Origin of the sequence: Staphylococcus sp. GDB9P120P (assembly GCF_017893435.1) — a bacterium.
Lineage (GTDB): Bacteria > Bacillota > Bacilli > Staphylococcales > Staphylococcaceae > Staphylococcus > Staphylococcus cohnii.
In genome coordinates, this window is sequence record NZ_JAESNB010000002.1 from 364,071 (window position 1) to 421,741 (window position 57,671).

The following is a 57,671-nucleotide window of genomic DNA, read 5'->3' on the forward strand; positions in this document are numbered from 1 at the left end:
TATAGAACCACCCATTGTATTGATCGTCATAATTTGACCGATGAGTCCACTCGTCCCCATACCAGCACCTGCAGCGTTATTCGTCATAGGAAAGAACGTTGTCATAATAGGTGCGACAATCGCACTGGTAACAGTAGGTGGTAGTAAAATCATTGGATGCTTAATGATATTAGGGACTTGCAGCATACTTGTACCAATACCTACTGAAAGCACACCACCCCAACCATTATCTTTATAACCAGTGACTGCAAAACCAATCATTTGTGAAGCGCATCCGATTGTTGCCGCCCCTGCAGCGAGACCATTTAAGTCTAACATCAACGCTAATGCTGCGCTAGATATCGGTGCAGTTAAAGCTAAACCAAAGATAACAGCAACTAAGATGCCCATGATGAAAGGTTGTTGCTCCGTAGATGCAATAATAATTTTACCTAAGCCTGTCATAAATTGATTTAATACTGGTCCGAAAGCTTTTGCGATAAACCCACCTATTAATATCGTTAGTAGTGGAGATAAAATAATATCGATTTTAGTTTTCCAGCATATAATCTACTCAGTTCAACAACGATAACTGTAGCAATATAAGCGCCTACTGGACCCCCATCAAAAGTCGTATAACCTAAGGTACCTACAATAACACAAGAAAATGTAACAAGTGGTTTTGCGCCTAAACCGTAAGCAATCGCCACACCGATGGCAGCACCCGTCATGGACATTGCTACTTTACCGATTTCTGATAGAAATGTCAGATTTAATTGTGGTAGTAATGTTTGTTCTCCAAGCGTTTCTAAAATTAAGCCGATAATCAAAGAGCCAAATAAACCTAAAGCCATATAACTTAGCGCTTCAATGATCCATCTATGTAAATAATTTTTCATATTTCCTCCCCTTAAAATCATTGGTAATTAGCAAATTAATATAATTATATAGTTTGTTGTTATTTATGGCTAGACTATTTATCGATTTCTCATAAAGTTACATTGATTTTACTTACTAAGAAAGTATTGATGAAATAAGGTATAGATTCGGGGTGCAAACATTTTTTAATAAAGTACTCACTATTTTGATAAATGACATATGTGTACGTTAGATTGCGTACAGAGGACAATAAATATAGGTTGAATTTGTAAATCGTTGATAGAACTGCATTTAAACATTACTATATAAAAACACACACTAACTTTTAAAGGTCAGTGTGTGTTTTAAATGTTTTTTATGTTTGCTACTTTTCCTGGGAAATATAAAGATATTACTGATTAATCATTAAGCTTTGTTTACTGATGCATCATAGATAGAGTCGATTGTATCTGCTAAAATTTTATCAAATTCTTCATCTGATTGATTGACATTTAAGTCATTGATTAATGCACGAGAGAAACTAGCAATTAAGTCTTTGTTTTGTTTTAAAACTTCGTTAGCATGCTCTCTGCTATAACCACCAGATAAAGCAACGACACGAACCACATTAGGGTGTGTGATTAATTCTTGATATTGGTTTGCTTTAGTTGGGATTGTTAATTTTAGCATTACGAGTTCATCGTCATTTAATTTATTTAACTCTGCTAAGATTGCACTTGCTAAATATGATTCAATCTCTGTTTTGTTATCAGCATTGATATTCACTTCTGGTTCGATAATTGGTACCAAACCGGCAGAGATGATTTGTTTTCCGATTTCGAATTGTTGTTGTACGACTTGATCAATACCAGTTTTATTAAATTCTAAAATATTTGAACGCATTTTTGTACCAAAAATTTTATGGTCATTTGCACGGCTTAATAATTTATCTAAGTCTGGAATTGGCTTCATTAACTGTACGCCGTTTTGTTCTTCAGCTAAACCTTTATCTACTTTTAAGAAAGGAACGACACCTTTATCAGCTAAATAGTCACCAGTATGTTTACCATCTACTTCACGATCCATTGTTTGTTCGAAAAGAATTGCACCGATGATTTTATCAGAACTGAATGAAGGTGATGAAACAATTCGTGTACGCATATCATGCACAAGTTTAAACATTTCATCTTCACTGTTATATTGGTCTTCAGTTACACCATAGTCACTTAATGCTTTAGGGGTACTTCCACCACTTTGGTCTAACGCAGCAATGAAACCTTTGCCATTTTTTACTTTATCAAATTGTTCTTTATTCATTCTTACCACTCCTTTTACTTTTATTCATATATAGTATGATAAAAAATAGATGCCAACGCAAGTTGTAGGCTCTAAGTGAAACGAATTATTCATATTTTAATAGGATAAGCGATGTTTTATTGTTCATTGGCACATATTATTTCGTTAGTGCTATTAAAAATATAGGTGTTGGATTATAAAATTCATCTTGTGTTTGATAAATACGTTGATAAATAGTCGTATCTACATGAATGGACTTCGTATTTATTTGCTTAAGGATATTTAAATCGTATTGAGGGCGGCTGTAGTGATTAATTGAAATACTTTGCTTTATATTTTCGCTCTCCGCTAACATCGTGTCTTCTAAAGCATGATGTGCGTGGTGATTTGGTAAATTACTATAATCGGTAAAAGCATCTTTTCCATAATCTCCATCGATATTAATGAGTGTAGCATTTGGTTTTAAAACCCGTAACCATTCTTGGTAGGCAGCTTTTGTATCTGGCAATAACCAAGTGACATTTCTAGAAATGACTAGGTCAAAACATGCGTCGTCAAAGTGTAAATGCTCAGCATCCATGACTTGAAAGTTGACATTCATATTAAAACGTAAAGCATTTTGCTTTGCAGATTGAATCATTTCAGGGGAAAGATCAATGCCAGTAACTTGTGCGCCTTGTTGCTGGCATAGTATTGCCAAAAAACCTGCACCTGTGCCAATGTCTAAGATTTTCATACCAGGTCTAATTGTTATAATCTGATTTATCTCAGCTAACCATCTTTCTGCGTGCACACTTTTTAGTTCTGCTTGTTTATCTTGACTGAAGGATGACGCACGCTTATTCCAATAATTAATTATTTTATTTTTGTTCATGATAAATACCTCATTTATTATAAATACACTATATATAGATTATAAGCTATTTTAGCTGAAAAGTATGGGCTTAATATTTTTTGTAAAAAGAAAAACGGGACAGGAATTGCTTGTAAAGCATGATTTCTGTCCCGTTCTTTATGTACGTCTATTCTAATTACTTACGTGGTAGACCGTATTGATTACCTGCTTTGTCACTGTCAGTAATCATGTAAAAGAATGCGACGATATTTAAAATGAAGAAAATAATAATGCCAATGCCTAAAAAACTTTCTAAGATATTGAAAAATATGCCTTCGCCGTATGTGGTATATGAACCAATAAAAAATAATACGAAAAAGATACTAAATATAATTGGAAAAGTCATTGTTCGGCCAATATCATGCATGCGTCTTGTAGCTACTGAAAAATCTGGAATAAAGATAATAATTGTAAATAAAGCGCTAATTGCATCACTCATCGACATAGGTATTTTGAAAATATGATCTAATAGTATAGCCAATAGGATAGAGATTAACACATTGACCAAAAATGGGAACCACAATTCTTTTCTTCTGGCACGCCCTTTAAAATTAAATGCATTTTGCCAATACAATTTATAATAATGCCACATGATATAAACTCCTTTGTCAAATATTGATAACAAACAATATTATTCTAACAAAATTAAAATCTATCTCAACTTAAAAACGTATTAAATTTGTGATATCAAAAAGAAAATAACAACTTTTTGAAAAAATATAAAACTAATATTAATACATTATTTATGAATAATAATACAAAAAGAAAATTTGTTCCATTTGTTAATTTCGTTAAATTTAAACTTAACACTGTTATTAGAACGAATTTCAAGACTGTGGATGTTATAAAAATTATATATTTATTCATCTTTTGAGTTTGTTATTTTTGAATGTAATTTGCATTATTATTAAAAGTTCGTTAGGCTCATGTTTGTAATTTAATAAATGGTTTTGCTAAAAAATTATACTAATTAGCAAATTTTTTACATATTTTACTAACAATAAGGGGTGTCTATTGTGAAAAAAGAAAGAGTAAAAGTAATGGATTGGACGACCTTTATAGGGTCTTCACTGATATTACTTATTGCAGTTATTCCGATGATGGTTTTTCCTAAGGCCAGTCAGGACATAATAACGCATTTAAATGATGTCGTGTCGAGTACACTCGGCTCAGTATATTTATTGATTGGACTTGCAACGTTAATATTTGTACTCTACATCGCATTTGGTAAATATGGCAATGTAACGCTTGGTAAAGCGACAGATAAGCCAGAATTTAATAATTTTAGTTGGGCAGCTATGCTGTTTTGTGCCGGAATTGCTTCAGATATCTTATACTGGGGCGTTATTGAATGGGCATTCTATTATCAAGATCCACCACATGGCGGTAAAGGAATGACGGATAGTGCATTGAATTACGCTACTATGTATGGCATGTTCCATTGGGGCCCAATTGCTTGGGCTACATTTGTACTGCCAGCATTAGCAATTGGTTATCTTGTTTTTATCAAGAAAAAACCAGTTTACAAAATCAGTCAAACAATGCGTCCGATCTTAAGAGGTCAGACAGATGGCATTATAGGAAAAATAGTTGATATTCTATTTATCTTTGGTCTACTTGGTGGCGCAGCTACTTCACTAGCACTTGGTGTACCAATGATTTCTGCAGGTATAGAAAAATTAACAGGTATAGGAGACAGTATGTTGATGCGTAGTATTATTCTATTCACAATTACAGCTGTCTTTGCATATAGTTCTTACTCTGGTTTGAAAAAAGGAATTAAAGTTTTAAGTGATGCAAATGTTATTTTATCTTTTGTATTATTAGGCTTTGTATTTATTGTTGGACCAACGGTATTCATCATGGAAACCTCTATTACAGGCATGGGTAACATGATTAAAAACTTCTTCCAAATGGCTACATGGATTGAACCATTTGGTGGTATAGGTGGTCGTAAAGAAACGAATTTCCCACAACAATGGACGATTTTCTATTGGTCATGGTGGATTGTATATGCGCCATTTATAGGATTGTTTATTGCACGTATTTCTAAAGGGCGTACACTTAAAGAAATTGTGCTTGGGACAATCATTTATGGAACATTAGGATGTGCACTGTTCTTTGGTATCTTTGGTAACTATGCAGTTTATTTACAAATCACTGGTTCATTCGATGTGATACATTTCTTAAATACGCATGGCACAGAGGCTACTATTATAGAAGTTATGCATCAATTGCCGTTCCCTAATTTAATCATTGTGCTATTCTTGTTATCTGCATTCTTATTCTTAGCAACAACATTTGATTCAGGTTCTTATATATTGGCTGCGGCTTCTCAAAAGAAAGTCATAGGCGAGCCATTAAAAGCAAATAGATTATACTGGGCTTTTGCTCTATGTCTATTACCATTTGGATTGATGTTAGTAGGTGGGGAACAAGCTTTAGAAGTCTTAAAGACAGCTTCTTTATTGGCAAGTGTCCCTCTGTTGGCTATATTTGTCATGATGATGATTTCATTCTTAAGAACATTGTCCGAAGATAGATTGAAACTTGAAGATAGAGCAGAAAAATATAGAGAAGTAGAAAGACGTTCGTTACGCATAACACAAGTAAGAGAACGTAGAGAAAATGATGAATAAAAAAGTAACAAGCGCACCAAAATCTTATTTTACCGTAAGATTTTAGTGCGCTTTTTATAATAACTGCGATTAGACAAACTTTGTAAAGTGAGTGTATTCGCGATATTTCAATACGTATGAACACATACTTAAAGCTGAGACATAATGAACTGTCTCAGCTTTTATTCAAAAATGTTAAAAATAAGCTTGTAACATTTTTGTTAGTCTTTTTTTTCTGGAATTGGGAAATATTTAAATATTTCACCAGATTCTAATGCATTACTTAAATTGTCTAGCCATTCATAATAAGGCAAAGTATCAAGTAATTGTTGTTTAACTTCTTCTGCTTCCGATTTTGTAGCTTCGTCTGCTTTGCTGTTATCAATAATCTTATCAAGTATAGCTACTGCATCGTGAACGCCTTCTGAATTAATAACAATCTCCCGACGCCATTTGCGAGAAAAGAAATTACTAAAGAAATTAAAGAAATCCTTTTCAGCGACAAAATGTTGTTTTCTACTTCCACGTGTGAATTGTTGCTTAACAATATCAAATTCTTGAAGTCTTTTAACACCAGCACTCATGCTGGGTTTGCTCATTTGTAACTGTTCTCTCATTTCATCAAGTGTCATACTATCTTCAAAAAGCATTGTTCCAAATAAGTTTCCTACACTTCTATTGATGCCATATAGATCCATGGTTTCGCCTATAGCATTAATAACGATATCCTTAGCTTCTTCTAATTGATAATCAGGGTTGGTCGAATGTACCAATTGTCCACCTCCGTTCAAGTCCATATATAGTTAAGTGAAAAATAAATAGTGAGTTCCTATAGTTTACATTCCATACTCAAAAGATGCATGTATAAACCCCTATCATATTTAAACACATTTGACACTTTTTCAACTACTATGATAACATAAAGTTCATAAAATTCGTTAAATAAAAATTTAACAAACTTAACGGAGGTAATTTTAATGGAACTTGTAGATCATTTATCTCGTCTTCAATATATAGATGGAGAATGGGTGGAAAGCTCAAATAAGCAAACGAGAGAGATTATTAATCCATATAATCAAGCAGTTATTCTTGAAGTTGCAGAAGGAACTGCAGAAGATAGTGAACGTGCAATTTTAGCAGCAAGACGTGCTTTTGAAGAAGGAACATGGGCTAATGAAACAAGTGAAAATAGAGGTAAGAAAGTTAGAGCAATAGCTAATTTAATCGAAACACATCGTGAAGAATTAGCGAAACTTGAAACGTTAGATACAGGTAAGACATTAGAAGAATCTTATGCTGATATGGACGATATTGCAAATGTATTTAACTTTTTCGCTGGGTTAGCAGATAAAGATGGAGGAGAAATTATTGATTCTCCAATCCCAAATACAGAAAGTAAAGTCGTTAAAGAACCAGTAGGTGTAGTAACACAAATCACACCTTGGAATTATCCTTTACTTCAAGCATCTTGGAAAATTGCGCCAGCATTAGCGACTGGTTGTTCTTTAGTAATGAAACCAAGTGAAATTACACCATTAACAACAATCCGTGTGTTTGAATTGATGGAAGAAGTTGGCTTCCCTAAAGGCGTTATTAATCTAGTATTAGGTAAGGGTTCTGAAGTAGGAGAACCACTATCAGCACATAAAGATGTCGATTTAGTATCATTTACAGGTGGTATTCAGACAGGTAAACACATTATGAAACAAGCGGCAGATCATGTAACGAATGTTGCTTTAGAACTAGGTGGTAAAAATCCTAATATTATATTCGGTGATGCAGACTTTGAGCTTGCAGTTGATCAAGCGCTAAATGGTGGCTTTTTCCATGCAGGACAAGTTTGTTCAGCTGGTGCCAGAATTTTAGTAGATAACAAAATTAAAAACCAATTTGAACAAGCATTACTTGAAAGAATCAAAAACATTAAATTAGGCGACGGTTTTAACCCAGAAACTGAAATGGGTCCAGTAATCTCTGTAGAACATAGAGAAAAAATAGAGAAATATATGGAAGTAGCTAAATCAGAAAATGCCACTATTGCAATAGGTGGTAAACGACCAGAACGTGAAGACTTACAAGATGGCTTATTCTTTGAACCAACAGTGATTACTGATTGTGATACTTCAATGCGTATCGTTCAAGAAGAAGTGTTTGGCCCTGTTGTAACAATCGAAGGTTTTGATACAGAAGAACAGGCAATCACATTAGCTAACGATTCTATTTATGGACTAGCTGGTGGTGTATTTACTAACGATGTTGGTAAAGCAGAACGTGTCGTTAATCAATTAAGAATGGGTACAGTTTGGATTAACGATTTCCATCCATATTTTGCGCAAGCACCATGGGGCGGATATAAGCAATCAGGTATTGGTAGAGAACTTGGAAAAGAAGGTCTAGCAGAGTATCAAGTTGAGAAACATATCCTTCGTAACACAAATCCAGAGCCTGTGAATTGGTTCGGTAAAGCGTAACGTTAATCACTAAAATTAACTATGAATCTTAGAAATATATATCAGGAGGCTATAAAAATGAGAGAAGCGTATGATTATATTATTATTGGAGGCGGCAGTGCCGGATCAGTATTAGGTGCGAGAATTAGTGAAGATGTATCTAATAATGTACTTGTACTTGAAGCAGGACGTAGCGATTACCCTTGGGATTTATTAATCCAAATGCCGGCTGCTTTAATGTATCCAGCAGGCAATAAGCTTTATGACTGGATTTATGAAACTAACGAAGAACCACATATGGATGGTAGAAAAGTAGGTCACGCCCGTGGTAAAGTGCTTGGCGGTTCAAGTTCTATTAACGGCATGATTTATCAAAGAGGTAACCCAATGGACTATGAAAAATGGGCAAAACCTGAAGGCATGGAGAATTGGGATTTTGCACATTGTTTACCATACTTTAAGCGTTTAGAAACAACATTTGGTTCAAGTAAAGATGACCCATATCGTGGCCATCATGGTCCGATTAAGTTAAGAAGAGGTCCAGCAACAAATCCACTATTCCAAGCATTTTTCAATGCAGGTGTAGAAGCGGGCTATAACAAAACACCAGATGTTAATGGTTTCCGACAAGAAGGATTTGGTCCTTTTGATAGCCAAGTTCATAATGGTCGCCGTGTTTCAGCTTCAAGAGCTTATTTACATCCAGCTATGAAACGTAAAAATTTAGACGTACAAACACGTGCTTTTGTTACTAAATTAAATTTTGATGGAAATAAAGTAACTGGTGTTACATTCAAGAAAAATGGTAAAGAACATACAGTTAATGCTAAAGAAGTTATTTTATCAGGTGGTGCAATTAATTCACCACAATTATTACAATTATCAGGTATTGGTGATTCAGAACATTTACGTTCTGTAGGTATCGAACCTCGTTTACATTTACCAGGTGTTGGGGAAAACTTTGAAGATCATTTAGAAGTATATGTACAACATGCATGTAAACAACCTGTATCAATGCAACCAAGTTTGAATAAATTGAAAATGCCATTTATTGGTTTGCAATGGATATTAGGTCGTAAAGGTGCTGCTGCATCCAATCATTTTGAAGGTGGCGGCTTTGTGCGTTCTAACAATGAAGTAGATTACCCAAATCTAATGTTCCACTTCTTACCAATTGCAGTAAGATATGATGGCACTAAAGCGCCAACAGCACATGGTTACCAAGTGCATGTTGGTCCAATGTACTCTAATTCACGCGGTCACTTGAAGATCAAATCTAAAGATCCATTTGAAAAACCTGATTTTGTCTTTAATTACTTATCTACTGAAGAAGATAAACGTGAATGGGTAGAAGCAATTAAGGTCGCTAGAAATATCTTGTCTCAAAAAGCTTTAGATCCTTTCAATGGTGGAGAAATTTCACCAGGACCTGAAGTTCAAACAGATGAAGAAATTATCGAATGGGTAAAACGTGATGGAGAAACAGCATTACATCCATCTTGTAGTTGTAGAATGGGACCAAAATCTGATGAAATGTCAGTAGTAGATCCTGATACATTTAAAGTACATGGTATGGAAAATTTACGTGTTGTAGATGCTTCAGTTATGCCACGTACGACAAACGGTAATATCCATTCTCCAGTATTAATGATAGCTGAAAGAGCTGCTGATGTAATCAGAGGTAAAAAACTATTAGAACCTGAACATATTGATTATTATCGTCATGGTGTACATGATAAAGATGCAGGAACAGTAAAATAATTTATAAGTTAAGAGACTATATAGCACATCCCTTTTTCATTCATTGTGAATGAAAAAGGGATGTTTATGTTTAATATGTTGAATCGAGGCCAACTGTTGTAAAATAGTGTTCTCTTTAATATATGAAGCTTAATACGCTTAGACAAAAATGTGTTTACTTTATACTATAGCGCATCAGTTACAGTGATTTTGAAATGTACTTCTGCCCAAGTAGCGTATGCTCGTTCAAAAGTGTAAGATTTTAAAAATAATAGAGCGCTAATCCATTATGGATTAGCGCTCTTATTTTGAGCATAAGCATGTATATCCATGCGCTTTGCATTATTCATTCAATATTTATTGATTTTTGGTAATTAAATCAGCGATTGCTTTAGAAGCATTACCATTTTCAATTGAACAAAAATCGTTATAAAATTTATTAATTTCAGCTTTATAGTCATTTTCAATTTGATCTAAGTGTTGTAGGTCCTCTGCTAGTTTATGAGCATCTTGATAAATAGGTCCCGGTAAATCTTTGTGATAATCTAAATAGAAGCCTCTCAAGTCTTTGGCATATTTATCTAGGTCATAAGCAAAGAAGATTTGAGGTCTTTTTAGCACACCATAATCAAACATTACTGAAGAATAATCTGTAATTAAGCAGTCAGAAATTAGATATAATTCCGAGATATCACTATAATTTGATACATCAATTGCAAAATCTTCATAACCTCTTAAATCTAATGCGTTAGCGATAAGGTAATGCATTCTTAATAGAATAACATAGTCATCACCAATTTTTTCTTGCAAGTTATTTAAATCGATTTTTAAGTCGAATAAATATTTTCCTTTTTTGACAAATTCATCATCACGCCAAGTTGGTGCGTACATAATTACTTTTTTATCTTCAGGCAAGTTTAAGTTTTCTTTAATTTCTTGAATGTAAGCTTGATCATTTGCACGATTAACTAAGACATCATTTCTAGGATAACCAATTTCAAGTATTTTTTCTGGCGGCATCCAAAAAGCTGTTTCAAATATCTTAGATGAATAAGCGTTTGGAGAGATAAGATAATCCCATCTGCTTGTTTCTTCCTTGAAATTACGTTTATAGTTATCAGTTGTTGTTCCAGGCATACGGATGACTTTCATATCATTTGCTAAACGTTTTAAAGGTGTTCCATGCCAAGTTTGAATATAAACTTGATTAGCTTTTTTATTCAAGTATAAAGGCAGTCTTGCATTTGTTACCCAGTATTTAGCGCTAGCATATGCTTCATAATATGCTTGTGAACCTTTTTTAACTTTTTTAGCAGGTCCTGGTAAATATACTTGATCAGGTTTTCTGAAGACCCAAATAAATTCATAGTTTGGATGGTACTTCATCATATACTCATAGATATATTTTGGACTGTCACTATAATTTTTACCACCAAAAGCTTCAAAAATGATTGTATTCGGCTTAACTTTGTTTTCATTATCTGTAAGTTGATATAATGAACGATTTTTATTTTTTCGACGTAAAACAACATTTTTGGCTAAGCGAGCACGCTTTCTAAATCTATTAACTTTAAATGCTGGTGTTTTCTTATTAAACATAAGCATTAATGATTCTAAAATAAATAAGGGTTTTTCACTCTTGAATATTGTAGTCATTAACTGCCTAGTGACTTTTGGTAAAAGTTCGCTATTTGATTCATATCTTTCTGGTGTTTTTCTTAATGATGGTTCAAAAGAATCTCTATATAAATTCTTCATTTTAGTTTTTATGAATTTTTTATTTTCTTTTAAAGGCGCACGTTTTACAGCGTCTGAAAAGCTATATACATAGTCATTAAAAATAATATTGAAATCTTGAGTTGATAAAGTCGGTTTTTCGAAAGGATCATAGATTTCTCCTTTAATATAGAAAGGGAATCTACTGATTCTTACAAAGCCATTAGAATATTTAATGAATTCTAAGACGAAAGACCAATCGATAAAGATATCTAAATCTTCATTGAATTTAATATTATGTCCACGTATGATGGCTGTTTTAAAAACGATGTTACAAACAGAATGTTTACGCAGAAACTGATTTGATTTTGTTTTAGTGTTTAAATATTGCACTTTCACTAAATTTTGGTCAACGTATTGTGGTACATCTAAAGTGAAAGAATGAATAGGTGCAATTAAAGCATCGTATTGATTTAAATGTTTCATATAAAAAGCGAGCGCGTATGATGCAAGATAATCATCAGAATCTATAAATATAAAATAAGGTGATGTTACTGCTTCTAACGCGATATTTCTCGCGTAAGCATGCCCGGAGTTTTGAGTTAAATCAATTTCTTTAATTGAGATGTTCCAATCTTTGATTGTTTCAGTTGCAATAGATTTTGAACTATCAGTTGAACCATCGTTAACTAATATTAATTCAAAATCTTGGAACCTTTGATTTTTTAAGCTGTTTAAGCATTTTTCAATATAATCTTCTGAGTTATAATAAGTTACAATAACAGATACAGATTTCATTATTTTACCTCTTTTTCCATTAACTCTATTTATTATTTGAACAGCACACGTTGTCTGCTAATGTTCAATATAATAGGGTATTTTTTTAAAAGCAATTTCACCGTTTGTGAGTTAAAACGGATTTATTTATTTTACTACAATATAAATATATATTCAAAACATCAACTATTGTTAATTCTAATTATACTTTATAAGACTTATTGAGAAAAATGTTTTTCTTAGTTTATTCATTGTTTTGATAAATCAAAAACTTCATTATAGGAAATTCATGAGTCAAAATAATGTTGATCTCGAAGTTTAAAAAACATTAAATTTTTAAACAGATGATTTGTAAAATATAACAAATTGCGTATAATTTGATTTTGTAAAAAAGACTAAGGAGAATTTTGAAATGAAAAATAATGATTTTGAAGATGTTGTACTAAATAGAAAATCTGTAAAAGTGTTTGATGAGCAAGTTAAAATTCCTAGATCAGAAATGGATGAGATGATACAAAAAGCAACAAAAGCGCCATCATCTGTGAATATGCAACCGTGGAGATTTTTAGTGGTTGAAAGTGAAGCAGGGAAAGAAAAATTGAAACCACTTGTTCGTTTTAATACACGCCAAAATGATACATCCGCAGCTATGGTTATTATATTTGGCGACATGCAAAATTATGAATATGGAGAAGATATTTATCATAATGCAGTTTTAAATGGTTATATGCCTGAAGAAGTAAAGGTTGAAATGTTAGGAAAAATATTGCCCTTATATAAAAGTTTAAATCGTTCAGAAATGAATGATATTATTAAAATTGATAGTAGTTTAGCAGCAATGCAATTTATGCTCGTCGCTAGATCTTATGGTTATGACACAAATCCAATTGGTGGTTTTGAAAAAGATCAAATTGCTGAAGCATTCGATTTAGACCCAGAACGCTTTGAACCAGTAATGATTGTTGCAATTGGAAAGGCTAAAAATCCTGGACATGACTCATACAGATTGTCAGCAGAAACTGTTACAAAATATGTTTAATAAATATAGTTTTGATAAAATTCGTCTAATTATTAGTTATAATTTAGATAATAGACAAGTCATTATTGATAAGTAAGTAACGTTGTCTAAATATGAATTTGCATTTTTAAAAGGATTAAAATTATAAATTAATAAAGACGATAAGAGTTTAGACGAAAAATTTGATACTCAAAAATAAGCACGCGAACCCTATTTGGGTTCGCGTGTTTATTTTTAAAGTACTTATTACACAATATAAAATTCATTTGAATATATGTAATAAAAGCTTAACTTTTTAAAGTTTGTTATGCTATAAATAGTTTATAAATATATGAAGCGATTGAATTTATAATTTGAAAAACATTTCAACAATTTATGTTGTATTGAAGGGGTTTTAGGTGATGAGATATAAAGTTTTACTTCCTTTATTGTTTTTATGTTTTATCGTAGTTAGTGCCTGCTGTTTATTAAATATTAAGCATTTGAACCATAATGTTTCATTTTATGCAGTGGGAGATAATTTAATTCATCCAGAAGTATATAATGATGCTTCGGTGAACAATGGAAATTTTGATTTTAAACCAATGTATAGTCATTTAAAAAAAGATATTGAAGCTTCAGATATAGCTTATATAAATCAAGAATCTCCCATTGGTGGAGATAGTAAAGGTTTGTCCGGATTTAAGCGATTTAATACGCCAGAAGCTATAGCAAAAGATTTATCTGATACAGGGTTCAATTTAGTGAACGGTGCTAATAATCATGCATTAGATCAAGGGACGAGCGGACTTATGAATGAAATTGCGCTTTGGAAACAATTTGATGATATTGAATATTTTGGGACATACAATTCGCAAAATAATAGAGATGAAATTCAAATCATGAATAAAAACGATATTAATATAGCTTTATTGAGTTATACATATGGCACGAATGATATTCAATCTGATAAACCATATTTCATTAATTATTTTGATGAAAAACAAATTAAAAAAGATGTAGCTAAGGCCAAAAAACAAAGTGATGTTGTTATTGTTTCAGCGCATTGGGGTAATGAAGGCAAACATAACCCAAATAAAACACAAAAGAAATATGCGAAAGTGTTTGCGGATGCTGGGGTAGATGTAGTGATTGGGACACACCCCCATGTCATTCAACCTGTGAAGTGGGTTAAAGGTAAAAATAATCATAAAACACTAGTGGCTTATTCCCTGGGAAATTTTTTGAATGGTCAGGCAACAGGTGATGAAAACAATGTACTGGGAGGCAATTTAACGTTCAATATTGAAAAGTCTCCGAAACAAACTAAAATTAATCAGGTCAAATGGAAATCACTGGTAACACATTATGAGCTAGAACCTACGTTGTATAAAAATAAGGAACAAAATTTTAAAATGTATCCATTGAATCAATATAATAATGAATTAGCACATAGGCATGGGTTAAATCAAACAAAGCAAGGTGACATTAACGTACAACGTTTAGAGGAAATCACTAAAGCACATATTGATCCTGCATTTTTAACAAAAGAAAGTTTCTGATTATTAACTGCTTATAAAATCAAAGCATATATTTTTAAGTATAAAAAGAAGAAGCATAATCAATTCACATATTTTGATTATGCTTCTTCTTTGATTTACATATATTTATTTTACTTGCTTAGCTAAATTTGTGATGTAATTAAAGAAACTATCATGTTCAACATGATGTACCACAGAAACTAATCGGCCATTTTCTTCATCGATATATGTACTTCCTTGACTAGGGCCATCAACATGCACAGAAGTTTTAACGTCATGTTGTTTTACTAAGTCTGGTTTGCCTATGTAAGCAGTTGTTAAAACATCCCATAAGAAATATGTAGAATTTGTTTGGAAATGTGTGAGCGGAGGCACTGCAGCATAACTTACACCTAAAAAATCAACACCGGTATACGCACGTTCATTTGCCCACATTTGTCTGATATCCCAAGTCATAGGTACTTGATTTGTACTTTCTAAAGCGACCATATCAATTTTTAGCGTTGAATCAAAAATAGTTTTAACTGCTTCAGGATCCCAAAATGCATTCCATTCAGCTGTACCGTCATGTTCGGGTTCTTCAACATTACCTTTATCTAAAAATGTGCCTCCCATCCATACTAAGCGTTCAATGTTATTTACGAGTTTTGGTTCGATAGTGATAGCTTTAGCTAAATCCGTAAGCGGTCCAGTAAATAATAAAGTGACTTTTTCATCGCTTGCGCTCACTTTTTCTATAATATCTTCATAAGCTGCGTGTTTTAGCAATTTGGAGTGTTGCGAAGTAGGTTCATTCAGTATAGGTAAAGCATCCATAAAGAATGCATGCATACGCCAATCTTTAGGAAATGGATTTTTGCCGCGTTCTTTCGATGCTGCTACGTGGATAGGCGTTGATGAAAAACGATTTATAATTTTTTGTGAAGCACTCACAGCTGGTTCTACATAGCTATCAGCGCCAATTGCACTGACACCAATCAAATCAACTTCTTCCATTTGAATTAATAAAAAAAGTGAGACTAAATCATCTACACCACCGTCATGGTTAAAATAAACTTTTTTCATAAAATGTAATCCTCCGAATTTAATGATTTTTAATCATTATACCAAACTCAGTTATTAGAAATAGTTCATTCAACAAAAGTTCATAAATCTTAAGAACGCTATATTAATAGTCATTGAGTAGGAAAATTCTGAAAATAGAGAATGAAAGTGTTTATATATACGCGTAAAGGTTATGTTATATCTATGGAAATAAATAAGGGGTGTTTTTATTTGTGAAGTTTAAAAAAGAAAAAGTGAATCATGTAGATTCTAATCAAGCTAAAAAAGGTGTAGTAGCAACGGGGATAGGTAACGCAATCGAATGGTTTGATTTTGGATTGTATGCACAATTGGCAGTAGTTATCAGTGCGAATTTCTTTGGTAATTTACCACAAGAAATGCAAATTGTGTCAACCTTTGCCGTCTTTGCTTTTGCATTTATTGTAAGACCAATTGGAGGAATATTTTTTAGTCATTTGGGAGATAAATATGGTAGAAAAATCGTTTTATCTACAACCATTTTATTGATGGCTGCCTCTACATTAATGCTAGGTTTGTTACCAACGCAAGAACAAATTGGAATATGGGCACCAATACTCTTATTAGTAGTTCGAATGATTCAATCGTTCTCTACTGGTGGTGAATATGCAGGAGCAATGACTTATATTGCTGAAACATCTCCAGATAAAACAAGAGGTAAATTAGGTAGCGGACTTGAAGTAGGAACACTTGCAGGGAATATATTAGCTGCAATACTTGCTGGTACAATGTATAGTTTGTTGAATGACCAACAGATGGCTGAATGGGGATGGAGAATTCCATTTATCATAGCAGCACCATTAGGTATTGTAGGTATTATACTTCGTTCAAGTCTTGACGAAAGTCCAGCCTATGAGTCTACACTAGAAGAACAAAAAGAATTAGAATATTCATATTTAGATATCTTTAAATATTACTGGAAAGATGTTGTTGTTTGTTTTACTGGTGTAGCTTTCTTAAATGTAGCTAATTACATGGTATTGTCATATATGCCTTCGTTCTTGAATACGACGATTAATTTAGGTGGAACGATGGGCTCAATATTAAGTACGATTACCATGTTACTCATGATACCAGCCGTATTTTTCTTCGGATGGTATAGTGATAAAATTGGAAATAAACGGACGATTATATTTGGTTTAGTAGGCTTTAGTTTATTCTCAGTGTTAGCTTTTTGGTTAATGAGTATCCCAATGTTGCCTTTAGTAGTCTTAGGTTTATTTATTATTGCACTATTTATGTCAACATTTGAAGGTGTTATGCCTTCAGTGTTACCAAGTATGTTCCATACTAAAGTTAGATTGCGTACACTGTCGCTTGTATATAATATAGGTGCTGCTATTTTTGGTGGTCTAACACCATTTATCCTTTCTACACTAGTAGAAACAACCGGCCAACAAATTGCACCTTCCTACTATTTAATGTTTATAAATATAGTTGGACTAATTATCTTTGTAACAATGTTCAAATCAACATCTAATAAATCTTTAAGAGGATCATATCCTAATGTAGAATCACAGGAAGATTACGAAGACGTGATTCAAAATCCAAAAGATGCATTATGGTGGGAAAAAGAAGTTAAACATGAAAAAAATAGCACAACATAGAGTGACTGAAATCACAGTTTTTCAATTATACATTTTAAAATTTAGAGCTTAAGATTGAGCCTCAAAGATTGCTGATGAAAGTAATCTTTGAGGCTCATTTTATTCTCATATTGTAATTCGTTGGTTATGAATATATTACAAATTAAGAGAAGATGTAAAAATATCAATTATATATGTATTGTGTGCACAATTGATTGGATGTAATGATATATTACATTTATTAAAAATGTTTAGTAATTAATTTAAAGCGCAAGTAAAAAATAAAAGAAAAATCAAATAAATAAATTATTATTAAGCCTTTTGTGGTATTATTAAAACAATCAAAGTTAATGGGAGGTTGAAGGGTATGTCTAAAACAGTAAAAATTATTATCTCAGTTGTAATTGGTGTGCTTTTAATTGCCGGTATTGGGGGCGCCGCTTATTACTTTATTACCAAAAATACACCTAAAAACACATATTTATTGAGCGAAAAGGAAACAGCTAACCAATTTCAAGAATATGCTAAGGATCGATTTGAAAATGAATTTAAATTTCAAGATAAAATGAAAGATGAATCATATTTAATCGATTTAAAAGCAAATGCTGATGTTCCAAAAAGTTTATTAGAATCATCAGGTATTCCTAAATCTGTCGCGGATGCTTCTGAAATAGGATTGACAGTGGGACACGATCCTAAAAAAGAAAAATCAGTTTTAGCTTTAAATCCAACGATAGCTGACAATGAAATTGGGAAGTTTCAATGGGCAGCAGACAAAGATAATCAATATTATGCATCACCATTGTTTAATGATATTTACAAAGCTAAAAATGACGAACTTGTAGACGTTTATGAAAAAATAACTGGAGATACATCAAGCACAACAGGTAAAGAGAGTGTATTGACAAATGATACATTAAACTTAAACTCATTATTATCAGGGTCTCAAATTTCACAAAAAGATATAGAAAAAATAAGTAGTAAATATACAGATGTTGTCATAGATAAATTAGACAAAGATAATTTTGAAAAAGAAAATGCTACGATTGATGTAGATGGTGATGAAAAAGATGTTAAGAAAGTAACTTTGAAACTTAGCAAAGGTGAAACAAAAGCAATCGTGAAATCAGTTTTGGAAAAAGCTAAGAAAGATAAAGATATTAAAAAAATTGCAGAAGATCAATTCAAAACAGAAGATTATGAAGATAAAATTGATGAATCTATACAAGAAGTGAAAGATCAAGATAAAAATGATTTTCCAAGTATTAAATCTGTGATTTGGGAAGAAGATAATCTGATTTTAAAACGTGAATTAACTGCTAAAGATAAAAATGATTCAGAGGTAAAATTAGCAGGAACTAATCAAATTGATGATGACAAATTAGCTATGAATTATAAAATTACTGCAGATGATACTGAGCTATCATTGAAAGGTAAATCAACAAAAGACGATGATAAATATAAAGATAATTATACTATTGGAGCTAATGAAAGTTACAAGAAATCTACGATAAAACTATCAAACAATGAAACTCAAGATGGTGACAAACGTACAGATAAAGGTAAAGTGAGCGTCGATGCAAATTATCGCAAAACTGAATTTGAATATCATAATAATTTAGAAACCGACGTGAAAAATAATACGCAAAAACAAGATTTCAAATTAACTACAGACGTTCAATATCAACCAGTAACATTTAATATCAAAGGTGAGACAAAACTTAAAGACGATATTAAATTTGAAAAATCAGGTGCTAAAGATTTAAATGAATTGTCCGATAGTGATTTAAAAAAATTACAAAAGGAAATTTCTAAAAAAACAGAAGGTATCGTTAAAGATTTAGCAAAAGATTTTAAAAAATAACTAAAAGGAGAGTGGTAAAATGAAAACATTACAATTGTTTCGCATTTACCACTCTTTTTTATTAAAAAAATGGCATTTACTACTATACTTATTAATTATAGTTGTAGGGTTATTTGCTACTTTAATAGTGATTCAACAATTAAATCAAGATAATGAGAAATTTAGAATTGGTGTTGTTGATAAAGATCAGTCTCCAGAAACGCAAATCATATTGAAATCACTAGGTGACGGTGCCAATTTGGGGAAGGATATTAGCATAAAAAAGTATAATCAAAAAGTAGCTGAAAAAAAGTTAGAAAATAAAACTTTAGAGGGTTATTATGTTTTTGAAAAAGGTATGACACATGATTTTTATAAAAATGGAAGTTTGCCCATTTCAGTACATACATATGATAAACAATCTACAAAAAGTCTAGTTATTAATCAGTTAACAGATTCAGTATATCAAAGACTCATGCTATCGATGGGTGGCGGTCTAAGTTATACAACATTGTCATCACATAATGATAAAGATCATACATTGATGTTATTAACAGATCTATTGTTTACGGGACTAAACCGTACTGGTGCATTTGATTATGAACCTATACATATATATGATAGTGTAAGTTATTATGTAATCACGACTTATTTAGCGTCTATTTATATTTTCGCTTTGTCATTATTTACCATTTTAAAAATGAACCAAACGACGGCGTTGTGGTCAAGGTTAAGCATGCATCATTTTTCTTTTGAAAAATTAACGTTGATTAGAAGTATATTCACGCTATTTTATACAGGATTATGGACATTTTTCGGTGCGCTTTGGTTGATTAAATCCATACCTAATCAATTTGAAAGTTATAATTGGTTAACGATTGTAATTCAACTTAGTTACTATGTCTTGATGATTATTATTTGGTTAACCATTATTGATTTAATTGCTTTTAAATGGATGAACTATGCACTAAAAATTATATTGAGTACATTGATTATTGTATTATCAGGGATGACGATACCAACAATTTATTTTAAACATTCTATTTTGGGTATGGTTGATTACTTACCGTTTAGTTTTGTAACAAATCAAATGCTAGAAATTGTATTGAATAATTATATTTTAGATGTACCAATAACTTTTTATAGTAGTCTATTTATATCAATTTTTATCTTAGTCTTGATAGTGATTGGGAGGTATCGCTCATGATTCAACCCTATTTCTTCATAGTTGTTAAAAAACAGTGGAGACAACATTTAGCCTTTATCTGTATCTTATTAATCTCTTTAATTGCTATATGGGGTGTATATAAAACGCTAAATAAATCATTTCAAATTCCTGTGGCAGTTCAAGATTTAGATCAATCAGAAGCTTCAAAAAGCTTAATCAAAAGCATCACAAGTAACGAATACATTACTAAAATCGAAGTGCCAGCAGAAGAAACATATTTGGATGAATATATAGAAAGAAAAGAAGCGATTGTAAGTTTACAAATACCGAAAAATTACAGTCAACAGTTACATGACAATCGTTTGAAAGAAACCATTTTATTGTATGGAAGAGATGATTTTATTGGTGATATTACTTTAGAAATTATAAGTATGTCATTATATGAACAACAGATACCTAACATCGTTAAAAGTCATCTAGATGATAATGGTGATCGTACATCCTTGACTAGAGTGAATAAAATATTGGATGACAAGACACCTCAATCGCAAATTGCACATTATTTTGTGAAGTCACATTCAGAAACTTCTATATCATTGAGTGTTATTTTTGCGATATTGTTGTGTATCAGTAGTGTGCAAATTATTTTGCACCAAAGATTAAAACAGAACGGTCCGTTGATTAGAATTTTTTTAGTACAATTTAGTCAGTTAAGATTGTATGTTACATACATACTTATACATGTAATTTTGTTGCTAATGATATTAATTATAAGCGCATTATTGTTTCATCAGTCACTATCATGGATATTTTATTTAAAATCACTTTTCATCATTGTATTATTTGAAGCAGGTGTTGCGTATCTATTATTTAAAATTAACACACTGAGTCATAGGTTATTTATGACGTTTATATATGCGCTTGTCATGAGTGTGATTTATGTCTTTATACAAATTTAGGAGTGATGGGATGATAGCATTAAAACATGTGCAGAAGAAATATCATAATAAAACAATTTTTCAATCTCTAAATATGAAGTTAGAAAATCAACAATTAACTGTGCTATTAGGTGAAAATGGTGCTGGCAAATCGACATTATTAAGAATGCTTTCGGGGTTAGAAAAACCCGATCAAGGTGAAATTACGTACTTTGGGAAAAAGTTATCTAAAAAACAATTACAAGCAATGATTGGATATGTACCACAAGATATTGCGTTATTTGAGCATATGACTGTCGCAGAAAACATCAATTGTTTTAAAGCTTTATGTAAAAACGCAATATCGGACGCGCTAATTACAAAATATATGGAACAATTAAATATTGATGATTTGGACATTACTGTTTCTCGTCTATCTGGAGGAACGAAACGTAAAGTAAATGTATTAATTGGTTTATTGAACAACCCACAAGTTCTCATATTAGACGAACCTACGGTAGGTATAGATTTGAAATCAAGGTTTGATATTCATAATTTACTCAATCAAATGAAGCGAAATTGTTTGATTATATTAACAACACATCATTTAGATGAGGTAGAGGCACTGGCTGATTGTATTAAAGTCATAGGTGTCGATCCTTTTTATAAAAAAGTATTATCAGATAAACAATGGCAATTTGAAAGTTATCAGAATTAACTTTAGTTTCAAGATAATTTGACCATTCACTCCTAAAAAAGCACGCGCAAGGTAAATTTCAACCATTTGCTTTGCAAGTGCTTCTTAATTTTTATGAAGCTTAAACCCTTAAAATAACAACGTTGTTATTTTAAAATAAAAGGTATATAATATATGTTTGTGAATACGTTTTCATAAAATTGGTTTGACTGGGGGACTTAAATTGTCATTTGTGAGTGAGCATTTACCGATAATATCACTTATTATTGGCGTAGCGTTATTATTATTCTTAAATATTAAATTAAAGGTTAACAGTATTTTTTCTTTGATTTTTGCAGCTATTGCTGTTGGCTTATTGAACGGTATGAAGCCGATGGTAATATTAGATACAATTAAAGAAGGATTAGGTTCAACGTTAGGTAGTCTCGCGCTTATTATTGGATTTGGTGCAATTTTAGGTAAGTTAATGGTCGACTCAGGCGCGGCCCAGCGAATAGCTACTACGTTAATTAATAAATTTGGTGCAAAGCATGTACATTGGGCATTGATTATTATTGGCGCTGTCTTTGGTATTTCTGTATTTTATGAAGTAGCTTTTATGATTTTAGCCCCTTTAGTGATCAGTATTGCGGTTGAATCTAAAATACCATTTATGAAATTAGCTATTACTATGGTTGCCGCAACGACACTTTCTCATAGTTTATTTCCACCTCAAGCTGGTCCAACTGCATTGGTAGATGCTTATCATGCTGATATGGGAATGGTATACATTTTAGGAATGATTGTCTTTATTCCTGGCGTGATAATTGCAGGTATTCTTTTGCCAAAAATGATGAAAAATTTAAATTATCCTGTGCCACCATTGTTACAGAAAAATAAAGAATTTAGTGAAAGTGAAATGCCTAGTTTTGGAATGAGTTTATTAATACCATTAATTCCTGCTATTTTAATTTTACTTTCAACAATATTAAGTATGTTTATAACTAAAGACACTTTATGGCATGAAATTGTATCATTTTTTGGGAGTGCAGAAATTAGTCTTATAATCGCAATTCTTACATCAATTGTTGTCTTTGGATTAAGAAAAGGTAAAAAGATGGATGAATTGATGAAATCTTTTGAAAGTGGGTTGAAAGGTGTAGCAACGATTATATTTATTGTTGGTGCTGGTGGTGCATTTAAAGAAATCATTTTAAAAGCAAATGTAGGTGATTATATTGCGGGAATAATGCAAAATACAAATATTTCACCACTTATCATGGCGTGGTTAATTACAGCACTTATTCGTATTGCTACAGGACAAGGCGTGGTGTCAGCAATAACTGCAGCTGGAATTGTAGGGCCATTAATTCCTACATTTAATGTTAATCCAGTATTGATGGTTTTAGCAACTGCTGCTGGTAGTAACACGATTACGCATGTGAATGATGCATCATTTTGGTTATTTAAAGAATATTTTAATATAACGATTAAAGATACATTTAAAACTTGGGGGCTTTTATTATTTACATCTTCTATTGTTGGTTTGGTCATTGTATTAATCATGGATTTGTTTATGTAAAGTAATAATAGTATGAGCGGAATAAAAAATGGTGATTTTTTTCCGCTCTATACCCCTTTGTTAGTTATTTAATGTGGCATTTCACTTAAATATATCCTTTACCGCAATTGTTAAAACGACTGAATGTATAATTTGAATGATAGGTACGAATATTATCTTAAACATCAAATGATGATATGCAAATTGTATACAATGATTTATGTGCATCTATTGAAATTTTATAATTTTGATAGATGCTTTTTTTGCTTGTTTTAAAGCCTTTAAATATATTTTTATAAAAAATTATTTAAATAAACCTTTGACTTATTATATTTAAAAGTGTAATATTCATGAATATTAATACAAATATTAGAATAATAATAAGGTTGGTGTATTTAATGAATGCGTTATTCGAATTAACAGATCAATATAGTTCAAATAATTATAGTCCTTTGAAATTAGCATTAGCCAAAGGTAAAGGTGCGCAAGTATGGGATGTTGAAGGTAAGCGATATATTGATTGTATAGCAGGATTTTCAGTAGTGAATCAAGGACATTGTCATCCGAAAATTATAGAAGCATTTCAAGCACAAAGCGAGCAAATAACTATGGTATCACGTGCCTTATATAGTGATAACTTAGGACAATGGGAAGAAAAAATTTGCAAGTTAGCAAATAAAGACAAAGTACTACCTATGAATACTGGGACTGAAGCTGTGGAAACAGCAATTAAAATTGCACGAAAATGGGGCTCAGATGTCAAAGGTATTAAAGAAAATGAAAGTGAAATCATTGCTATGAAAGGTAACTTTCATGGTCGTACATTAGGGTCTTTATCTTTATCTGCCCAAGATAATTACAAAGAAGGGTTTGGCCCATTGCTAGATAATATTAATTATATAGAATTTGGAGATATTGAACATTTGAAAGTATTGATTAATGATAATACATCGGCCATTATATTAGAACCGATTCAAGGTGAAGGTGGCGTGAATATTCCTCCAAACTATTTTATTCAAGAAGTGCGTAATTTATGTAATCAACATAATATTTTATTTATTGCTGATGAAATACAGGTTGGACTAGGTAGGACAGGCAAGATGTTTGCTATGGAATGGGAAGATGTAGAGCCTGATATTTATTTACTCGGTAAATCATTGGGCGGCGGACTTTATCCTATTTCAGCTATCTTAGCAAATGAAACAATCATGAATGTCTTAACACCGGGCACACATGGTTCTACATTTGGCGGTAATCCACTTGCATGCGCAGTATCGATGGCAGCCATAGATGTTTTGCTAGACGAAAATTTAATTGAACGTTCCGCTGAATTAGGTCAAACATTGCTGAACCATTTACAACTTATTGATAGTCCAATCATTGATGATGTCAGAGGGAGAGGGTTATTTATCGGTATTGAATTAACAGAACAAGCGCAGCCCTATTGCTTGGAAATGATAGAAAAAGGTGTGTTGTGTAAGGAAACACAAGGCAATGTTATTAGAATTGCACCACCGTTAGTTATTAGTGAAGATGAGATTAACCAAATTGCTGAAGTGATTAAAGAAGTGCTTGAAAAAAATAAATAGCACATTAAAAATTCCGAATATTCAGAAAGGTATGAAACAGATGATAACAGTTGGAATAGTAGGCGGAAGCGGTTATGGTGCTGTAGAACTTATACGTTTATTACAGCATCATCCTAACGTCGTAATTAAATATGTATTTTCACATTCTAAGATTGATGAACCAATCAGTAAAACATTTCCACATTTAAACCATATCGCACTTAATTATACTGAATTAAATGAACAAGCGACATCTTGTGATGTTATATTTTTTGCAACACCTTCCAATGTCAGCAAACATTTAGCACCAAATTTAATTAATAAAGGTATTAAAGTGATTGATTTGTCAGGGGATTTTAGGCTGACGGATAGAAATCTATATCAAACATTTTATGGTGAAGCAGCTGCAGAACAAGCACTTTTAGATAAGGCGCTTTATAGTATTGCAGAGTGGAGTGAAATAGATCCACAACGCACAAATTTGATAGCAAATCCTGGTTGTTTTCCTACTTCTATTTTATTAGCTTTACATCCTCTGATTGCTCAAAATGTAATCGATATTCAATCAATTATTATTGATTCAAAAACGGGTATTTCAGGAGCAGGCCGTTCATTAGCACAACATGTGCATTACGCTGAAATGAATGAAAATTTTAGTGCTTATGCAATTGGAAACCACAAACATAAACCAGAGATAGAACAGTATATATCTAAAATTGCAGGAACGAAGTGTAATGTGATGTTTACGCCGCATTTAGTACCGATGACAAGAGGTATTTTATCTACAATTTATGTGAAGTTAAACGAATATACGACAGCTGAGCATTTACATGCTATTTATAAAAATGATTATGAACAGAAACCATTTATAAGAATTAGAGACTTAGGAGAATACCCTAAAACAAAAGAAGTGTATGGTAGTAATTTTTGCGATATAGGTCTATATGTAGATGAAAAAAATCAAAGAGCTGTCATCGTATCAGTGATAGATAATTTAGTTAAAGGTGCTAGTGGTCAAGCAATCCAAAATTTAAATTTACTTTATGGTTTAGATGAGGCAACTGGTTTGAATCAGTTACCAATTTATCCTTAATAAGATCCGAAAGGAGAGATGAGATGAAAGATATTGAAACAATAGATACACTCAATCAAATTACTGTAGATATTAATGGTGATGTAGGATCACCATTGGGCTTTATAGCTGGTGGTTTTCATGCTGGTTTAAGAAGAAAGAAAAAAGATTTTGGTTGGATTTATTCTACGACAGAAGCAACTGCAGCAGGTGTATATACCCTTAATCGTTTCAAAGCGGCACCTCTTAAAGTAACTGAAGATAGTATCAGTATCAATCAAACATTGCAGGCAGTTGTAGTTAATTCAGCAAATGCGAATTCATGCACTGGAGATAGAGGTATACAAGATGCGAAAGATACGCAAAGTTGGGTAGCTGAACGATTAAACATAGAACCACATCATGTTGGTATTGCTTCGACAGGGGTTATTGGTTCGTTTTTACCTATGAATAAAATAAAACATGGCGTCGATCATGTTTTACAAGATTCGTTTAATCAGAGTGAATATTTTAATCAATCGATTTTAACGACAGATACGACCACGAAACATTTGTCTGTAAAAGTAGACATAGATAATCAAACAGTGACAATTGGTGGCACTGCAAAAGGATCTGGAATGATACATCCTAACATGGCGACTATGCTAGGTTTTATAACGACAGATGCAAAAGTTGATAGTAAGGCATTGAATCAATGTTTAAGTCAAACTACAGATCACTCTTTTAATATGATAACCGTTGATGGTGATTCTAGTACGAATGACATGGTCTTATGTATGGCAAATGGTCAAGCTAATCATCATTCGTTAGATGAAAATCATCCTGAGTGGCAAAAATTTGTTTATGCTATCAATTATGTTGCACGTTATTTGGCTCAGTCGATTGCAAAAGATGGTGAAGGCGCTACAAAATTGGTGACAGCTAAGGTTAAAGGTGCAATAGATATTCATGAGGCTAGAAAAATGGCGAAAAGCATTGTTTCATCTAACTTAGTTAAAACAGCAATTCATGGTGAAGATGCAAATTTTGGAAGAATTGTAACAGCGATGGGGTACGCATCGAAATATATAGACCCTAATGCAACCAATGTGAAATTATGTCAAGTTTCTGTGGTTAAACAAGGCATGTCGGTGGCATTTGATGAAGCTTATTTAAAACAACAATTGGAAGCAGATAACATCGTTATAGAGGCTACTGTAGGTGATGGAGAAGGAGAAGCTACCGCTTATGGTTGTGACTTATCATATGAATACGTGCGCATAAATGCGTCGTATAGAACTTAAGAGGTGTTTGATATGGATTACATTGTAATTAAAATAGGTGGAAGCACTTTGACGGATATGCATGATTCTACAATTGAAGATATTGTTGCATTAAAAAATCAAGGTTATAATCCGATAATCGTCCATGGAGGAGGCCCTTTTATAAATCAATCTTTGGAATTACAAAAAGTAGAATCAAAATTTAAAAATGGTTTGAGAGTTACTACTGACGATGTACTTTCTGTTACGACTCAAACATTAATTGGACAAGTGAATCCTAGTTTAGTCAATAAAATCAATCAATTTGGTGTTCAAAGTATTGGTATGAATGGCATAGATGCTCAATTATTTGATATTAAACCGTTAGATCTAAAATATGGTTTTGTTGGCGAACCTATTCATATAGATACAAGTGTTATCGCAACTTTAACTCAATCTTTTCTACCAGTCATCGCATCTATAGGTGCTAATCAGACGACGTCTCAAGTTTATAATGTTAACGCCGATACATTGGCATACAAACTTGCGCAAGCTTTACAGGCACCAATTTATTTATTGAGCGATATTCCGGGCGTTTTAATCAACGAAAAAGTACAACCGTCACTGAATGCGAAAAACATCGAAACATATATTGAACAAAAATTAATATATGGTGGAATGATACCTAAAGTACAAGATGCTGTAAAAGCAATAGAAATGGGATGCCAAAAAGTGGTTATTGCTGCAGGGAATGAAGCACATATTATTCAAAAACTGCAACATGGCCATAATGTAGGCACTACAATCCGTAAATAATATTTACCATGAGTGGCATATACACAATTTTTTAAAAGTGAAGCTTTTGTCCCACTCAGACAAGGATGAAGTTTTAAAAGTAAGTTTACAGATCTGTCATCTCGTGCCCTATATATATAAAAGCCCAGACATTTACTATGTTCTGAGCTTTTTTATATAGCTAAAGATTATTTAATTAAATCAAAACTAAAGATTTTTAGCATAAGTTGTTAAAAGTTCACTGTAAAAATCAATGAATTTTAAATACATATCTTTTTCTACACATTCATCAATTTGATGTGGTTTAATACCAGGGCCAAATACTAAGAATGGGAAACTTTCATCTTTATTTTTTAATAAGTTTGAAGCATCTGTAACGCCACCGATTGGAGAGGCAATAAAGTCCTTATCAAATAGAGATTTAGCTATAGTCTGAGCGGTATTAATTAAGCTATTATCACCAGTAGTAAGTACTGGATCTAGGTCTAAATATAAGTTGCTTGATAAATTTGCGCCTTTATCATTATGACTTTTAATTGTGTTTGAGAATAATGCTTTTACTTGTGCGTTATCATATTCTGGAATTGTACGAATATTAAAATCTGCATCAGCCTCTTCAGGGACAGAGTTAACTTGTACCCCACCTTTAATTAAAGTATTACTTATAACTAAACCTTGCAGTGCAGATTCTACATCTTCAAGTGCTGTTGTTGCAGGCAATGAAGGTTTAATTCTATCAATAAATTTTGTGAAATCTAACGCTTTTCCTTGTACTTCTTTGGAAATTCTAGCATAAGCGTCATCGATATCTTGTATAAATGAAATCAATGGTTTTATCGCATTTATGCCCATTACCGGCATAGAGCTGTGTGCTGATTTACCATAGGAAGTTATACGATAGTCCATAGAACCTTTATGTGCGTATACCATGATATCTTGGCAAGGTTCTGCTATAAGTAATGCATCAACGTCGTCCATATAGCCATGTTCATATAAAGTCTGGGAACCAAGTTGTTCCATTTCTTCACCACTAGTTGCTAAAAATCTAATACGACCATTTTGCAGTGCTTGAGATTGTTTAATATCAATAAGTGCAATTGCTAACGCAGCAAGTCCAGATTTCATATCTGCTGCACCACGGCCATATAAAAATCCATCATCCTCAGTAAGTGAAAATGGATCGTATGTCCATTGAGATTTATTACCCGCAGAAACCACGTCCATGTGACCTGAGATACCAATTACTGGATTTCCTTCACCTATTTCAGCAATAAGATTAGCACGTCGTTCATCAATTTTTTGGATTTTTGATTCAATCCCATAATTCGAAAATAATTGCTCTAAATAATTACAAACTTCAATCTCGTTATCATTTACTGTTTCAATTGCAACAATATCTGATAGGATTTGTACTTTTTCTTTATTAGAAAATGTACTCATTGTGTATCACTCCTTTGTATGACTAAATTAAGTATACATCTAGAAAAAATGATTTTTAAAGCGAAACGATTTTTAAAAAAAGAATATAACAAAATTATTTATATTGTAAAATCTTTAATAATGAAAACAAAATAAATTGTAATTGTACGATTACACATTTCGACGTGTGATATTGAAAATTAAGTATGTGTTAGGAATATAAGTAATACATCAATTGGAAAGTTAAATGTCATAACAATTTGTGAAGCAATGGTAGAAGCGGTAATTTATAAATGGATTTAGGTAATTCAACATATAGCTTTGAATAAAACATCCGTATTTCCATGGAAATGCATAATCAATGTTATAAATTAAATGTATACATTTATTGTGGCATTAATGAATGTATTATTGAATATAAACCGAAAGGAATGCAAAATAATTATTGTAATATTTCAAATCATTTTCTATGATTTTACCCGTATTTGATGATACGCTAAAGAAGTGGAATTTGGTTCCAAATTATTTTGTTTTTTCATATATTTTTTAAATAGTTAAGAATGAAAATGACAGTTATATATATGAAAATTTTATATAGAAAGGGGATAATCATATTGGCAAAAGTAGCAATTATTGCTGGCGGCAATAAACTTAAATCAAGACTCACAGGTATTATAGATTATGCGGAATCATATTTGAATGCTGAGGGCATCGAAACAAATGTCATCCATGTACATCAATTAGATGCTGAGGCTTTAATTACTGCAGATTTCTCTAATGAATCAATAAATACTACGCATAAAACGATAGAAGACGCAGATGGTATTATTATAGTATCTCCAGTATTTAAAGCAGCTTACTCAGGTATCGTAAAAACATATTTAGACTTATTACCACGTGGAGCATTTACTGGTAAAACAGTACTACCATTAGCTTTAGGTGGCACATTTGCGCATGTATTGGCAATCCAATACAGTCTTGATCCAGTGATCAAAGAACTAGGTGCAGATACAATTCATAAAGGTAGATTTATATTAGATAAGCACATCATACAAAACGAAGATGGTAGCTATGGTTATGATCAAGAAGCGAAAGATGGCTTAAATAAAACTTTAAAGAAATTTGTCAGCGACAAATCACAAGTTAAAGAATAAATGTATTTGGAATACGGATTATATCAAAAGTTACGATAAACGTAGTATCAACCATAATATAACAGTAATAAAAAATAAGCACACAGTATCAAAACTTGTAAATTGATATTGTGTGCTTATTATTTTTTATAGTTCATTTAAATGCCACTGAGCTTGGTTATCTAAGGTTAACTTAAATTCATTTGTTTGAATGCACATGGGGTGGGCTTCAGAAAATTGATCAGAGAATAGCCATTTATTATCTTCCGGCGTCAGTAAAATAAAACTGTCATCATAATGATCGCCGATAAAATTTAAATCATCTGGTACAAATGTTTGATTTTCATATGTATTTAAATGATACTTTGATAATGCTTCAAAGACTTCCGTCGTTTCATTACAAACGAACCCAATCTCACTAATTCTTGAAAATTCAGGGTCATCCGTAATATTAGAAATGCGTGCAATGAGTTCAACGATATTCCCTGATGGATCTTGAAAGTAAAATGAATGTGCAACAAAAGATTCGAAATAAGTCGTATGTTTACCATCTTCCATCAATAGAAATAATATATTTTGATAATGCTGTTTCATGTCATAAAAATGGTTGTATGGAATGTCAATTGCAAAGTGGTAAAATGGTTGGACATCATCGTCTGTTTGTTGAAAACACAAATGAGTCTCTCCAATTTCAACTGTAAAAGCTTCCTGACTAATCATACGAACAGGACATTCTAAAATTTCTTCATAAAATTGGAATGTCTCTTCAAACTCTGAAGTGAATAATTTAATGTTTTCAATTTTCATAAACGAACCCCACCCAATCCTCATGTTTAACATATAAATATAAGAAATAATTTACTTGTACTTTATCAAAATAATAATCAATATGATAATAATAAGAATTTTATATGAAATAATACGCTTTAAGTAACAATAAAGCCTATTTTCAGAAGGCATTTAACGCTATCTACTAAAACTTAATTTTTTTAAAATATATACTGCAGTACATATTTCGCTTATGTTCGTTATAGGATTTGTCTACGATTATAAACATTTTCTTATTATTAACACTTTAAGAGCTGCAAACTAAATAAAGTTAAACTAGAAACGGTATTTGATATGTGTATATAGTAATATAGCGATTGATAAAATTTCATAAAAAGAAAAGGCTGAGACAATTCAACTTGTCTCAGCCTTTTTTGTCAGAGTAGGATGACAAAATGGTTTTAAATCAATTAGATTTCAATATTTTACTCCGATTTGTTAGTTCAAGATGTTTGTATATCAGACTTGCTTATACTAAGTGAATAATAATGAGATAATATAAGCACTAATACCAACTAAAATACAATACAGAAGTGCAGGTCCTAGTGTTTTTCTTATGACACTACCTTCTTTGCCTGGCATATTAACCACTGCACACACAGCTACTACATTGTGCACACAAATCATATTACCAGCAGCTGCGCCAATGATTTGTGCAGCTAATACAATAAATGGATCTCCACCAATAGAGTTGGCGATATTTAATTGAATAGGCGAGAAGGTCAACGTTGAAACAGTTGCACTACCTGTAATAAATGAACCTAAAGCACCTAAGAATGGTGCGACAAATAGCCAAATAGGACCTAAAGTGTTGGCCATATTTTTGGCGATGTATTCTGGCATACTAATTAAATCATGTGCATTCATACCAGAGTTAATAAAAACATGCACCATAGCGAGCGTAGCAATAAGTGTAATACCAGTAATTTTTATTGTGGATAGAGACGTTAAACTTGCATTACCAAAATCCTTAATAGATTTTCTTTGAACTATAATTGCGAAAACTGCAGATAATAATAAAATCGTCCCAGGTGAATAAAGAAATTGCCATTCAGATGATATTTCAGAGAAATTTAAAATATTATTCCAAGAAAAATCAAGGACATGTGTTGTGAAGTATTCAATACTTGGCACGGTTCTCGTTAATAGAAGTAAGATAACAACCATTACATAAGGCGCCCAAGCAGTTAGTAAACTCATAGAATGTTCTGTACTATCTGCTTCGTATGTGTCATCTAAGCCATCTCTCCACACTGTTTTAGGTAATAGCCACCCCTTACTTGCAGTTAAGACTGCTACTACAAGCCCAGTTAATGATCCTAATATAGCAACAAATTCTGCACCGAATACATGTGCATATACAAAGGCAGACACGGCATATACGATACCTATTAAAGCTAGCCACGGTAAAATTTCAATAATAGATTTTAGTTTCTTGTTTTTTCCAAAGAAAATCACCATTGTAGCGACTACGATAATAGGTATGAAAATACCACTTAATAAATCTAATACAGTTATTTGTTCAGCTGTAGACTGGAAAAAAGATTGATTTGCTTCTTTTAAAGTACTCAACCCAACAATAACTGGTGTACCTACAGCTCCGAAAGACACGGCAATACTGTCGGCAATTAAAGCTGTAACAACAGCAATCATAGGTCTAAAACCTAAAGCAACCATTAAAGGTGCCGTAACCATTGCTGGTGTACCAAAACCTGAAGCCCCTTCAATAAGTGAACCAAATAAGAAAGCGACAATAATTACTTGGACACGCATATCTGGTGAAATTTTTTTGAATCCTGCATTTATACGGTTTACGGCACCTGTCTGACGTAATGTGTTAAGTAAAACGAGTGCCCCGAATAAAATGTAAAGTATCGTTAATGTTTTATGTGTACCTTGAAGTATTGAAGCAATAACGACATTACCTTGCATCCCCCATACAAATATCCCTAAGATTGTAACAACGATAGCGCTAATAATCATTCCTTTTAAAGCAGACATACGTAAGAGTACGAGAAATAAAAAAGGTACGATTACTGCACTGAAAGCAACTAATAACATCATTTTATATAAAACTCCCTCATAAAAATTTAATAATCATCTAGTCATATGATGTTTAAATAACTTTCATTGTAAACGTTTACAAATAAATTTTCAATCATGTATAAAAAATATATTTTTAATTTTAAAAAATTAAGTGTTATACAAATATTCTTTCTTTAACTTTAACAGCCTATATTTATTGATTTTATTCATTTATGTCTTAAAACGAAAACAAACGAAAATAAATTTGCGTTATTAGAAAAAATATAATAATATAATGATAATATTTGAAAGCGTTTACAAAATAATAGTCACAAAAATTGGAAGAAAATATTTAAATCAATTCTAATATTAACGATTGATTTATAAGGGGTGCGTAATATGAGTGATAAATTAACTAAAATGGGCATGCCTCCAACGTTATTTTGGGGATATGTTGGTGTATTAATATTTATGATGGGGGATGGTCTGGAGTTAGCATGGATTAGTCCTTATTTACATGATCATGGTCTCTCCGTACAACAAACAGCGATTTTGACAACGTGCTATGGTGTGACGATAGCCATTGGTTCTTGGTTATCAGGTGTCTTGGTAGAAATTATTGGTCCAAGAAAAGTAATGCTGTTAGGGACTGGGTTATATATCATAGGTCATGCAATATTCGTTGGTTTGGCAATTCCAACGATGAATTACAATATCATGATTCCTTCTTATGCAATAAGAGGTTTTGGCTATCCGTTATTTGCTTATTCTTTTTTGGTTTGGGTTGCTTATCGCTCTCCGCAAAAACGTTTAGGCGCTGCAGTAGGATGGTTTTGGTTTGTGTTTACAGGAGGGCTTAGTGTTCTAGGATCATTTTATTCTTCATTTGCGATTCAGTTATTTGGACATTTCTTTACATTATGGACTGCGATCATTTGGGTGTTAATAGGAACATTTTTAGCAGTGTTTGTAAATAGAGATCAGTTTATTATTGAAGAAAAAGGCCACGGCTTTAAAGAACACTTTAGTGAGGTGCTTGCAGGTATAACGATACTAAAAAGAGAACCGCGTGTTGCAGTGGCATGTGTTGTTAGAGTCATTAACCAAGCAGCGCAGTATGCTTTTCCATTATTCTTGCCGATTTATTTAGCTTCCAAAGGTATTGCAACTACAACTTGGTTAAATATTTGGGGGACAATTTTTATTGCTAATATTATTTTCAATCTAATTTTTGGTGCGTTGAGTGATAAAATTGGCTGGAAAAATACAATTTCCTATATTGGTGGTGTGGGATGCGCGATATTTACGTTAGGGTTGTATTTTGTCCCTGAATTATTTACAGGTAATGTCTTTATTGTCGGTGCTGTAGGATTTTTATGGGGAATGTGTTTAGCAGGCTTTGTCCCTATTTCTGCGCTTGTTCCTTCATTAGTTCATGATGGAGATAAAGGGCCTGCAATGGCAATTTTAAATTTAGGAGCTGGACTTTGTGTATTTGCAGGACCAGGATTAGTGGCATTGTTTTATGACAGTATTGGTGTGAAAGGCATGATGTACTTAATTTTTGGATTATATGTTGCTAGTGCAATCATGACACGTTTTTTAAAAACCCCAGAAGAAAGAGAACGTAGGAAAACTGAAAATTTTGCATCATAGCGTAAATAATCTATATAGAAGCTATGAAAAAGTAAGTACTTGGTTTAGTGCATGATATACCTAATAGTATGAATTTGAAATTAGTAAATAATAAAAAACGGGCATACAGTTTCAAAATGATGGATTTTGATATTGTATGCCTATTTTTATTCATTTTTAAAGGATGATTATGCAATGATTTTGAGATGATGTGGGATAAAGGGAATTATTTTTCTTGGAAACCACCAGAAACAAAATGAGCAGCAATTTGCTTAATAGTGGCAAATAGTAAATCTAACATATATATTCACCTCCAATGAGCTAGCGATTACATCATTAATTTACTATATATCATTAAAATATAGTGTAAGAAAGCACAACTTAGTTAAATGATTGCCACGCTGTTTATTGTCAGAAATTTTGCTTGCTTAACCGTTGCAAATGAGGTCGTGATTGTATATAGATATGTTTTTAAAGTAGCTTACACGTTGTTGTTATTATAAAATATTTAAAAATATACAAAAAAAGGTATATTTATACTTGAAAATAACTCTATTTAAGTTTAATATGTATATAAATATTATAAAAATATTGGAGTGATGAAATTGGGGCGTACACAACAGATTTAAAAAAACTAGCATTGTTAAAAGGTAAGAGCTTTTTGAAAACGAGTGACTTTACTGCAGATGAACTAGTAACATTGATTGACTTTTCCGGAGAATTAAAAGAAAAGAAAAAGCGTGGTATTCCACACCCTTATCTTAAAGGTAAGAATATTGCTTTATTATTTGAAAAACCATCTACAAGAACACGTTCAGCATTTAGCGTAGCAGCTAATGATTTAGGTGCATTTCCAGATTATTTTGGTCAAGGTGAAATTCACTTAGGTGTCAAAGAATCAACAGAGGATACGGCAAAAGTATTAGGTAGTATGTATGATGGTATTGAATTTAGAGGTTTTTATCAAAAAGATGTAGAAAGTATAGCGCAACATGCCAAAGTTCCAGTATGGAATGGTTTAACAAACGAATGGCATCCTACTCAAATGATTGCAGACTTTTATACAATAAAAGAACACCTAGGTACATTACAAGGTAAGACACTGACTTATGTCGGTGATGCAAGAAATAATGTGGCGCATGATTTATTAGTTACCGGTGCAATATTAGGTATGAATATCCATATTGCAGCCCCTCAATCGCTACAGCCTGATCAAGATATTCAGCAACTCGCTAAAAATTATGCAACACAATCTCATAGTAATATTTTAATTACTGATAATATTCAACAAGCAGTTTATAAAACAGATGCAATATATACAGATGTTTGGTTTTCAATGGGAGAAGATGAATCAGTTCAAACACAGCGTATTGAAAAATTACTTCCATATCAAATTAATGAAGCTATGCTTGTCAATACAATGAATCCGGATGTTATTGTATTACATTGTTTGCCAGCTTTTCATGATGTGCATACAAAAGTGGGTCAAAAAATTTATAAGACCCATGGATTAACTGAAATGGAGATAACAGATGATGTATTTAAAGGTGAACATGCTGTTATATTTGAACAAGCGGAAAATAGATTACATTCAATCAAAGCAATTATGGCTGGAACATTAGGAGATATTTTTTAGCGTCATATCATAATTGAATAAATATAGAACCTCACAAAGTAAAGTGACTTTGTGAGGTTTTTTGTATTTAAAATAAAAATAGTTATCTATTTTATGAAAAAGTTTTTCATAATGGTAATTTATATTGATTAATATTTTCTTTGCTCAACTAGGTGATCCAGACGTAACGAAATACTATTCAGGTGTTTCGCGTTATATGTCAGGGCGATTTATTACAATGATGTTTGGCCTATGTGGTGCAGCTTTAGCAATTTATCATACTGCTAAACCGCAACATAAAAAAGTCGTTGGCGGTTTAATGTTATCGGCTGCTTTAACTTCATTTTTAACAGGTATTACAGAACCGCTAGAGTTCAGCTTTTTATTTGTTGCACCTGTTTTATATGTGATACATGCATTTTTAGATGGTTTAGCTTTTATGATGGCGGACATATTTAATATTACGATAGGTCAAACATTCAGTGGTGGATTTATAGACTTTTTATTATTCGGCGTTTTGCAAGGTAATGCTAAGACGAATTTTTTATGGGTGATACCAATTGGCATCCTTTGGTTTATTTTATATTATGTTATTTTTAGCTTTTTAATTAAAAAATTCAATTTTAAAACACCTGGTAGAGAAGCGGAAGCAACTACAGAAACCGTTGAAACGACAGAACGTGCTAAAACAATCATCAAGGGTTTAGGCGGTAAAGAAAATATAGATATTGTCGATTGTTGTGCTACAAGACTAAGAGTGACGTTAAAGACGGATGAACCTGTCAATAAACAAGTGCTTAATTCTACCGAAGCTAGAGGTATTATTCAGAAAGGTAATGGTGTACAAATTGTTTATGGGCCACATGTTACAACGATAAAAAATGAAGTAGAAGAATTGCTAGAAAGCGAGCAAGTTTAATTTATAAAATATTCAATTTATCATTAAACAAAAGTAATATGTAGAAAGTGATTGGTGAGTATATGTATATTTTAAATTTGGAGAATCGACAACTTGCAAGTCAATATGTTGCGATTGAACTGTTAAAACAAATGAAATTAAAACCGGATTCAGTATTGGGGCTTGCTACAGGAAATACTATGACAGATGTTTACAAGTATTTAAAAACATTAATCAATAATAATAATTTGCAACTAGATCAAATAGTGACATTTAATTTGGATGAATATGTGGGTTTAAGCGCAGACAATGATCAAAGTTATCATGCATATATGTACCAACAGTTATTTAAACATCATCAAACGTGGCATAAAGAAAATATATTTATACCACAAGGAGATACCGATAATTTAGAACAAGAATGCTTAATGTATGAACAATATTTAAAAGATAAAGGCCCTGCAGATATACAAATTTTAGGTATAGGTGAAAACGGCCATATAGGATTTAATGAGCCTGGTTCGTCGTTTGAAAGTGTCACAAGGGTTGTAGATTTATCTTCTTCAACGATTAATGCAAATAGTCGTTATTTTGATTCAATAGAAGATGTTCCTAAGCAAGCAATTTCTATGGGACTGGCATCCATTATGCGTGCGAAACGTATTGTTTTGTTAGCGATGGGCAGAAATAAAAAAGAAGCCATTTCACAATTAATAGAGGGGGATATATCTGAAGCATTACCAGCATCTATATTACATCAACACCCTCATGTTGATGTGATTGTAGATAATGAAGTATTCGAAGCTTTAGATCAAGATAAAGTTCAGCGATTAGAAAGGCATTTGTCATAAAGATATTTGAATATGTTGTGTTTTGGCGAGACGCTTGAGGTAACAGGACAAGCTGAAGACTATAGACTGAAGCTGTCCCTTAAGAAAGCGAGCCAACAATACGAAGTATTGAATAAAAAAGAAGCCCTCAGATGAATTGAATTAAATCATCTGAGGGCTATTTTTCTAGGATTTATCTCCCAGACGCATCATTTCTGTCGTTATAAAAATAATATAAAACTTTATCACTGAATGACAACTAGGAAACATTAATTGTAAAAATTAAGTATTGTAATAACACTTAGGCATAAAAAACTACAAACCAAGAAATATTTACAACAATATTAATATTTTTTATTATAATTTAGTTAAAGGTAATCAACCTTTAACAAATAATATATCGAGGAATGAGGTGTGTTAAATGTCTGATTTCGTAAACGCAATCAGTGAAGCTGTAAAAGCAGGTTTAAGTGCTGACTGGGTAACAATGGGAACTAGCATTGCGGACGCATTAGCTAAAGGCGCTGACTTCATCTTAGGTTTCTTTAACTAATAAATATTGAAAGAGGCTGAGACAAATTGAATTGTCTCAGCCTTTTATTATTTAATTACTGGAATGGACGACGAAATCATTTTAAGTGAATTTGATTTCTGTACATACTTTTTTTAAAAATACTATAATACTAAACCAACTATTGATGCTGAAATAATTGAAGCAAGTGTAGAACCTAGCAGCAAGCGTAGGGCAAACGAAGCCACCTTATTACCTTGTGTATCACTAAATCCTTTGATAGCACCAACGATAATGCCCACAGTACCAAAATTAGCAAAACTAACAAGATAGACAGAAATGATACCTTGTGTACGTTGTGTTAAATCTCCAGCTAATTTTTGGAAGTCTAACATAGCAACAAATTCATTAGTGATTAATTTAGTTGCCATCAGTGATCCAGCTTGAACTGCTTCGTTCCAAGGTACACCTATAATAAAAGCAATCGGTGCAAAAATAAAGCCGATTAATTGTTTGAAATCTAAACCAACAAAATTAAATAACACTGTGACTGCTTCCATCAAAGAGATAAATGCAAGTAACATAATGGCGACACTTACGGCAATTTTAAAACCATCCGTAGCACTATCACCAATCATTTGGAAAAATGGAACCTTTTTCGGCTTTGTTTCATCACTATTTGAATTGCTTTTAACTGTGGATGAGTTGGAAATCTCAACATCACTATCATCTGATTGATATGGATTGATGACACTTGCGATAATTAATGCACTGAAAATATTGAGCATAACGGCAGTAACAACATATTTAGGTTCAATCATTTGCATATATGAACCTAACATAGCCATACTGACTGCACTCATACCAGAAGTGGTAATTGTATATAATTTCTCTTTAGATAATTTAGGAATCATTTCTTTAATAGTTAAATAAACTTCTGGCTGTCCTAACATCGACGTTGAGATTGCAAAGTAACTTTCGAGACGGCCCATACGTGTGATTTTATTGATAATAATACCAACATATTTAATGATAAACGGAAGAATTTTAAAATAGTTTAATACACCGATTAGTACTGAAATAAATACTAAAGGTAGTAACACTGTAATAAAGAAAGTTGAAGCACCTTTGTTTTGTAAACCGCCGAAGACAAACTCGATACCAGCTTTACTAATATTGATTAATTCTTCAAAAAATGAACCTAGTGTTGTTAATATCATTAAACCAATAGTCGTATTCATCATGAATAATACAATGACGATTTGAACGATTAACATAATTACTGGTTTTTTGAAATCAATCGCCTTTCTGTTATAGCTAAATAAAAAAGCGATGAATAACGCAAAAAGTATACCAGTAATGGCAAATATGATTGACATAAGTATCACCTACAATTTATTGAAAGCAACTGCAATTTTAGCTCCAAGTACCGCATTGTTTTCAACTAGTTTGATATTTGTATTTAAACTCTTGCCTTCAGACTTTTCGACAATTTTACTGAGTAAAAATGGCGTAGAATCTTTACCACTAATACCTTGCGCTTCTGCTTCTTTAACTGCTTCTTCAATAAGGCCGTCAATATATGATTTTGGTAGTTCATCTTCTTTCGGAACTGGATTAACGATGACAACACCGCCTTCAATATTTAAATCATTTTTAATTTTACAAATACGTGCGATGTCGTCTGGGTTTTCAGAAGAACTGTTTAATTTAATACCGCTTTGTCTTGTGAAGAATGCTGGTAATTCATCTGTTTGGTAACCAATTACTGGTACACCTTTTGTTTCAAGATATTCCATTGTTTTTGCTAAATCTAGAATAGATTTAGCACCTGCACATATTACTGTTACATTTGTTTTACCTAATTCTTCTAAGTCTGCTGAGATATCCATAGTGTTTTCAACGCCCCTATGTACACCACCAATACCACCAGTTACAAAGAATTGAATTTCTGCTAATTCTGCACTCATCATTGTTGATGCAACAGTAGTTGCGCCAATCTGTTTAGTAGCGAGTACTTCTGCAAAATCACGACGTGAAACTTTTGCGACATTATCACTTTTAGCAAGTAATTCTAGTTCATCATTTTCCAGTCCAATTTTAATCTTTCCATCAATTAATGCAATTGTTGCTGGAATAGCGCCATATTCACGTATGATATTTTCAACAGTCGTAGCCATTTCTACATTTTGCGGGTATGGCATACCATGTGAAATAATTGTTGATTCTAAGGCTACGATGGGCTTCTTGTCTGCTTTAGCTTGTGCTACTTCTGTGGAAAATTCAATATATTGCTTCATTTTTATAGTCCTCCAAATCTCTAAATAATTGTTTTTTATCTAAGTTTTGCCTCACTGTATATTCTGTTTCAATTGTTTTACGAGAATTAATCATGCCTGCTGTCAGTATGCTTTCGGTATCTAGATCATTTAACCAACTGAAAATGACTGCACTAGAGAAAGCGTCACCAGCACCTGTTACGTCAACGACATGCTTAGAAGGTATGACAGGTTTAATTACTTCTTCGTCATTATTTCTAAAAATAAGTTCTTTTACACCGTTTGTAATAACGACATTTGAAACACCCAACTGATTCCATTTCTGTGCAGCTTTACGCAAATCATCAGTGTCTTGTATGTTCATATTTAAATAAGTTTCTGTTTCATCTCTATTAATAATGAGCCAATCGATAGCATGTAACGAATCAGGCATGTTTTTCATTTTTGGGGATGAAACTGGAATCACTATTAATTTAATACTATGTTTTTCTGAATAGGCATATAAAAAATCCATTGCACTTTTTGAAATATTGAGGTCTGCGATGATACATTTTGCTTTTATTAATAAGTGTGTACGCTTAATTAAAAATTCTGGAGTGATATAATCATAGACCTCCATATCTGCTAAGCCATATTCCATATTACCGTCGCTATTGATTAATGCAGTATAGGAACCAGTGTTTGCATTTTCAATTTGTTGAACGTGGTCTAAATTCATGAATGGGGTTGATAATTTGTGAATCATATCCCACTCACTATCATTGCCACTCACAGATAAAAATGCGACTGTTTCTCCCATAAGGCCTAGATTCTCAGCAATGTTGCGCGCAACACCACCTATAGATCTCGTTGAGGTAACAGGATTAGACGTTTCTAATTGTAAGTCGCTATGAACATAAAATTTTCTGTCTAAGTTCGCAGCGCCAATGCACACAATTGGATAATCTTCATTTAAAACATATGCTTTTCCTAAAACATATTCTTTACGAATAAGTCCGGATATAATATTTGCAACTGCTGGCCTAGATAATCCAATGGACTGTGCTAATTCTTGTTGTGAAATGAATGGATTTTCCTGAATACGATTTAAAACTGCTTGTTCATTTTTATTCATATGGCAACCTCCTTTATGCAAAATTAAACTTAAGTTTACAAATTAAACATTTGTTTAAGTTGATAAGATAATAGCATGAATATTCTGAATTGTATGCGCTTACATATAATAGTTCGTAAAATTGTAATATCTATATAACTGCGAAATATCAATTTGAATATGCTACATATTGCTGGAAATCAGGAGTTTTATGGCTTTTTATAATTCGTGTAATTTATTAAATTAGTTTGAATGAAAATTTTTTTCAATTAATAATTGAACTTCAATAATTTTATGTTTGAATTGTGGAAAGTATATTTTAAACATTAATGAAATTAAATAGAAAGGAGGGGGGGTTATAAAAAGATATATATTTAATAGTTTTATAACTAGTAAAAAGCTAGGGGAGCGAGAGATTAAGGTAATAGATAGACATGTCAGACAGCAGGTGAACATAAATAAAAAACTGTCGACAAGGTGAGCCTTTAGTCGACAGTTTTTATTTTGAGAATATCATCTATATTTTATATTTTTTGAAAACACATATTAATTTTACATGCTAACTTTCAGCGTTGTCATTATTTGTTTCTTCATCTTTATTAAACAAAGAAGAAAATTTAGATTTTATATCATCTAGCTTACTATTTACTTTATCCAATTCTTCTTGCATTTTATCAGTATTACCATTATCTTTTTCGGTTTTTGCCTGTTTTAAATCATCTATCGTAGTTTGATATTTATCTGCTAAATGATTTGTTTTATTAGAATCAGCTTCTTGTTTTAAACTATCAATCTTATCTTGTAATGCTTGTAATTTAGAATCTGTTGCTTCATTAGAGTTTGAAATATCTGTTTTTAATGATTGTATATCATCTTTAACTTGATTGTTCTGACGTTCGAAATTGACATTATCGCCTTGAGTATCATTCGATTGATTTTGATTGGCGGTGGATTGTTCACTTGATTCATTTGCAGTTTGTTGATCATCGTTGCCACCATTCATAAAAGTACTAACTGCAAAGATGACAATGATAACTAATAAAACCACCATACCTAAACCTAGCCAAAATTGTTTGCGTTTTGATTTTTTATTTTCTTCTAATAACTGCAACTCACGTTCGCGATCTCGCTGATTGTAGCTTGTTTCTGACTTGTAATCATTGTACTTATTGTCATTATAAGATTCGCTATTTTTTTCAGTACGACGATAGGGATTGTATAAAATCGTTCCGAAGGTATCTTGTTGTTGCTGGTCATTCACAGTATGAATATTTAAATCCGTATTAACGTTCCCATATTTGTCTAACGCAATAATTTTTCCATCATCTTCAATTTTTAAAATTTTAGGATAATCATTGAAAGAGTTATTATTAGCCATTTTTTCACCTTCAAATATATTTAGATATTAATTGCTTACTTTTAAATTACCCAACTCTAGTAGTATAAACATTGCTTGTTTTAATAGTCTTTCATATATATTACTTAATTTTTTTAAATATAACATCATCATTTAGACTGAGGTGATGCATTTGGTGATATTTTGTTTTACTTTAACAAAGATATAAATTAAGGAGTGGGACAGAAATCTTTTTAATAAAATTAGATTTCAATCCCACTCCTTTAAATAGTGTGTTTAAGTAATTATGCAATGTAATGGCCACGTTTCAAGTAACAAGTTGGATTACTATTTGTGGTTTGTTAATATCCTGAATCGACTTCTTCACCGTCTTCGTCATATTCAGTAACGTAACCATCCTCATCAATTTTATAAGAACCTGCTAACTCTCCGTCTTTATCTGTAAAGGAGAATCCCCAACCGTCTCCAGTTTTTTCGGGTTCTTTATAAGTATAATTATCTGTATCCAAAGTACTCCCTTCATAAGATTCAACTTTATCAATAACATTATCACGTGTTACTTTTTCATCAGAATTGGAAGTACTATCATCGTCGTCATCAGAATCTGCTTCTTTTTCAATCATTTTATCTTCATAATCGCTTATTGCATCATCGTCAAATGTTAAAGCTACGTCAATTTCATCTTCATCATCATTTGGACTTGAAACATTTTCTACACTAGATTTGAATTGTTTACCCTCAACTTCAGTGGTAGCATAAACTTCGACTTTTTCATCAGGTGCATAAGGGCCGTAAGTGACAGATTCATATTCATCAAAATCTGATTGTTCATTACCATTTATATAAAGTTTAAGTGAATCGGAATCTGCAAAAGATGAATCGATGCTAACTGTAAAACGTTTTTGTTTGAATTGCAGATCTGCACTATTACTTTCTGACATATCGATATGAATGACACCATCGAATTTTTTGTTATCAACCTTTTGCGTTGCTTTTAAGTCATATATGCCGATTGGAAAATCATCAAGTGTTTTCGTCTTACCTTGTTTTAACTTAACTTGCGTTGTTTTGTCATTAAGTTTGTAAGATAGTGTCGTGTATTCTTCTGAAGTAATAGAAACAGGTTCCTCATTAACATTAAAAATGTAATTTTTAAATATACCCCATTTTTTCCCATCTTCGGTGATATTGATTAGAGAAGTATCGCCAACAGTGACAGTTTGTTCGTTTAATTTGTTTTCTTTGATATTTTTTGCACTACTTTGTAGTTCGTCAGCAACACGATCTACGCTATCGGTTTCGTCAATATATTTATAAATAGCCTTAGCTTCATCTTTAGAAATAGCTTTACCATTTGATTTTAAATGGCTAGCTAGACGATCTGTATCTTTGTTTTTTAAATCTTTAGCAATGGTTTCTGCTTGTTTTGTAGGTGATAGTTGCGCGTCTATTATTTTATAAGCCACAAACAAAGCGATAATAATGACTAATATCACTGCAATAATAATAAATAGAGGCCATTTTGATTTATGGTTAGGTGATTGATTAGTTGCTCTTTGTTGAATAGGCGTCCCACATTGGGTACAAACGCGTTGACCAGGTTTAATTTCAGCACCACAATTACTACAATACTTCATTTGAAACATCCTCCTTAATAACCTGTATTAAAAAATGAACTTAAATCACTTAATGTATTAGAAACAGTACTTTCCACTATAATACGTAAAATGATTCCCAAAATGATGATATAGATGAATATAGAATAAATGACAGGCATACGTATAAGTTGGTTGTGACTATATTTCGTAATTAAATATATTGGTGCAATTAAAGTGAATAATATAGCAATAATGATAAGGAATATTGCAAAACTTGGAACATGAATTGCTAAAAATAGTAAACCAAGTAAAAGTGTAATGACAGATAGGGTGTTAACTAAAACGAAATCTGAAAATACTTTATGTAACGTCGAATTAATATTTAATATTTTGATTAGTGCATAAGTGATTCCAAATAGTACTGCAATTACAATTAATAAGAAAAGTGAAATGTTAAACACAACACTTGCTTTACTTGACATGAAATATGCTACTTCTGCAGGTATCAGTATTGTTAGTAATATGATGGATAAAAGTAATCCCGCTACAATTATACTGAAAAGTGTTTTGTAAGAAAAAAAGTGGGGACTCACAAGTTCTTTATCCGGATGTCTAAAAGCAGTTGAAAAGAACGTTTTAGCTTCATTGAAAATGTCTGAAGAATGCTTTGAAAACTGCTCGGTTTTAGGATTAGACTGTGTTGAATATTGTGTTGATGTTTGTGTTGCATTAGATTGCGTTGAATCTAGTTCAGATGTGTAGTTCGGTTTGTTGTTAGTTCCGTTCGTTGTATTCGTTTGATGAGATAATTTTGTACCACACTCTCCACAAAATAAATCTGATGCTTCAATAGGATTTCCACATTTTGGACACTGCATAAAGCTTCCCCCTTGTAATATGTATATTAAAATATAATATCACATTTATATTTACGACACACTACTGTTTTGAAAATTAACTAAATTAAAATTCAAAAGATTGTAAATGTATATAGAAGTAGTTTTTTATTTAAAAAAGAATAATAATAAGTAGAGGGTGTGTATAATGAAATGTAGAGTAATCCTGTGTAGTTATCACGAAGGAAAAGAACATCATTATTATATAATGTAGTTATAATAAATAAAATGGCAACTAAAGTATATATTAAGGGGTGGAATCCAAATGGTTAAGCGATTATTAAGTAACAATGCTTCAGAACTACTAGCAATGACAGGTGAAGAATTGAAACAGAGTATTAAAGCTAGTGCTGGACGGGTGGTTTTATCTGAAAATATAGTAACAGAAACGCCTGTCGTGCCAGATATTACCAATGCTGAAATAGCGCGTGCGTTTGGTGCCGATTTGATTTTACTAAATGGCTTTGATGCGTTTCATCCAAAAGTGAAAAATATAGAAGAACATGAACAGGTTATAGAAACATTAAAACAATTCGTTGGTAGACCCATTGGCGTGAACTTAGAACCTGTTGATGACGGAACAAATATGTATGATCAACACTTAGAAATTGCAGAAGGACGTCAAGCAAGTCCTGAAACGGTTCAAGTACTTGAAGCATTAGGGGTGAACTTTATATGTATGACAGGAAACCCTGCAACTGGCGTATCTAATAAGAAAATAGTTGAAGCAATACAAAATACAAGAAATCATTTTTCTGGTTTGATTATCGCTGGAAAAATGCATAGTTCAGGTGTAGATGAATCTGTGATTACAAGAGAATATGTAAGGGAATTTCTTGAAGCGGGTGCTGATATTATACTAGTACCTGCAGTGGGTACAGTGCCAGGTTTCGATGAAGCGCAACTTAAAGACATTGTCAAAGAAGTTCATCGTGAAGGGGGACTTGTCATGTCAGCAATTGGTACGAGTCAAGAAAGCGCTGATCCAAGTACTATTAGAGATTTTGCCATTCGAAATAAAATATGTGGTGTGGATATTCAACATATTGGTGATGGTAGTTTCTGTGGTTTAGCACCTGTGGAAAATATATTTGAATTAAGTAAAGCATTGCGTGGAGAAAGACACACGTTGTCAATGATTGCGCGTTCTATTAATCGCTAATAAAATTACAATATATAAATTCTAGTTTTCAAATATTAATTGGTTTATTTTAGATTATTAAATATACCCAAAAGTATTTTATTTGTGGTTAGAACGGTTAAACAGTAATAACTCATTTGAAGTAACTACTTATAAGTTATTGGACATCAAAAAATAAAGATATAGAGGAGAGAATGCAACACATTAACGTTGGATTCTCTTTTTTTATATTTAATCGATATTTTTTATATAAAATGATTATTCAATAAATTATAATTTAAAAAAGTGATTGTTTATGTTAGATGTGCAACTTTTCGGATTATGAGACGAAAGAGATTACACATCTAAAAGTACGAGTAAGCGGTTACAATAAATATGTAAGGAGGTTGCTCATGTGTTAAGCAAGAGACAGCATCATATATTAACATTCTTACTTGAACGTGAAATGTTCATAACCATTCATCATTTAGCTATCCAATTCAATGTTTCAGAAAGGACGATACAGTACGATTTAGAATATATAGAAAGTATGGCACAACGCTTAGATTTAACTATTTCTAGAAATAAAAATGTAGGTATAATGATTAAATCTAAAATGCCCTTGAATGATATTGTTCCAAAATATATGGCGACTTCAATACATTACTCTAAAGAAGAAAGAATACGTTATATCATATTAAAGTTGTTTGAATCTAATACACCAACATCTTCTAAAACGTTGGCCGATATGGTATCCGTTACAAGTAGAACAATCGTTGAAGATCTGAAAAATGTACAAACTTGGTTATCTTCTTATGATTTAAAGTTAGAATATATTAAAAATAAAGGATTTATCATACAAGGTGAGGAAACAAATTACCGCAAAGCATATGCGACACGTGTCCATGAATATTTTCAAAATCATACACATCAAATAGGGCACAAGCTATTTTCGAACAAAGCTTTAGAAACGATTCGATTGACGGTAGTGTCGGTATTATTTGAAGCGGATTATCAGTTAGTACAAAGTGCGATTGATGGATTAATTTATCACATTTTAATTGCAATACATCGAACTAAAGAAAAATTTGTTTTTGAAATACCTGAAATGGAATATAACAAATTGGCAGAAACGGACCATTTTCGTGTGGCATTACTCATAAAAGCATCTTTGGAAGAAAAGCTAGATATTCAATTCCCTAAAAGTGAAGCAGGTTTTATTACCTTACATTTGTTAGGTGCTAAAACTTCAGAGATGAATCAAAAGCACGAAACAATCGATGACTTAGAAATTCTAACCGAACAATTGATAGAACGTATGAGTGGTGACTTAGGTATAGATTTAATTAACGATACTAAATTATTAAATGGTTTAATTGTTCATCTGAGACCAGCTATTCACCGATTAAAATTTGATATGACGCATAACAATCCTCTAGCAGATGAAATCTTACAACAATATCATCACATCGTAGAAAGATTACGCAATCATATTTGGGGCGTTGAAGAGAATTATCATATTTGCTTTAACAAAGATGAGCTTGCATACATTACGTTACACTTTGCTTCAGCGATTGAACGTATTTCTGCAATTACTACAAATGCTATAAAAGTAGTGCTACTTTGCGGTTCTGGTATTGGTACTTCACAATTATTGAGAAGTAGAATGCGCCATATTTATCCTGAACTTGAAATTGTAGATGCTTATTCAATCTACGAAATTGATGAAACATTATTAAAACATGAAGGCGTTGACTATATCATATCAACAGTACCATTTGAACATGCGTCGATACCTATACTTAATGTTTCGCCATTTTTAGATAAAAATGATCGACAACAAATTAACACAATCATCAATAATTCAAGAGAACAATATGTGCATGATATCAAAGGTTTAGGGCCTACTTTGAAAGAAGTCTTACCAGAAAATAGAATTTTAACACAACAACCTTCACTTTATAGAAATGATGCCATTAAGCAAAGTATTGAAACTTTGGTTGATGCTCAAATTGTTGATTGTATTTATGCCGATGAAATTATTGAACAATTAGATGCATTTGGACCTTATATGGTTATAAGTCCACATATTGCTTTAATTCATGCGAAACCAACTCACGTTAAAGGGACAGTAGGTTTTAGTATTACACACTATCAAAAAGGTATTTATTTTGGTCATGAACAATATGATCCTGTTTATATCATTATTACATTAGCAACCGCTCAACCACAAATTCATTTAAATGCCCTGAGACAACTTAGTGAGCTGATTATGGATGACAAAACTAGAAAAATATTACTTTCAGGAAATATTGAAGCAATTATGCACTGTATAAATGAAGTGAGTCAACATTAAGGAGGGAAAAAATGACTTTAGAAATTATATCATCAGACAAAGTGCAAGTACTTGAACAAGTTGAAAGTTGGCGTGAGGCAATTAATATAGCTGCAAGTCCTTTACAGGAACAAGGTTATTTTCAACAAGATTATATTGATGACATGATTCGTAGTGTAGAAAAATTAGGTCCTTATATAGTGATTGCACCAGAAATAGCAATTGCACATGCTCGGCCGAATAATAATGTGAAAAAGATAGGTTTGAGTTTGTTAAAGCTAAATCAACATATTAACTTTTCAGAAGAGGGGCACTATGCTTCATTGGTTTTTGTATTAAGTGCTATTGACAATGAAGGACACTTAGAAGTATTGAGAAGTTTAGCTACGACATTAGGCAATCAACAGACAGTAAAAAATTTATTAAATGCACAAACATCAAGTGAAATTATAAATATATTTAAAGGAGAATGATGACAATGAAAATTTTAGTAGTATGTGGGCACGGATTAGGAAGTAGTTTTATGGTTGAAATGAATGCACAAGAAGCACTTAAAAATTTAAATGCACCATCAGATATAAAAGTTGAACATAGTGATGTTATGAGCGCGAGTCCCGATATGGCAGACTTATTTATTTGTGGGAGAGATTTAGAAGAAAATACCCAAAAATTAGGTGATGTCATTGTATTAGATAATATATTAGATAAAGAAGAATTACAGCAAAAACTAGATGAAAAATTAAAAGATTTAAATATACTTTAATCATTAATAAGGAGGTAAGATTATGAAGCCAATTCTTGATTTTATCGTCGATATTTTAAGTCAACCTGCGATATTAGTTGCCTTAATTGCATTTATTGGATTAATTGTCCAGAAAAAGTCGGCAACTGATATCACATCAGGTACCATAAAGACGATTCTAGGATTTTTAGTTTTAAGTGCGGGTGCTAATGTAGTAACGCAATCATTAGAACCATTTGGCAAGATTTTCCAACATGCTTTTGGTGTACAGGGTGTTGTGCCTAATAATGAAGCGATTATATCAATCGCTTTGGAGCAATATGGTACGACTGCAGCATTAATCATGGTGTTTGGGATAATTGTGAATATCATTATTGCACGCATTACTAACTTGAAATATATTTTCTTAACTGGTCACCATACATTTTATATGGCCGCATTTTTAGCAATATTATTGTCAGTTGGTCATGTGACAGGTACATTAACGGTGATTATTGGAGCAATTATTTTAGGTTTAATTATGACAATACTACCTGCACTAGCATAGCCTACAATGAAAAAAATAACTGGAAATGACCAAGTCGCTTTGGGTCATTTTGGTACATTGAGTTATTGGGCTGCTGGAGAAATAGGTAAATTATTTAAAAGTAAATCAAAGTCGACTGAAGATATCAATTTTCCTAAGGGGTTAAGCTTTTTAAGAGAAAGTACGATTAGTATTTCTTTAACAATGACATTGCTTTACTTTGTAGCATCATTGTTTGCTACACCTACTTTCGTGCACTCAGAAATCAGCGATGGACAAAACTTTATTGTTTTTTCACTTATTCAGGGTGTTACGTTTGCAGCTGGTGTGTTCATTATCTTAACGGGTGTTCGCTTAATTCTTGCAGAAATAGTACCTGCATTTAAAGGTATATCTGAAAAGTTAGTTCCAAATACGAAACCTGCATTAGACTGTCCGATAGTCTTCCCTTATGCACAAAATGCTGTGTTAATTGGCTTCTTTGTCAGCTTTATTGTAGGTGTGATTGGGATGTTCATCTTATTCTTATTTGGTGGTGTCGTGATACTTCCAGGTGTGGTGGCACACTTCTTCTTAGGTGCTACAGCAGGCGTCTTTGGTAACGCACGCGGAGGTATTAGAGGTGCGATTGCTGGATCTGCATTAAATGGATTATTAATCACGTTCTTACCATTATTATTCTTGCCATTCTTAGGTGAATTAGGCGGTGCTGCTACTACATTCTCAGACACAGATTTCTTAGTAGTGGGTGTCGTGCTTGGTAATGTAGCGAAATATATGGGCATCATTGGTATTGTTGGTTTAATTGTTGTTGTCGGTGTGGTGTCAATTTTACTACAAAAACGTTCGAATCAAAAAGCGATGAAAGAACAGTAATTATAAAAAAACCTAGGCTATGCAAAATCATAGGCCAAGGCTTTTTGTATTGTCTTATTCTTTATAATAAACAAGTTGAGTTGTCGTAGCTAATAATTCTCCATCAGAACTCCAAATTTCGCCAGTTTGGTCATAAAAACCATCATTAAAATTATGTGCTCGCGTATGTCCTAATACGTGATTATTGCTGTGCTGTGCTAATGCTACCGTGTCCGAATGAAAGTATACAGTAAGAGAGACTGTACCTATTGGTACAACTTTTTCACGACGGACATATATTCTTGGAAAAAAAGCATCACACATTGAGGCAAGAGATAAATAATCTAACGGTCTATTTGGTTTGTCTTTCATCCATTGTAATGTAACTGAATCTGCATGATTTGACTTAGTGTAAGCTCTAGGTACACCTTTTATTATTTTAATATCATAATGATTCACCCAGGGTGGAACTTCTGTTAATGATAAACTGTCTACATTTTCTGCATTTGGTACTTCTGGCATGTTTAATTCGGTTGAAGACCATGTATCTCTTTTCTTTGCGGTAACTGCAGTCGCTGTAATGACTATATTATGATGTTGGCGCAGTTCGACATACCAATGTTGTGTAGAGCGATTGGTTCTTACTGGATTTGCATTTATGGTAAATGATCCATCTTTGACAGGTGCTGCGTAATTAACAGTAAATGAAACTGGGTTACCAAGACAATCGGAATGTTCTATAACTGCTCGTAATAATGTTGATGCAATCACACCACCAAAAGGGCCAACCATATTGGCATAATCAGAAGAAGTATGTCCATGATAAACGCCAGTTTCTTGTGGTTTTAAGTTTGTTGCGATATCAAAAGGATGTGCGTACGTATTTAATGTCATTTGTATGCCTCCATATAATTTTTAGCTTACGTTTAAGATTTTATTGAAGCATTTCTTTATAAACTTTATGATTTTGATATGAAGCATAAAGCAGTGGTGCATCTAATTGATGTTCTTCGGCTAAATTCAGCAAATAGCCTTGTAAGTGATCGGCTTCAATATTTAAGCCTTTTTCCATATCACGCTGCATGGATGTTTTGAAATGGTAAGATAGCTTAGAAAGTCCTTTCATATATTTATCGACGATTGTTTTATCAATCGGGACTTGGTGGCTTCTCATAATGGACGAAACTTCTTCATATAATGATTTGATAAAATCAGTGCCACCTTCACTATCACGTATTGGTCCGATTGGCGCATGCATCATTGTAGTTACACTTGATAATACTGTAATCATTAGATATTTTTGCCACATACCACGCTCGATATCTGAAGTTAAAATAAATTCAGATTTTGTATTAGCGAAAGTATCCTCTATCAATTTAGCTCTTTCACTATTTGTGCCATCTAATTCTCCAAAGAAAAGTTTATCAAAATCACTTGTTTGTACGACTTCACCAGTGGCATTTAATGAAGTTTCAATGATGCAATAACCACCCATAATTTTATTTTCACCAAAAATAGTTTGTAATTTTGGAATATGTGCAACACCGTTTAACAGCGGAATAATCACTGTATGATCCCCAACAAATGGTTTCAAGTCATCAATTGCTTGGTCAAGATGATATGATTTTGAAGATAGTAAAATCACATCAAATGGTTCAGCATTATCTTCTCTAGTAATCAATTGTGGGGTGAAACTATAATCACCATTGTGGCTATGGATGACTAAGCCATTCCTTTCCAAATAAGATTTTCTTTTCGGCCTTACTAAAAAAGTAACATTTTTATGGTTCTCTGCTAAACGACCACCAAAGTAGCCTCCAATTCCACCTGCTCCTAAGACTAAAATACGCATCTCAAACACTCCTTAATCTATGTAATGATTCATATTGCTATTTATATACCACTAAAAGTTCAAAGTTACGCATCGGAAATGAATGGAAAAATTAAGGGCATTAAATTTTTGATGATCATTTAATGGATTGTCTGGTTAGTTGCAAAATAAGCGATATTCAACGTAGTCCATTGTTTATTGTTAAACGCTCTGTGGGTATATTTAATAAATGAATCATTGAGTGAAAGTGATGATTGTTATATACCAAATTTTTGAAATATAGAACAATGCACATATCATCAATTTGATATTTATAATGAACATGACTTTTAGATGTTTCATAATCTTTTCAAGGTCACGTGTATCGTCACCTTGAAAGGTATATAAAATGCAGTCAAGAAACATAAAAATAACTATTAATTGTGATTAACAAAGGTGGATTATGATGACAAAAGTATTTGTAACTGGTGCTACAGGGCTTATTGGTACGAAATTGACCAAACGATTATTAGAAGAAGGTTATGAAGTAGCTGGATTAACAACGTCTAAAAAGGGTGAAGAAAAACTAGTTAATGCAGGTATTAAAGCATATATTGGTAATGTTTTAGAATATGAAACGATAGAAAATAGTATTGGTGATTTCAAACCAGACATTATTATGAATGAAATTACTGATTTAAAACAAGTTGATATGTCAGCCAACACAAAAGTTAGAATAGAAGGTACAAAAAATCTTGTTGATGCAGCAATTCTGCATGGTGTTGAACATATCCAATCACAAAGCATTGCCTTCGCATATGAAAGTGGTCATGGGTTAGCAACTGAGGATACACCTTTAGATTACGAGTCTAAAGGTGATCGTAAAATTACAGTAGACGGTGTTGATGGATTAGAAAAAGAAACCGCTCGAATAAAAAATTACGTCATTTTACGTTATGGATTATTATATGGTCCAGGTACTTGGTATGGCAAAGATGGCATGATTTATAAGCAATTTATGAATAATGAAATTTCAATCACAGATGGGGTTCAATCATTTATTCATATAGATGATGCGATTGAAACCGCGATACAGGCCTTAAACTTTGATTCGGGTATTTATAATGTAGCAGATGATGATCCTGTAAAAGGCAATGTTTGGGCTGACTGGTATGCTAACTTATTAAACGTAACACCTAATATTAATATAGAAACTGCAGCACCTTTTGAACGCGGTGTGAGCAATGAAAAGTTTAAAATGCAAGGTGGGAAATTAATATATAAAACATGGAAAGTTGGAATGAATCCAATAAACTAGATTTAGATATTTTTTAGAATGTGGCATAAACTAAACATTGGTATGAGATACTATTAATGTATATTTTTATTGTAAAAGTCTTAACACTGATATGGTTAAGGCTTTTTCTATTTCTTAATTAATTACACAACATTGAATAAAACATAGCGTTAAGGTGTCTATTAGGGAGAGCTAAAAGGTTTCATTAAAATCAAAACAATAATGTTGTTTATTATTTATAAATCTGAATAATAAAACGAAAACGCCAATAAATGCACATTAGATTCAAAAGATTTAATTATTATGGAAGATACCAATTATTCTGATATGTATGGTAAAGAACTTTAGGTATCACAAGTTGTAGATAAAATTATACAATAAGCCCTATTTCTTTATAGTGATGGACTTCTCAATAAGGAAATAAAGTGACATTTGTCTGTTTTGATGGTGCAGATTTTATTTAACACACTTGTATTAAAATATGTTAGACTGAGAACATGCCAAAAATAATAAATCATGAAAAGAAGAAAGAACAAATCATTCAATACGCTTTCGATTCAATTGTAGAAAATGGGGTTAAGGGATCTACTGTAAGACAAATTGCGAAATTAGCTGAAATGACACCAGGACAGATTAGATATTATTTTCCAAATCATTCAGAGTTATTAAACGCTGTAATGTCTACAGTGGAACTAAAAATAAGGAGGAGAATTGAAATAATATTTACGTCCGAAAACCTTAATACAATAGACAAAGCAAAAGCAAGTTTATTATCGGTATTACCATTAGATCAAGAGAGATTAGCTGATATGGAAGTATGGATGGCATTTCGATATGACATACATGAATATGGCCAAAGTACACTTGATGATGTGATAGATCAATTATGTAATAGTGTTTTGACATTATTAAAAAACGAGCATTTGTTGAAGGATAATTTGAATATTCATCTTAATTCTATGAAATTACACGCATTAATTGACGGTTTGGCTTTGCATAAATTACTTAACCCAAATGGAATTTCAAACGATGATATTCAAACAATTGTAGATGAAGAAATAGTTAGATTAACGCAATGAAGGAGGACAGCCCATGAATTTTATCGTGTGGCTTATAATTTTTTGTGAAATTGCCTTTTGGGTTGTAATATTACTTGGTTTGGTAACAAGATATATCTTAAAACAACAAAAACTAGGTTTTTTCTTCCTAGCACTTACACCTGTTATAGATTTAATATTGCTTATAACAACAGTAGTAGATCTCATGAATGGTGCAACAGCTGAAATGCCGCATGCTATAGCTGCAGTTTATATTTCAGTATCTCTTGTATTTGGGAAGAGTATGATAAATTGGGCTGATGATAGATTTAGATATTATGTAATGAAACAAGGTCCCAAACCTTATAAACTCGATGGTTTAGCATATTCTAAAAAATATTTTAAAAGTTGGTTGAAACATTTACTTTCTTATATTATAGGTACAGGAATTTTACATTTACTTGTTTATTTAATTAATGATAAAAGTCGTACAGAAGCCATGGATGGTGTTATTCATATTTGGACAATTGCCATTATTATAGACTTAATTATTAGTATTTCATATTTTGTGTGGCCGCCTAGAAAAGAAAAAAATCATAATGAATAAGAAAAGAGAAAACGGCATCACAGCAATGTCCTTATAATATATAATATTTATCACCTTAATAGCATGCCAGTTTCTGTAATCGACTGGACAGTATGTTTAATCGTATTGATGATTGTTCATGAGCCTTATTCTTAGTTAGATATTGTAAAAAGAGTAATGAAATGTTATCTTGATAGTACTTTATTAAGCGAGGAGGATTAAAATGACTGCTTCTATGAGACTGAGATAACCCTTTTTGAATACAAAATTAAATTAATTCAAAAAGGCTTGTCCGCAATACACACTCATAGGGTGACGTATGTCATTTTTTATCCTTTGATAGGAATAATAAGCACTTTTAAATACTAAAACTTCAGTAATAAACTTTAGATATTTGAAAGTGTGATGTGAATGAGACGGGAGTAGCCTGTCTCATTTTTTTGCGTACACGTCCTTTAAATATACAAGGAGTGTATAAAAATGGAAAAATACACAATTAAATTTAACCAAATTAAACATAAGCTGACAGATTTTCGATCCCTTAATATTGAAAATCTTTATGCTTATCAATTTGAAAAAATAGCACTTATTGGAGGTAATGGTACTGGCAAAACCACATTACTAAATATGATTGCTCAAAAAACAAAACCAGAATCTGGAACGGTTGAAACGAATGGCGAAATTCAATATTTTGAACAGCTTAACATGGATGTGGAAAATGATTTTAACACATTAGACGGTAGTTTAATGAGTGAACTCCATATCCCTATGCATACAACCGACAGTATGAGTGGTGGTGAAAAAGCAAAATATAAATTGGCTAATGTCATATCAAATTATAGTCCGATATTACTTTTAGATGAACCTAC

At 32.2% G+C, this 57,671-nt stretch carries 45 protein-coding genes and 3 pseudogenes (2 of these 48 cut by a window edge); 30 read left to right on the forward strand and 18 right to left on the reverse strand.

What is annotated here, in order from left to right; translation table 11 throughout:
- The 4 genes and pseudogenes from KA856_RS01630 to KA856_RS01645 form a co-directional block, all read right to left on the reverse strand.
- A pseudogene (locus KA856_RS01630) lies at window positions 1–878 on the reverse strand (PTS sugar transporter subunit IIC); it reaches 129 nt to the left of the window's first position.
- 385 nt (window positions 879–1,263) lie between these two features.
- The gene (locus KA856_RS01635; RefSeq protein WP_210138442.1) at window positions 1,264–2,154 is read right to left on the reverse strand and encodes a fructose bisphosphate aldolase; all 891 of its coding nucleotides are present in this window, start codon (window positions 2,152–2,154) and stop codon (window positions 1,264–1,266) included.
- A 136-nt stretch (window positions 2,155–2,290) separates the two neighbouring features.
- Complete coding sequence (locus KA856_RS01640) at window positions 2,291–3,007, reverse strand: class I SAM-dependent methyltransferase (protein ID WP_210138443.1); 717 nt, start codon at window positions 3,005–3,007, stop codon at window positions 2,291–2,293.
- 157 nt (window positions 3,008–3,164) lie between these two features.
- Window positions 3,165–3,620, reverse strand: coding sequence for a DUF805 domain-containing protein (locus KA856_RS01645; protein WP_210138444.1), 456 nt, complete (start codon window positions 3,618–3,620; stop codon window positions 3,165–3,167).
- Between the two features lie 424 nt (window positions 3,621–4,044).
- Here KA856_RS01645 and KA856_RS01650 point away from each other — a divergent pair, with 424 nt between their 5' ends.
- On the forward strand, window positions 4,045–5,667 hold the full coding sequence (locus KA856_RS01650; RefSeq protein ID WP_107383831.1) for a BCCT family transporter: 1,623 nt from the start codon (window positions 4,045–4,047) through the stop codon (window positions 5,665–5,667).
- A gap of 200 nt (window positions 5,668–5,867) precedes the next feature.
- Here the strand turns inward: KA856_RS01650 and cudC are convergent, their stop codons facing one another.
- Complete coding sequence (gene cudC, locus KA856_RS01655; protein WP_107383832.1) at window positions 5,868–6,419, reverse strand: choline uptake/conversion transcriptional regulator CudC; 552 nt, start codon at window positions 6,417–6,419, stop codon at window positions 5,868–5,870.
- Between the two features lie 204 nt (window positions 6,420–6,623).
- Between cudC and betB the strand changes: the two genes are divergently transcribed.
- Window positions 6,624–8,117: a betaine-aldehyde dehydrogenase gene (gene betB, locus KA856_RS01660; protein ID WP_210138445.1), complete on the forward strand. Its 1,494-nt coding sequence runs from the start codon at window positions 6,624–6,626 to the stop codon at window positions 8,115–8,117.
- A 57-nt stretch (window positions 8,118–8,174) separates the two neighbouring features.
- On the forward strand, window positions 8,175–9,857 hold the full coding sequence (betA, locus tag KA856_RS01665; RefSeq protein WP_107383834.1) for a choline dehydrogenase: 1,683 nt from the start codon (window positions 8,175–8,177) through the stop codon (window positions 9,855–9,857).
- 336 nt (window positions 9,858–10,193) lie between these two features.
- Here betA and KA856_RS01670 read toward each other — a convergent pair whose 3' ends face one another.
- The gene (locus KA856_RS01670; RefSeq protein ID WP_210138446.1) at window positions 10,194–12,350 is read right to left on the reverse strand and encodes a bifunctional glycosyltransferase family 2 protein/CDP-glycerol:glycerophosphate glycerophosphotransferase; all 2,157 of its coding nucleotides are present in this window, start codon (window positions 12,348–12,350) and stop codon (window positions 10,194–10,196) included.
- Between the two features lie 391 nt (window positions 12,351–12,741).
- On the opposite strand from KA856_RS01670, the gene KA856_RS01675 reads away from it, so the two are divergent.
- The gene (locus KA856_RS01675) at window positions 12,742–13,368 is read left to right on the forward strand and encodes a nitroreductase family protein (protein WP_107385389.1); all 627 of its coding nucleotides are present in this window, start codon (window positions 12,742–12,744) and stop codon (window positions 13,366–13,368) included.
- A gap of 380 nt (window positions 13,369–13,748) precedes the next feature.
- Window positions 13,749–14,888 carry a CapA family protein gene (locus KA856_RS01680; protein WP_210138447.1) on the forward strand — a complete coding sequence of 380 codons (1,140 nt, stop codon included), beginning with the start codon at window positions 13,749–13,751 and terminating at the stop codon, window positions 14,886–14,888.
- 105 nt (window positions 14,889–14,993) lie between these two features.
- Here KA856_RS01680 and KA856_RS01685 read toward each other — a convergent pair whose 3' ends face one another.
- The gene (locus tag KA856_RS01685; protein ID WP_119536015.1) at window positions 14,994–15,932 is read right to left on the reverse strand and encodes a nucleoside hydrolase; all 939 of its coding nucleotides are present in this window, start codon (window positions 15,930–15,932) and stop codon (window positions 14,994–14,996) included.
- A 212-nt stretch (window positions 15,933–16,144) separates the two neighbouring features.
- Between KA856_RS01685 and KA856_RS01690 the strand changes: the two genes are divergently transcribed.
- The 10 genes from KA856_RS01690 to argB all read left to right on the forward strand — a co-directional run bounded on the left by KA856_RS01690 (window position 16,145) and on the right by argB (window position 28,398).
- A complete protein-coding gene (locus KA856_RS01690; protein WP_103211395.1) occupies window positions 16,145–17,557 on the forward strand; it encodes an MFS transporter in 1,413 nt (470 codons plus the stop codon).
- 346 nt (window positions 17,558–17,903) lie between these two features.
- A complete protein-coding gene (locus KA856_RS01695) occupies window positions 17,904–19,400 on the forward strand; it encodes a flagellar basal body-associated FliL family protein (RefSeq protein ID WP_210138448.1) in 1,497 nt (498 codons plus the stop codon).
- A gap of 19 nt (window positions 19,401–19,419) precedes the next feature.
- Window positions 19,420–20,586: an ABC transporter permease gene (locus KA856_RS01700; protein ID WP_107504467.1), complete on the forward strand. Its 1,167-nt coding sequence runs from the start codon at window positions 19,420–19,422 to the stop codon at window positions 20,584–20,586.
- Window positions 20,583–21,506, forward strand: coding sequence for an ABC transporter permease (locus tag KA856_RS01705; RefSeq protein WP_210138449.1), 924 nt, complete (start codon window positions 20,583–20,585; stop codon window positions 21,504–21,506). Before KA856_RS01700 ends, KA856_RS01705 begins: the two co-directional genes overlap by 4 nt.
- Before the next feature lie 10 nt (window positions 21,507–21,516).
- Window positions 21,517–22,182, forward strand: coding sequence for an ABC transporter ATP-binding protein (locus KA856_RS01710; protein ID WP_107504469.1), 666 nt, complete (start codon window positions 21,517–21,519; stop codon window positions 22,180–22,182).
- A 202-nt stretch (window positions 22,183–22,384) separates the two neighbouring features.
- Window positions 22,385–23,722, forward strand: coding sequence for a gluconate:H+ symporter (locus KA856_RS01715; protein WP_210138450.1), 1,338 nt, complete (start codon window positions 22,385–22,387; stop codon window positions 23,720–23,722).
- Between the two features lie 377 nt (window positions 23,723–24,099).
- Complete coding sequence (gene rocD / locus KA856_RS01720; RefSeq protein ID WP_210138451.1) at window positions 24,100–25,290, forward strand: ornithine--oxo-acid transaminase; 1,191 nt, start codon at window positions 24,100–24,102, stop codon at window positions 25,288–25,290.
- A 40-nt stretch (window positions 25,291–25,330) separates the two neighbouring features.
- Complete coding sequence (argC, locus tag KA856_RS01725; protein ID WP_210138452.1) at window positions 25,331–26,362, forward strand: N-acetyl-gamma-glutamyl-phosphate reductase; 1,032 nt, start codon at window positions 25,331–25,333, stop codon at window positions 26,360–26,362.
- 23 nt (window positions 26,363–26,385) lie between these two features.
- Window positions 26,386–27,624 carry a bifunctional glutamate N-acetyltransferase/amino-acid acetyltransferase ArgJ gene (gene argJ / locus KA856_RS01730; RefSeq protein ID WP_210138453.1) on the forward strand — a complete coding sequence of 413 codons (1,239 nt, stop codon included), beginning with the start codon at window positions 26,386–26,388 and terminating at the stop codon, window positions 27,622–27,624.
- A gap of 12 nt (window positions 27,625–27,636) precedes the next feature.
- On the forward strand, window positions 27,637–28,398 hold the full coding sequence (gene argB / locus KA856_RS01735; RefSeq protein ID WP_107384554.1) for an acetylglutamate kinase: 762 nt from the start codon (window positions 27,637–27,639) through the stop codon (window positions 28,396–28,398).
- A gap of 186 nt (window positions 28,399–28,584) precedes the next feature.
- Here argB and KA856_RS01740 read toward each other — a convergent pair whose 3' ends face one another.
- On the reverse strand, window positions 28,585–29,817 hold the full coding sequence (locus tag KA856_RS01740) for an ArgE/DapE family deacylase (RefSeq protein WP_107504475.1): 1,233 nt from the start codon (window positions 29,815–29,817) through the stop codon (window positions 28,585–28,587).
- A gap of 593 nt (window positions 29,818–30,410) precedes the next feature.
- Here KA856_RS01740 and ssuE point away from each other — a divergent pair.
- A complete protein-coding gene (gene ssuE / locus KA856_RS01745; RefSeq protein ID WP_210138454.1) occupies window positions 30,411–30,950 on the forward strand; it encodes an NADPH-dependent FMN reductase in 540 nt (179 codons plus the stop codon).
- Window positions 30,951–31,076: 126 nt separating this feature from the next.
- Here ssuE and KA856_RS01750 read toward each other — a convergent pair whose 3' ends face one another.
- Window positions 31,077–31,736: a hypothetical protein gene (locus tag KA856_RS01750; protein ID WP_210138455.1), complete on the reverse strand. Its 660-nt coding sequence runs from the start codon at window positions 31,734–31,736 to the stop codon at window positions 31,077–31,079.
- 495 nt (window positions 31,737–32,231) lie between these two features.
- Window positions 32,232–33,821, reverse strand: a complete 1,590-nt coding sequence (locus KA856_RS01755; protein ID WP_210138456.1) for an L-lactate permease — start codon at window positions 33,819–33,821, stop codon at window positions 32,232–32,234.
- 360 nt (window positions 33,822–34,181) lie between these two features.
- Here KA856_RS01755 and KA856_RS01760 point away from each other — a divergent pair, with 360 nt between their 5' ends.
- The 5 genes and pseudogenes from KA856_RS01760 to KA856_RS01780 all read left to right on the forward strand — a co-directional run bounded on the left by KA856_RS01760 (window position 34,182) and on the right by KA856_RS01780 (window position 39,313).
- A complete protein-coding gene (locus tag KA856_RS01760) occupies window positions 34,182–35,438 on the forward strand; it encodes an MFS transporter (protein WP_119535603.1) in 1,257 nt (418 codons plus the stop codon).
- A gap of 583 nt (window positions 35,439–36,021) precedes the next feature.
- On the forward strand, window positions 36,022–37,053 hold the full coding sequence (argF, locus tag KA856_RS01765; protein ID WP_210138514.1) for an ornithine carbamoyltransferase: 1,032 nt from the start codon (window positions 36,022–36,024) through the stop codon (window positions 37,051–37,053).
- Window positions 37,054–37,183: 130 nt separating this feature from the next.
- Window positions 37,184–37,951 (forward strand): annotated as a pseudogene (locus KA856_RS01770) (PTS transporter subunit EIIC); the annotation flags it as partial.
- Between the two features lie 62 nt (window positions 37,952–38,013).
- The gene (gene nagB / locus KA856_RS01775) at window positions 38,014–38,781 is read left to right on the forward strand and encodes a glucosamine-6-phosphate deaminase (protein ID WP_210138457.1); all 768 of its coding nucleotides are present in this window, start codon (window positions 38,014–38,016) and stop codon (window positions 38,779–38,781) included.
- A 400-nt stretch (window positions 38,782–39,181) separates the two neighbouring features.
- The gene (locus tag KA856_RS01780; protein ID WP_019469020.1) at window positions 39,182–39,313 is read left to right on the forward strand and encodes a beta-class phenol-soluble modulin; all 132 of its coding nucleotides are present in this window, start codon (window positions 39,182–39,184) and stop codon (window positions 39,311–39,313) included.
- Between the two features lie 122 nt (window positions 39,314–39,435).
- Here the strand turns inward: KA856_RS01780 and KA856_RS01785 are convergent, their stop codons facing one another.
- The 6 genes from KA856_RS01785 to KA856_RS01810 form a co-directional block, all read right to left on the reverse strand.
- Window positions 39,436–40,650: a NupC/NupG family nucleoside CNT transporter gene (locus KA856_RS01785; protein WP_210138458.1), complete on the reverse strand. Its 1,215-nt coding sequence runs from the start codon at window positions 40,648–40,650 to the stop codon at window positions 39,436–39,438.
- Between the two features lie 9 nt (window positions 40,651–40,659).
- A complete protein-coding gene (locus tag KA856_RS01790) occupies window positions 40,660–41,571 on the reverse strand; it encodes a pseudouridine-5'-phosphate glycosidase (protein WP_210138459.1) in 912 nt (303 codons plus the stop codon).
- Window positions 41,555–42,664 (reverse strand): carbohydrate kinase, encoded by a 1,110-nt coding sequence (locus KA856_RS01795; RefSeq protein ID WP_210138460.1) that lies wholly within the window; start codon window positions 42,662–42,664, stop codon window positions 41,555–41,557. The genes KA856_RS01790 and KA856_RS01795 overlap by 17 nt, the downstream gene beginning before the upstream one ends.
- A gap of 538 nt (window positions 42,665–43,202) precedes the next feature.
- Window positions 43,203–44,021, reverse strand: coding sequence for a hypothetical protein (locus KA856_RS01800; protein WP_210138461.1), 819 nt, complete (start codon window positions 44,019–44,021; stop codon window positions 43,203–43,205).
- Window positions 44,022–44,341: 320 nt separating this feature from the next.
- Window positions 44,342–45,637: a TcaA second domain-containing protein gene (locus KA856_RS01805; RefSeq protein ID WP_210138462.1), complete on the reverse strand. Its 1,296-nt coding sequence runs from the start codon at window positions 45,635–45,637 to the stop codon at window positions 44,342–44,344.
- A gap of 14 nt (window positions 45,638–45,651) precedes the next feature.
- Window positions 45,652–46,476, reverse strand: a complete 825-nt coding sequence (locus KA856_RS01810; RefSeq protein WP_210138463.1) for a zinc ribbon domain-containing protein — start codon at window positions 46,474–46,476, stop codon at window positions 45,652–45,654.
- A 283-nt stretch (window positions 46,477–46,759) separates the two neighbouring features.
- Here KA856_RS01810 and KA856_RS01815 point away from each other — a divergent pair, with 283 nt between their 5' ends.
- The 5 genes and pseudogenes from KA856_RS01815 to KA856_RS01835 all read left to right on the forward strand — a co-directional run bounded on the left by KA856_RS01815 (window position 46,760) and on the right by KA856_RS01835 (window position 52,093).
- Entirely contained in the window at window positions 46,760–47,656 is an 897-nt protein-coding gene (locus KA856_RS01815) for a DUF7916 family protein (protein WP_210138464.1), read from the forward strand.
- A 373-nt stretch (window positions 47,657–48,029) separates the two neighbouring features.
- Window positions 48,030–49,970, forward strand: coding sequence for a BglG family transcription antiterminator (locus tag KA856_RS01820; protein WP_210138465.1), 1,941 nt, complete (start codon window positions 48,030–48,032; stop codon window positions 49,968–49,970).
- An 11-nt stretch (window positions 49,971–49,981) separates the two neighbouring features.
- A complete protein-coding gene (locus KA856_RS01825; protein ID WP_107383530.1) occupies window positions 49,982–50,422 on the forward strand; it encodes a PTS sugar transporter subunit IIA in 441 nt (146 codons plus the stop codon).
- Between the two features lie 5 nt (window positions 50,423–50,427).
- Complete coding sequence (locus KA856_RS01830; protein WP_107383531.1) at window positions 50,428–50,712, forward strand: PTS sugar transporter subunit IIB; 285 nt, start codon at window positions 50,428–50,430, stop codon at window positions 50,710–50,712.
- A gap of 22 nt (window positions 50,713–50,734) precedes the next feature.
- A pseudogene (locus tag KA856_RS01835) lies at window positions 50,735–52,093 on the forward strand (PTS ascorbate transporter subunit IIC).
- Between the two features lie 54 nt (window positions 52,094–52,147).
- Here KA856_RS01835 and KA856_RS01840 read toward each other — a convergent pair.
- Window positions 52,148–52,966: an acyl-CoA thioesterase gene (locus KA856_RS01840; RefSeq protein ID WP_107383533.1), complete on the reverse strand. Its 819-nt coding sequence runs from the start codon at window positions 52,964–52,966 to the stop codon at window positions 52,148–52,150.
- A gap of 40 nt (window positions 52,967–53,006) precedes the next feature.
- Window positions 53,007–53,924: a 2-dehydropantoate 2-reductase gene (panE, locus tag KA856_RS01845; protein ID WP_210138466.1), complete on the reverse strand. Its 918-nt coding sequence runs from the start codon at window positions 53,922–53,924 to the stop codon at window positions 53,007–53,009.
- Window positions 53,925–54,348: 424 nt separating this feature from the next.
- On the opposite strand from panE, the gene KA856_RS01850 reads away from it, so the two are divergent.
- The 4 genes from KA856_RS01850 to msr(A) all read left to right on the forward strand — a co-directional run.
- Window positions 54,349–55,200, forward strand: coding sequence for an NAD-dependent epimerase/dehydratase family protein (locus KA856_RS01850; RefSeq protein WP_107504508.1), 852 nt, complete (start codon window positions 54,349–54,351; stop codon window positions 55,198–55,200).
- A gap of 476 nt (window positions 55,201–55,676) precedes the next feature.
- Window positions 55,677–56,258, forward strand: coding sequence for a TetR/AcrR family transcriptional regulator (locus tag KA856_RS01855; RefSeq protein ID WP_210138467.1), 582 nt, complete (start codon window positions 55,677–55,679; stop codon window positions 56,256–56,258).
- Window positions 56,259–56,271: 13 nt separating this feature from the next.
- Window positions 56,272–56,823: a hypothetical protein gene (locus tag KA856_RS01860; RefSeq protein ID WP_210138468.1), complete on the forward strand. Its 552-nt coding sequence runs from the start codon at window positions 56,272–56,274 to the stop codon at window positions 56,821–56,823.
- 459 nt (window positions 56,824–57,282) lie between these two features.
- A protein-coding gene (gene msr(A), locus KA856_RS01865; protein ID WP_210138469.1) for an ABC-F type ribosomal protection protein Msr(A) crosses the window boundary here: on the forward strand, window positions 57,283–57,671 show its 5' portion. The gene runs 1,078 nt beyond the window's last position; only the first 389 of its 1,467 coding nucleotides appear in the window; the start codon lies at window positions 57,283–57,285; its stop codon lies off the right edge, out of view.

Coding starts and splice junctions, on each gene's coding strand:
- KA856_RS01850 (WP_107504508.1), top strand. CDS start 54,349: ATGACAAAAGTATTTGTAACTGGTGCTACAGGGCTTATTGGTACGAAA.
- KA856_RS01635 (WP_210138442.1), bottom strand. CDS start 2,154: ATGAATAAAGAACAATTTGATAAAGTAAAAAATGGCAAAGGTTTCATT.
- KA856_RS01700 (WP_107504467.1), top strand. CDS start 19,420: ATGAAAACATTACAATTGTTTCGCATTTACCACTCTTTTTTATTAAAA.
- KA856_RS01785 (WP_210138458.1), bottom strand. CDS start 40,650: ATGTCAATCATATTTGCCATTACTGGTATACTTTTTGCGTTATTCATC.
- KA856_RS01825 (WP_107383530.1), top strand. CDS start 49,982: ATGACTTTAGAAATTATATCATCAGACAAAGTGCAAGTACTTGAACAA.
- KA856_RS01805 (WP_210138462.1), bottom strand. CDS start 45,637: ATGAAGTATTGTAGTAATTGTGGTGCTGAAATTAAACCTGGTCAACGC.
- KA856_RS01695 (WP_210138448.1), top strand. CDS start 17,904: ATGTCTAAAACAGTAAAAATTATTATCTCAGTTGTAATTGGTGTGCTT.
- KA856_RS01645 (WP_210138444.1), bottom strand. CDS start 3,620: ATGTGGCATTATTATAAATTGTATTGGCAAAATGCATTTAATTTTAAA.
- argJ (WP_210138453.1), top strand. CDS start 26,386: ATGAAAGATATTGAAACAATAGATACACTCAATCAAATTACTGTAGAT.
- KA856_RS01670 (WP_210138446.1), bottom strand. CDS start 12,350: ATGAAATCTGTATCTGTTATTGTAACTTATTATAACTCAGAAGATTAT.
- KA856_RS01640 (WP_210138443.1), bottom strand. CDS start 3,007: ATGAACAAAAATAAAATAATTAATTATTGGAATAAGCGTGCGTCATCC.
- KA856_RS01705 (WP_210138449.1), top strand. CDS start 20,583: ATGATTCAACCCTATTTCTTCATAGTTGTTAAAAAACAGTGGAGACAA.
- rocD (WP_210138451.1), top strand. CDS start 24,100: ATGAATGCGTTATTCGAATTAACAGATCAATATAGTTCAAATAATTAT.
- KA856_RS01710 (WP_107504469.1), top strand. CDS start 21,517: ATGATAGCATTAAAACATGTGCAGAAGAAATATCATAATAAAACAATT.
- panE (WP_210138466.1), bottom strand. CDS start 53,924: ATGCGTATTTTAGTCTTAGGAGCAGGTGGAATTGGAGGCTACTTTGGT.
- KA856_RS01750 (WP_210138455.1), bottom strand. CDS start 31,736: ATGAAAATTGAAAACATTAAATTATTCACTTCAGAGTTTGAAGAGACA.
- betB (WP_210138445.1), top strand. CDS start 6,624: ATGGAACTTGTAGATCATTTATCTCGTCTTCAATATATAGATGGAGAA.
- KA856_RS01780 (WP_019469020.1), top strand. CDS start 39,182: ATGTCTGATTTCGTAAACGCAATCAGTGAAGCTGTAAAAGCAGGTTTA.
- KA856_RS01675 (WP_107385389.1), top strand. CDS start 12,742: ATGAAAAATAATGATTTTGAAGATGTTGTACTAAATAGAAAATCTGTA.
- KA856_RS01840 (WP_107383533.1), bottom strand. CDS start 52,966: ATGACATTAAATACGTACGCACATCCTTTTGATATCGCAACAAACTTA.
- argB (WP_107384554.1), top strand. CDS start 27,637: ATGGATTACATTGTAATTAAAATAGGTGGAAGCACTTTGACGGATATG.
- KA856_RS01815 (WP_210138464.1), top strand. CDS start 46,760: ATGGTTAAGCGATTATTAAGTAACAATGCTTCAGAACTACTAGCAATG.
- KA856_RS01790 (WP_210138459.1), bottom strand. CDS start 41,571: ATGAAGCAATATATTGAATTTTCCACAGAAGTAGCACAAGCTAAAGCA.
- KA856_RS01760 (WP_119535603.1), top strand. CDS start 34,182: ATGAGTGATAAATTAACTAAAATGGGCATGCCTCCAACGTTATTTTGG.
- KA856_RS01810 (WP_210138463.1), bottom strand. CDS start 46,476: ATGCAGTGTCCAAAATGTGGAAATCCTATTGAAGCATCAGATTTATTT.
- betA (WP_107383834.1), top strand. CDS start 8,175: ATGAGAGAAGCGTATGATTATATTATTATTGGAGGCGGCAGTGCCGGA.
- KA856_RS01800 (WP_210138461.1), bottom strand. CDS start 44,021: ATGGCTAATAATAACTCTTTCAATGATTATCCTAAAATTTTAAAAATT.
- KA856_RS01740 (WP_107504475.1), bottom strand. CDS start 29,817: ATGAGTACATTTTCTAATAAAGAAAAAGTACAAATCCTATCAGATATT.
- nagB (WP_210138457.1), top strand. CDS start 38,014: ATGTATATTTTAAATTTGGAGAATCGACAACTTGCAAGTCAATATGTT.
- argC (WP_210138452.1), top strand. CDS start 25,331: ATGATAACAGTTGGAATAGTAGGCGGAAGCGGTTATGGTGCTGTAGAA.
- KA856_RS01680 (WP_210138447.1), top strand. CDS start 13,749: ATGAGATATAAAGTTTTACTTCCTTTATTGTTTTTATGTTTTATCGTA.
- KA856_RS01830 (WP_107383531.1), top strand. CDS start 50,428: ATGAAAATTTTAGTAGTATGTGGGCACGGATTAGGAAGTAGTTTTATG.
- KA856_RS01685 (WP_119536015.1), bottom strand. CDS start 15,932: ATGAAAAAAGTTTATTTTAACCATGACGGTGGTGTAGATGATTTAGTC.
- KA856_RS01855 (WP_210138467.1), top strand. CDS start 55,677: ATGCCAAAAATAATAAATCATGAAAAGAAGAAAGAACAAATCATTCAA.
- KA856_RS01860 (WP_210138468.1), top strand. CDS start 56,272: ATGAATTTTATCGTGTGGCTTATAATTTTTTGTGAAATTGCCTTTTGG.
- KA856_RS01795 (WP_210138460.1), bottom strand. CDS start 42,664: ATGAATAAAAATGAACAAGCAGTTTTAAATCGTATTCAGGAAAATCCA.
- KA856_RS01755 (WP_210138456.1), bottom strand. CDS start 33,821: ATGATGTTATTAGTTGCTTTCAGTGCAGTAATCGTACCTTTTTTATTT.